Annotated in this window: 48 protein-coding genes and 5 tRNA genes (1 of these 53 only partly in view); 31 read left to right on the forward strand and 22 right to left on the reverse strand. The window is 62.7% G+C overall.

Annotated elements, in window-relative coordinates; all coding sequences use genetic code 11:
- The first annotated feature begins 116 nt into the window (after window positions 1-116).
- From Q0K06_RS04735 to Q0K06_RS04780, 10 genes are all read left to right on the forward strand, one after another.
- Window positions 117-192 (forward strand) — tRNA-Asn (locus tag Q0K06_RS04735).
- 69 nt (window positions 193-261) lie between these two features.
- Window positions 262-338: transfer RNA gene (locus tag Q0K06_RS04740), tRNA-Ile, on the forward strand.
- A 3-nt stretch (window positions 339-341) separates the two neighbouring features.
- Window positions 342-417 (forward strand) — tRNA-Trp (locus Q0K06_RS04745).
- Between the two features lie 39 nt (window positions 418-456).
- Window positions 457-533, forward strand: a tRNA-Asp gene (locus tag Q0K06_RS04750).
- A 26-nt stretch (window positions 534-559) separates the two neighbouring features.
- A tRNA-Thr gene (locus Q0K06_RS04755) sits at window positions 560-635 on the forward strand.
- 451 nt (window positions 636-1,086) lie between these two features.
- The gene (locus Q0K06_RS04760; protein WP_294549217.1) at window positions 1,087-2,535 is read left to right on the forward strand and encodes an SWIM zinc finger family protein; all 1,449 of its coding nucleotides are present in this window, start codon (window positions 1,087-1,089) and stop codon (window positions 2,533-2,535) included.
- 12 nt (window positions 2,536-2,547) lie between these two features.
- Window positions 2,548-4,476 (forward strand): hypothetical protein, encoded by a 1,929-nt coding sequence (locus Q0K06_RS04765; protein ID WP_294549220.1) that lies wholly within the window; start codon window positions 2,548-2,550, stop codon window positions 4,474-4,476.
- The gene (locus tag Q0K06_RS04770; RefSeq protein ID WP_294549223.1) at window positions 4,469-5,560 is read left to right on the forward strand and encodes an AAA family ATPase; all 1,092 of its coding nucleotides are present in this window, start codon (window positions 4,469-4,471) and stop codon (window positions 5,558-5,560) included. The genes Q0K06_RS04765 and Q0K06_RS04770 overlap by 8 nt, the downstream gene beginning before the upstream one ends.
- Window positions 5,560-7,812, forward strand: coding sequence for a DUF5682 family protein (locus tag Q0K06_RS04775; protein WP_294549226.1), 2,253 nt, complete (start codon window positions 5,560-5,562; stop codon window positions 7,810-7,812). The genes Q0K06_RS04770 and Q0K06_RS04775 overlap by 1 nt, the downstream gene beginning before the upstream one ends.
- Before the next feature lie 13 nt (window positions 7,813-7,825).
- Window positions 7,826-9,019, forward strand: coding sequence for a VWA domain-containing protein (locus Q0K06_RS04780; protein WP_294549229.1), 1,194 nt, complete (start codon window positions 7,826-7,828; stop codon window positions 9,017-9,019).
- 204 nt (window positions 9,020-9,223) lie between these two features.
- On the opposite strand, the gene Q0K06_RS04785 is transcribed toward Q0K06_RS04780, so the two are convergent.
- The 5 genes from Q0K06_RS04785 to Q0K06_RS04805 all read right to left on the reverse strand — a co-directional run bounded on the left by Q0K06_RS04785 (window position 9,224) and on the right by Q0K06_RS04805 (window position 12,408).
- On the reverse strand, window positions 9,224-10,060 hold the full coding sequence (locus tag Q0K06_RS04785) for a hypothetical protein (RefSeq protein WP_294549232.1): 837 nt from the start codon (window positions 10,058-10,060) through the stop codon (window positions 9,224-9,226).
- A gap of 28 nt (window positions 10,061-10,088) precedes the next feature.
- Window positions 10,089-10,559 (reverse strand): hypothetical protein, encoded by a 471-nt coding sequence (locus Q0K06_RS04790; protein ID WP_294549235.1) that lies wholly within the window; start codon window positions 10,557-10,559, stop codon window positions 10,089-10,091.
- A 141-nt stretch (window positions 10,560-10,700) separates the two neighbouring features.
- On the reverse strand, window positions 10,701-10,985 hold the full coding sequence (locus Q0K06_RS04795) for a hypothetical protein (protein ID WP_294549238.1): 285 nt from the start codon (window positions 10,983-10,985) through the stop codon (window positions 10,701-10,703).
- A 67-nt stretch (window positions 10,986-11,052) separates the two neighbouring features.
- Window positions 11,053-11,640: a hypothetical protein gene (locus Q0K06_RS04800; protein WP_294549240.1), complete on the reverse strand. Its 588-nt coding sequence runs from the start codon at window positions 11,638-11,640 to the stop codon at window positions 11,053-11,055.
- 252 nt (window positions 11,641-11,892) lie between these two features.
- Window positions 11,893-12,408, reverse strand: a complete 516-nt coding sequence (locus tag Q0K06_RS04805; protein ID WP_294549242.1) for an RNA polymerase sigma factor — start codon at window positions 12,406-12,408, stop codon at window positions 11,893-11,895.
- Window positions 12,409-12,743: 335 nt separating this feature from the next.
- Between Q0K06_RS04805 and Q0K06_RS04810 the strand changes: the two genes are divergently transcribed.
- The 9 genes from Q0K06_RS04810 (at window position 12,744) to Q0K06_RS04850 (ending at window position 19,491) form a co-directional block, all read left to right on the forward strand.
- On the forward strand, window positions 12,744-13,826 hold the full coding sequence (locus Q0K06_RS04810; protein WP_294549244.1) for a DnaB-like helicase C-terminal domain-containing protein: 1,083 nt from the start codon (window positions 12,744-12,746) through the stop codon (window positions 13,824-13,826).
- A gap of 4 nt (window positions 13,827-13,830) precedes the next feature.
- Entirely contained in the window at window positions 13,831-14,721 is an 891-nt protein-coding gene (locus Q0K06_RS04815; protein WP_294549247.1) for a hypothetical protein, read from the forward strand.
- Between the two features lie 683 nt (window positions 14,722-15,404).
- Window positions 15,405-15,824: a hypothetical protein gene (locus Q0K06_RS04820; protein WP_294549250.1), complete on the forward strand. Its 420-nt coding sequence runs from the start codon at window positions 15,405-15,407 to the stop codon at window positions 15,822-15,824.
- 136 nt (window positions 15,825-15,960) lie between these two features.
- A complete protein-coding gene (locus Q0K06_RS04825) occupies window positions 15,961-16,398 on the forward strand; it encodes a single-stranded DNA-binding protein (RefSeq protein WP_294549253.1) in 438 nt (145 codons plus the stop codon).
- A gap of 88 nt (window positions 16,399-16,486) precedes the next feature.
- Window positions 16,487-17,770, forward strand: a complete 1,284-nt coding sequence (locus Q0K06_RS04830; protein ID WP_294549256.1) for a VirD4-like conjugal transfer protein, CD1115 family — start codon at window positions 16,487-16,489, stop codon at window positions 17,768-17,770.
- On the forward strand, window positions 17,754-18,116 hold the full coding sequence (locus Q0K06_RS04835) for a hypothetical protein (protein ID WP_294549261.1): 363 nt from the start codon (window positions 17,754-17,756) through the stop codon (window positions 18,114-18,116). The genes Q0K06_RS04830 and Q0K06_RS04835 overlap by 17 nt, the downstream gene beginning before the upstream one ends.
- A gap of 50 nt (window positions 18,117-18,166) precedes the next feature.
- On the forward strand, window positions 18,167-18,643 hold the full coding sequence (locus Q0K06_RS04840; protein ID WP_294549264.1) for a hypothetical protein: 477 nt from the start codon (window positions 18,167-18,169) through the stop codon (window positions 18,641-18,643).
- Between the two features lie 3 nt (window positions 18,644-18,646).
- Window positions 18,647-19,249, forward strand: a complete 603-nt coding sequence (locus tag Q0K06_RS04845) for an ATP-dependent Clp protease proteolytic subunit (protein ID WP_294549268.1) — start codon at window positions 18,647-18,649, stop codon at window positions 19,247-19,249.
- 35 nt (window positions 19,250-19,284) lie between these two features.
- On the forward strand, window positions 19,285-19,491 hold the full coding sequence (locus tag Q0K06_RS04850) for a hypothetical protein (RefSeq protein ID WP_294549271.1): 207 nt from the start codon (window positions 19,285-19,287) through the stop codon (window positions 19,489-19,491).
- A 274-nt stretch (window positions 19,492-19,765) separates the two neighbouring features.
- Here the strand turns inward: Q0K06_RS04850 and Q0K06_RS04855 are convergent, their stop codons facing one another.
- Window positions 19,766-21,544: a VWA-like domain-containing protein gene (locus Q0K06_RS04855; protein WP_294549274.1), complete on the reverse strand. Its 1,779-nt coding sequence runs from the start codon at window positions 21,542-21,544 to the stop codon at window positions 19,766-19,768.
- The gene (locus Q0K06_RS04860; RefSeq protein WP_294549276.1) at window positions 21,541-22,599 is read right to left on the reverse strand and encodes a MoxR family ATPase; all 1,059 of its coding nucleotides are present in this window, start codon (window positions 22,597-22,599) and stop codon (window positions 21,541-21,543) included. Before Q0K06_RS04860 ends, Q0K06_RS04855 begins: the two co-directional genes overlap by 4 nt.
- A gap of 394 nt (window positions 22,600-22,993) precedes the next feature.
- Between Q0K06_RS04860 and Q0K06_RS04865 the strand changes: the two genes are divergently transcribed.
- From Q0K06_RS04865 to Q0K06_RS04875, 3 genes are all read left to right on the forward strand, one after another.
- A complete protein-coding gene (locus Q0K06_RS04865; protein WP_294549279.1) occupies window positions 22,994-23,437 on the forward strand; it encodes an Hsp20/alpha crystallin family protein in 444 nt (147 codons plus the stop codon).
- A gap of 171 nt (window positions 23,438-23,608) precedes the next feature.
- A complete protein-coding gene (locus Q0K06_RS04870; protein ID WP_294549281.1) occupies window positions 23,609-24,889 on the forward strand; it encodes a 2-hydroxyacyl-CoA dehydratase family protein in 1,281 nt (426 codons plus the stop codon).
- Complete coding sequence (locus tag Q0K06_RS04875) at window positions 24,882-26,543, forward strand: acyl-CoA dehydratase activase (RefSeq protein ID WP_294549284.1); 1,662 nt, start codon at window positions 24,882-24,884, stop codon at window positions 26,541-26,543. Before Q0K06_RS04870 ends, Q0K06_RS04875 begins: the two co-directional genes overlap by 8 nt.
- 73 nt (window positions 26,544-26,616) lie before the next feature.
- Here the strand turns inward: Q0K06_RS04875 and Q0K06_RS04880 are convergent, their stop codons facing one another.
- A complete protein-coding gene (locus Q0K06_RS04880) occupies window positions 26,617-30,921 on the reverse strand; it encodes an S-layer homology domain-containing protein (RefSeq protein ID WP_294549287.1) in 4,305 nt (1,434 codons plus the stop codon).
- A 152-nt stretch (window positions 30,922-31,073) separates the two neighbouring features.
- On the reverse strand, window positions 31,074-32,516 hold the full coding sequence (locus Q0K06_RS04885; RefSeq protein WP_294549289.1) for a helix-turn-helix transcriptional regulator: 1,443 nt from the start codon (window positions 32,514-32,516) through the stop codon (window positions 31,074-31,076).
- A 415-nt stretch (window positions 32,517-32,931) separates the two neighbouring features.
- On the opposite strand from Q0K06_RS04885, the gene Q0K06_RS04890 reads away from it, so the two are divergent.
- Together Q0K06_RS04890 and tsaA are read left to right on the forward strand one after the other, a co-directional pair.
- Window positions 32,932-33,699 carry a 4Fe-4S dicluster domain-containing protein gene (locus Q0K06_RS04890; RefSeq protein ID WP_294549291.1) on the forward strand — a complete coding sequence of 256 codons (768 nt, stop codon included), beginning with the start codon at window positions 32,932-32,934 and terminating at the stop codon, window positions 33,697-33,699.
- Between the two features lie 9 nt (window positions 33,700-33,708).
- On the forward strand, window positions 33,709-34,173 hold the full coding sequence (tsaA, locus tag Q0K06_RS04895) for a tRNA (N6-threonylcarbamoyladenosine(37)-N6)-methyltransferase TrmO (protein WP_294549293.1): 465 nt from the start codon (window positions 33,709-33,711) through the stop codon (window positions 34,171-34,173).
- A gap of 62 nt (window positions 34,174-34,235) precedes the next feature.
- Here the strand turns inward: tsaA and Q0K06_RS04900 are convergent, their stop codons facing one another.
- Window positions 34,236-35,276 carry a DUF975 family protein gene (locus Q0K06_RS04900; RefSeq protein WP_294549295.1) on the reverse strand — a complete coding sequence of 347 codons (1,041 nt, stop codon included), beginning with the start codon at window positions 35,274-35,276 and terminating at the stop codon, window positions 34,236-34,238.
- A 126-nt stretch (window positions 35,277-35,402) separates the two neighbouring features.
- Window positions 35,403-36,539: a 1-propanol dehydrogenase PduQ gene (locus Q0K06_RS04905; protein WP_294549298.1), complete on the reverse strand. Its 1,137-nt coding sequence runs from the start codon at window positions 36,537-36,539 to the stop codon at window positions 35,403-35,405.
- A gap of 260 nt (window positions 36,540-36,799) precedes the next feature.
- Between Q0K06_RS04905 and Q0K06_RS04910 the strand changes: the two genes are divergently transcribed.
- From Q0K06_RS04910 to Q0K06_RS04920, 3 genes are all read left to right on the forward strand, one after another.
- A complete protein-coding gene (locus Q0K06_RS04910) occupies window positions 36,800-37,315 on the forward strand; it encodes a cob(I)yrinic acid a,c-diamide adenosyltransferase (protein ID WP_294549300.1) in 516 nt (171 codons plus the stop codon).
- Window positions 37,316-37,713: 398 nt separating this feature from the next.
- Window positions 37,714-40,347: a pyruvate, phosphate dikinase gene (gene ppdK / locus Q0K06_RS04915; RefSeq protein ID WP_294549302.1), complete on the forward strand. Its 2,634-nt coding sequence runs from the start codon at window positions 37,714-37,716 to the stop codon at window positions 40,345-40,347.
- A 103-nt stretch (window positions 40,348-40,450) separates the two neighbouring features.
- Window positions 40,451-40,732: a DUF1292 domain-containing protein gene (locus Q0K06_RS04920; protein WP_294549304.1), complete on the forward strand. Its 282-nt coding sequence runs from the start codon at window positions 40,451-40,453 to the stop codon at window positions 40,730-40,732.
- Between the two features lie 92 nt (window positions 40,733-40,824).
- Here Q0K06_RS04920 and Q0K06_RS04925 read toward each other — a convergent pair whose 3' ends face one another.
- A complete protein-coding gene (locus tag Q0K06_RS04925) occupies window positions 40,825-41,241 on the reverse strand; it encodes a PaaI family thioesterase (RefSeq protein ID WP_294549306.1) in 417 nt (138 codons plus the stop codon).
- Between the two features lie 212 nt (window positions 41,242-41,453).
- Here Q0K06_RS04925 and Q0K06_RS04930 point away from each other — a divergent pair, with 212 nt between their 5' ends.
- Window positions 41,454-42,557 (forward strand): helix-turn-helix transcriptional regulator, encoded by a 1,104-nt coding sequence (locus tag Q0K06_RS04930; protein WP_294549308.1) that lies wholly within the window; start codon window positions 41,454-41,456, stop codon window positions 42,555-42,557.
- A 62-nt stretch (window positions 42,558-42,619) separates the two neighbouring features.
- Window positions 42,620-43,408: a hypothetical protein gene (locus Q0K06_RS04935; protein ID WP_294549310.1), complete on the forward strand. Its 789-nt coding sequence runs from the start codon at window positions 42,620-42,622 to the stop codon at window positions 43,406-43,408.
- Window positions 43,409-43,492: 84 nt separating this feature from the next.
- On the opposite strand, the gene Q0K06_RS04940 is transcribed toward Q0K06_RS04935, so the two are convergent.
- The 7 genes from Q0K06_RS04940 to pepF all read right to left on the reverse strand — a co-directional run bounded on the left by Q0K06_RS04940 (window position 43,493) and on the right by pepF (window position 52,672).
- Window positions 43,493-43,699 (reverse strand): hypothetical protein, encoded by a 207-nt coding sequence (locus Q0K06_RS04940; RefSeq protein WP_294549312.1) that lies wholly within the window; start codon window positions 43,697-43,699, stop codon window positions 43,493-43,495.
- Between the two features lie 6 nt (window positions 43,700-43,705).
- Window positions 43,706-44,716: an oligopeptide/dipeptide ABC transporter ATP-binding protein gene (locus tag Q0K06_RS04945; protein WP_294549314.1), complete on the reverse strand. Its 1,011-nt coding sequence runs from the start codon at window positions 44,714-44,716 to the stop codon at window positions 43,706-43,708.
- Window positions 44,706-45,701 (reverse strand): ABC transporter ATP-binding protein, encoded by a 996-nt coding sequence (locus Q0K06_RS04950; RefSeq protein WP_294549317.1) that lies wholly within the window; start codon window positions 45,699-45,701, stop codon window positions 44,706-44,708. Before Q0K06_RS04950 ends, Q0K06_RS04945 begins: the two co-directional genes overlap by 11 nt.
- A 7-nt stretch (window positions 45,702-45,708) precedes the next feature.
- A complete protein-coding gene (locus Q0K06_RS04955; protein WP_294549320.1) occupies window positions 45,709-47,523 on the reverse strand; it encodes an ABC transporter permease subunit in 1,815 nt (604 codons plus the stop codon).
- 13 nt (window positions 47,524-47,536) lie between these two features.
- Entirely contained in the window at window positions 47,537-48,529 is a 993-nt protein-coding gene (locus Q0K06_RS04960; RefSeq protein ID WP_294549323.1) for an ABC transporter permease, read from the reverse strand.
- 192 nt (window positions 48,530-48,721) lie between these two features.
- Window positions 48,722-50,623, reverse strand: coding sequence for an ABC transporter substrate-binding protein (locus tag Q0K06_RS04965; protein ID WP_294549327.1), 1,902 nt, complete (start codon window positions 50,621-50,623; stop codon window positions 48,722-48,724).
- Between the two features lie 246 nt (window positions 50,624-50,869).
- Window positions 50,870-52,672 (reverse strand): oligoendopeptidase F, encoded by a 1,803-nt coding sequence (pepF, locus tag Q0K06_RS04970; RefSeq protein WP_294549330.1) that lies wholly within the window; start codon window positions 52,670-52,672, stop codon window positions 50,870-50,872.
- Window positions 52,673-52,853: 181 nt separating this feature from the next.
- Here pepF and Q0K06_RS04975 point away from each other — a divergent pair, with 181 nt between their 5' ends.
- Complete coding sequence (locus tag Q0K06_RS04975; protein WP_294549333.1) at window positions 52,854-53,258, forward strand: FAD-binding protein; 405 nt, start codon at window positions 52,854-52,856, stop codon at window positions 53,256-53,258.
- An 86-nt stretch (window positions 53,259-53,344) separates the two neighbouring features.
- On the opposite strand, the gene Q0K06_RS04980 is transcribed toward Q0K06_RS04975, so the two are convergent.
- The 3 genes from Q0K06_RS04980 to Q0K06_RS04990 form a co-directional block, all read right to left on the reverse strand.
- On the reverse strand, window positions 53,345-53,941 hold the full coding sequence (locus Q0K06_RS04980; protein ID WP_294549335.1) for a TetR/AcrR family transcriptional regulator: 597 nt from the start codon (window positions 53,939-53,941) through the stop codon (window positions 53,345-53,347).
- Between the two features lie 131 nt (window positions 53,942-54,072).
- Window positions 54,073-55,947: an FAD-dependent oxidoreductase gene (locus Q0K06_RS04985; RefSeq protein WP_294549337.1), complete on the reverse strand. Its 1,875-nt coding sequence runs from the start codon at window positions 55,945-55,947 to the stop codon at window positions 54,073-54,075.
- A 186-nt stretch (window positions 55,948-56,133) separates the two neighbouring features.
- Entirely contained in the window at window positions 56,134-56,400 is a 267-nt protein-coding gene (locus Q0K06_RS04990) for a hypothetical protein (RefSeq protein ID WP_294549339.1), read from the reverse strand.
- A 275-nt stretch (window positions 56,401-56,675) separates the two neighbouring features.
- Between Q0K06_RS04990 and Q0K06_RS04995 the strand changes: the two genes are divergently transcribed.
- Window positions 56,676-57,189, forward strand: partial view of a DUF1836 domain-containing protein gene (locus tag Q0K06_RS04995; protein WP_294549341.1) — the 5' portion only. 41 nt of this gene lie beyond the right edge of the window; only the first 514 of its 555 coding nucleotides appear in the window; its start codon is at window positions 56,676-56,678; the stop codon falls past the right edge of the window.

A 57,189-nucleotide genomic window follows, 5' to 3' on the forward strand; every position in this document is an offset into this window, starting at 1 on the left:
ACACGGCAGTTAAGCTCACCTGCGCCGAAAATACTTGGCTGGAGACGGCCCGGAAAGATAGGTAACGCCAACACAAACAAAAGGGTCTGGTCTGACCAGACCGGGCCCTTCCATATTCCTCCTTAGCTCAGTCGGTAGAGCCCGCGGCTGTTAACCGCGTTGTCGTTGGTTCGAGTCCAACAGGGGGAGCCATAAATGAAGTGGCTTGCCGCCACGTACGCCGTGACGGCAAGCCGTTTTTCTTTTCAGTGGACGGCATATGGGCCTTTAGCTCAGTTGGTTAGAGCAGCCGGCTCATAACCGGCCGGTCCACGGTTCGAGCCCGTGAAGGCCCACCACACAGGGGTATAGCTCAGCTGGTAGAGCAGCGGTCTCCAAAACCGCGTGCCGAGGGTTCGATTCCTTCTGCCCCTGCCAGAATCATTGCAGCAAAGGCTGTTTTGTATAACCTGAGATGGCGCGGTAGTTCAGTTGGTTAGAACGCCGGCCTGTCACGCCGGAGGTCGAGGGTTCAAGTCCCTTCCGCGTCGCCATTGTTGGGTGCAATCGCGCCTGACATGCTGCTATAGCTCAGTCGGTAGAGCGCATCCTTGGTAAGGATGAGGTCCCCAGTTCAAATCTGGGTAGCAGCTCCATTGAAACCCGTTGTCCCGCAAGGGATAGCGGGTTTTTACTTTTTCTGGGAAATATGCGGAAAAGCAAAAAGGGCAGAGAAAAGGATAAAGCAAGAAGCGGGAGGTGCTTTTTAAGGCGCCTCCCGCTTTTGATTTGCCGGATGCCGGGATAAGGTGTGAAGGCGCCCGCAAAAGAGAACTTACGAGGGGCGAACCGGATGTTTTTCTGTGGACGATACCGGGGCGCCAGCTTTTGAATGGGGAAAAACCGGCACAATGTCTTGCCGCCAAGGCCGCCGGGGGGGGGCGAGCCCAAAACAGCCGCGGACTGGTTTATTCGGGCCGCCCAATTTCCGCATTTTCTTTTTCAATATAATATGGTAAGATCATCGTAAATGCGAGCCCCGTGCCAAGCTCAAAATCATATGGCGGATGCGGCTGCTGCCTGTCCGCCTAATAAAAGGGTGGTTACATGGAACTGACGGAACAATTTATTCTGCTTCAAGCCCCCAATCCCGCAGCGGCGGAGAACGGCCGCAAGCTGTCCCGGGGCGGCAAGTTTTCCGGTCTGTGCCGCAGCGGGGACGGGACCCTGGTTTGGGGCGCCTGCGCCGGCAGCGGAAAGACGCCCTACCGGGTGTCGGTGGACTGGACTGACCCACAGGCGCCGGTATGCCGGTGCTCCTGCCCCAGCCGGCAGTTTCCCTGCAAGCACGCCCTGGGGCTCATGTTTGAGCAGCTGAGCGGAAAGCCCTTTGCTGAGGCGGACATCCCGGAGGACCTGGCAGAGAAGCGGGCCAGGCAGGCCGCCCGGGCCGCCAAAAAGGAGGCGGCCGCACAGACCCCGGCTGAGAAGAAGCCCGCCAAGACCAACAAGGCGGCCCAGGCCAAACGGCTCAGCCGCCAGCTGGAGGGCCTGGATATGGCGGAGCGGATGGTGGAAGACCTGCTGAATGCCGGCCTGGGCAGTCTGGGAGGTAGCTCCGCCAAGACCTATGAGCAGCTGACCAAGGAGCTGGGCAACCACTATCTGACCGGGCCGCAGACCGCCTTTTCCCGCATTGCTCTGGCGGTGCGCACCATTCAGCAGGCTCCGGATCAGGCGGCGCAGGCCTATGACGAGGCACTGCGGGTGCTCATTGCCCTGCGGTCCACCATTAAAAAGGGCCGGGCCTTTTTGCAGCAGAAGCTGGAGGCGGGCCAGTTCTCCGCCGAGGACAATATCCTCTATGAGGCCATGGGGGGCGTATGGCGGCTGGAAGATCTGGCCGCCATCGGAGCCTGCCGGGAGAAGGTCCGGCTGGTACAGCTCTCCTTTGACGTGTCCTACGACCAGGCCAGGCGGGAGTATGTGGAGCGGGGTTTCTGGCTGGACCTAGACACCGGGCATGTGGACCAGACGCTGAACCTGAGGCCGGTGAAGGCCCTGAAGTATGTGAAGGGAGAGGACAGCTGCTTCTCTCTACTGGAGGTTCCGGCGCTGTACACCTATCCCGGCGAGGGCTGCCGCCGCATTCGCTGGGAGAGCGCCGCGCCCCGGCCCATCACGAGGGAGGAGCAGGCGTCCCTGCCTTCCCTGGCCCAGCCCGACCTGGCCGCAGCGGTGAAGCAGGCCAAGAACCAGTTTAAAAACACCCTTCTGCCCAAATTCATGCCCGTGCTGCTGCCTGTGGGCCGGGTTGGGTCAGTGGGCGGCGCCTTTGTGCTGGAGGACCCCGCCGGCGGCCGCATGGTCCTGCGGGATCGGCTGGAGGACGGGGCCGACCACGCCTCAGCGGCCCGGGTGGCGGCGGTGCCCGGCGGCATCCGGAGGGGGGACGCCCTCTTCGGGCTTATGTTCTACCACCGGGAGGACCGGTCCCTCTGCCTGCACCCGTACAGCGTGGTGACCCGGTTCAACATTATCCGGCTTCAGTATTAAGGGGGGATTGCAGTGGATTTGCAGCCTTTGTATGAGGTGCAGGAGCGGCTGGAGCACGCCGCCGTGGCGGGCACGGGCATTTTAAATGAGGATTTCCGGCTGAAGCGGGCCCGGGAGGGGCTGGCCCCGCTGGCCGCCGCCAGTCCTGTGTTTGCCAAAATCGGTGCCGGGCTGGACGCCCTGCTGTCCGCGGCCCCGGAGAAGCGGGGCGGCGCCCTGCTGGACGTACTGGCTCTGGTGGACGCAGTGGCGTACACCCAGGCGTCGGCGGGCGCGGCCGGGGAGCTGGAGCCCCTGCCCCCCGGCGCAGGAACCTGCCAGCAGGCGTCCTATGGCCAGCTCAAGCCGCTGCTGGAGGCGCTGACCGGCACCGGCAGCGGGCGGATTGGGGTGGTGCAGGAGACCCTCCGTGCCCACCCGGAGTATTTTTCCGACTACCGGGTGCTGCCCGCTCTGGTCTCCGGCCTGGGGGACAGCTACGGGGAGCTGGCCGATTTAAACGCGGCCATTTTGTCACGGCAGGGGCCGAGTATCCTGCCGCTGCTGGAGACGGGCTTTGATCCCGCCGGAGGCCGGACCATGGCCCGGCGTGTGGAGGTCATGGCGGGCGCGGCCGGGGCCCAGGCCAACGGTTTCTTCCTGGCGCAGCTGCCCCAGGCGAAAAAGGACGTCCGCCTGGCTCTGATTGGCGCCCTGGGCTGCGAGCCATCCAATGCGCCGCTTCTGCTGGAGCTGTGCCGGACTGAGCGAAAGGGCGCGTCCCGCGACCTGGCCCACCAGGCCCTGGCCCGGCTGGACACGCCGGAGGGAGAGGCCTATCTGACAGAACAGGCGGCCAAGGACCCGGACAAGCTTCTGGAGCTGCTGCGGGGCATTTCCTCCCCGGTGGCCGGCCGCCTCACCGCCCGGATGTTTGAAGAGACCCTGGACCGGATGGAGGCCCGCCCGGAGGACGTGCTGCCCCGCGAGATGTGGGCGCGGCTCAAGGGACTGTGCCAGACCCTGTACGGCAAGGGAGGCCCGGAGATCCGGGACCTCTACCGCCGCCTGGCCGGCCTGACGGAGCGCCAGCTGGACCGGCAGGTGGAGGGAGAGAAGGGAAATGCGGAGCGGCTGCACTTCTCCTGTTTTAACGCGGAGTATCAGGGCTCCTTCCGGCTGCTGGCGGCGCTGGAGCTGTGCCAGACCATTATGTCGGGCGGGGACGGGGCCCTGTGCCGGCTGGCGGTAGAACTTCAGGCTCAGGGGGGCGAGGACTTTCTGGCCCCGGCCCTGGCGGCCCGGCTCCTCACCCAGGCCCCGGCGGACAGCTGCGCCTGGGCGGAGAAGCAGCTCATCAAGACCGGCCTGCTGGGGACCAGGGTGCGCCAGGAGGCCGTCCTGCCCTTCCGCTATGTGCTGAGCACCCTGCGCTGGGATGAGCAGCGGGAGACCTACTGCTGGGCTGTGGGTGCCGGGCCCGCCCATGGGCTTCCCGTGGCCATCCCGCCCCTGGATATCCGGTGGTTTTCCCTGCTGGCCCGGGAGAGCGGCGGGCTGGACGCGGTGCTGCTGAATCTGCTGGAGGGGCGGCCGTTCCCCGGCCTGCCCAGAGAGGTGGCCGCCTATCTGTACCGCGCCGCCCTGCGAAACCCCAGCTACGGCCAGGTCCACCGGACCATTCGCATTCTGGCGGGGCTGGGCTGGACGGAGTGGGAGGGCTTTGTGGTCCAGTGGGCCAGAAAGAACAGCTGCCCTGCCCAGTGGGAGATTATGAGCCTGCTGGATCAGCTCCCTGTCCCCTTCCGGGAAAAGGAGGCCCAGCTCAGGGAGCTGGACCGGCTGATAAAGGAGAAAAAGCTGAAGGTCCAGCGGGGCTACTGGACCATGTCCGGGGTAGAGCGGTACCTGGAGAAGTGGCGGCAGGAGGCCCTGCAGAGAGGAGAAGAATACCATGGCTGAGCAGAACGTACAGCGCCTCCCGGCGGAGGAGCTCTACCGCCGGGAGCTGGAGGCCCTCATGGCCGCCGAGCAGGACCCCATTCCCACCGGCTGGCGCATGTCCCCCCGGTCGGTGCTGACCTATATCATGGGCGGCGAGAAGGTAAAGGGGGTGGAGATCACCCCCAAGTACATGGGCAGCCGCCGCCTGGTGGAGATTGCCATCGCCACCCTGGTCACCGACCGGGCCCTGCTGCTCATCGGCGAGCCGGGCACAGCTAAGTCCTGGCTCAGCGAGCACCTGGCCGCCGCCGTCAACGGGGACTCCACCAAGGTCATCCAGGGCACCGCAGGCACCACCGAGGAGCAGATCCGCTACTCCTGGAACTACGCCATGCTCATCGCCAGAGGCCCCAGCCCGGAGGCCATGGTGAAGAGCCCGGTGTACCGGGCCATGGAGACCGGCTCCATCGCCCGCCTGGAGGAGATCTCCCGCTGCGCCAGCGAGGTGCAGGACGCCCTCATCTCCATCCTGTCGGAGAAGCGGCTCAGCGTGCCCGAGCTGGGCCTGGAGGTGCCTGCGGTCAAGGGCTTCTCGGTCATTGCCACTGCCAACACCAGGGACAAGGGCGTCAACGACATGTCCGCCGCCCTGAAGCGGCGGTTCAACATCGTGGTGCTGCCCACCCCCACCGACCTGGCCACCGAACTGGAGATTGTCCGCACCCGGGTGGAGCAGCTCTCGGCCGGGATGGACCTGAACGCCCGTCAGCCCGGGGAGGACACGGTGGAAAAAGTGGTCACCATCTTCCGGGAGCTGCGGGCAGGGGCCACCCTGGACGGCAAGCAGAAGCTGAAAACCACCACCGGCGTGCTCTCCACCGCCGAGGCCATCTCCCTGCTGGCCAACTCCATGGCCCTGGCGGGCAGCTTCGGCAGCGGCACCGTCACGGCGGAGGATTTGGCCGCCGCCCTCCAGGGGGCGGTGGTGAAGGACGAGGAGAAGGACCGGCTGGCCTGGAAGGAGTACCTGGAGAACGTGATGAAAAAGCGCGGAAGCGGCTGGCTGCCTCTGTACCGGGCCTGCCGGGAACTGGAGCCTTGATGGACGGCCCGGTTTTGTTCGGCGTGCGCCACCTGTCCCCGGCGGCGGCCTTCCAGCTGGAGCGGGCCCTGGAGGAGTGCCGGCCCCAGCTGGTGCTGGTGGAGGGCCCCTCCGACTTAAACGACCAGATGCACTGGCTCTGCCATCCGGAGACCAGATTTCCGGCGGCCATTTTGGCCTACACCAGCGAGCCGCCGGTGCGCACCATCCTGTACCCGCTGGCCGTCTATTCCCCGGAGCTGCGGGCCGTTCTCTGGGCCCACGCCCACGGCGTCGAGTGCCGGTTTATGGACCTGCCCTCCGGGGCCATGCTGGCCCTGGAGGAGGCGGGGGAGGACCGGGAGGAGCCGGAGGAGAACACCGAGTGGGTCTACCGGCAGCTGGAGCAGCGCACCGGGGAGGAGCACGACACCTTCTGGGAGCGGAGCTTTGAGCAGCTGGAGGACTGGCGGGCCTTCCAGGCGGCGGTCAACACCTTTGGGGAGCAGCTGCGCCGCACTGCCCGGGACGGGAAATTCCGCACCGCCAAAACCCTGGTCCGGGAGGCCTATATGAAGCGGGTTATCGGGGAGGCGGTGGAGGCGGGCGTGCCGCCGGAGCGGATTTTCTGCGTCTGCGGCGCCTTCCATGTGCCCGGCCTGCGGGAGAACCAGCCCATGACGGATGAGGAGCTTGCCGCCCTGCCCCGGGCCGACTGCACTGCCACCCTGATGCCCTACTCCTATTACCGCCTCTCCAGCCGCTCCGGCTACGGGGCGGGGAACAGGGCCCCGGCCTACTTTGAGCTGCTGTGGGACGCCCTTCACCAGGGCGGCCCCGGGGATCTGCCCAGCCTCTATCTGACCCGCCTGGCCGCAGCCCACCGGAAGGCGGGCAATCTGGTGTCATCAGCGGAGGTCATTGAGGCCCTGCGTCTGGCCAGGGCTCTGTGCGCCCTGCGGGGGAGCCGGTATCCCGTTCTGGCGGACCTGCGGGACGGGGCGGTGGCAGCCATGGGCCACGGCAATTTCTCCGAACTGGCGGTGGCCGCGGCAGACACGGAGATCGGAACCAAGGTGGGCTTTATCCCCGAGGGAGTGAGCCGCACTTCGGTCCAGGAGGATTTCTACCGGCAGCTGCGGGAGCTGCGGCTGGAGAAGTACCGGGGGATGGAGCAGCAGCAGCTGGACCTGGACCTGCGGGAGCGGCTGAACGTAAAGGATCCCAAAGCCGCCCTGCTGGACCTGCGGCGCTCCCGGTTCCTCCACCGGCTGCGGGTGCTGGGCATCCGCTTCGCCGCCCCGCTGCCCTCCCGGCAGCAGGGGGCCAACTGGGGGGAGTACTGGGCCCTGCGCTGGACTCCCGAGGCGGAGATTGAGGTGGTGGAGGCCTCCCTGCTGGGGGACACGGTGGAGGGGGCCGCCGCCTTTGCCTTGAAGGAGCGGGGAGAGGCCTGCTCCAGCATCGCCCAGGCCGCCGCCGTGTTCCAGGACGCCTTTCTGTGCGGCATGCCTGCCGCCGCCCGCCACGCGCTGAAGGTGCTCCAGAGTCTGGCGGTGGACGCGGCCGCCCTCACCGACGTGGCGGACACCGCCGTCCGGCTGTCCCTGGTGGTGCGGTACGGGGACCTGCACCGGTTTGACCCGGCCCCGGTGGTGCCCCTGCTCCAGCAGCTGTTCCTCCGGGCCTGCCTGACCCTGGAGGACGCCTGCCGGTGCGACGCCAAGGCGGCCCCGGCTGTCACCGCCGCCATGGACCAGCTCAACCGGCTCCAGCTGGACCACGACTGCCTGGACGGGGAGCGGTGGCTGGAGCTGCTCGGCCGGGTGTCCGACCGGGACGACCTGAATACCCTCTGCTCCGGCTTTGCCATGGCCGCCCTGCTGGAGCGGGGGGAGGCGGACGAGGCGCTCCTTGCCCGGGAAATCTCCCGCCGGCTCTCTCCCGGCGTGCCCGCCGAGCTGGGCGCCGGGTGGTTTGAGGGCCTGGCGTCCAAAAACCGGTGCGCCCTCATTGCCCGCCTGTCCCTGTGGAGGCACCTGGACGATTACCTGAGCGCCCTGGACGAGGGACAGTTCCGCCGGGCTCTGGTCTTTCTCCGCCGGGCCTTCTCCGGGTTCACTCCGGCGGAGAAGAGCGACATTGCAGAAAACCTGGGGGAGATCTGGGGCGTAAACCGGGAACAGGCCGCCGAGGCCCTGATGGGAGAGCTGACCCAGAGCGAGCAGGAGGCGCTGAAGGGTCTGGAGGACTTTGATTTTGACGATATCTGAGGGGGTGTGCGCAATGGCACGGCAGGAACAACTGGCCCGGTGGCGGCTGATACTGGGCGCGGAGAGCCAGCCGGACTTTGCACGGATGGGGGCAGCGCCCCTGTCCCAGGAGGAGCTGCTGATGGACGGCGCCCTGGCCGCCATCTACGGCGGGCCGGGGGAGAGCTTCGGCGCGGCGGGGCAGGGCGGTGGACGCGGTCCCTCCGCCCCCCACATTGCCAAGTGGCTGGGGGACCTGCGCAGCCTCTTTGACCCGGAGATTGTGGCCGTGGTGCAGAACGACGCCATTGAGCGCAAGGGCTTAAAGCAGCTGCTGCTGGAGCCGGAACTGCTGGAGGGGCTGGAGCCGGACATGAACCTGGCTGCCACACTGCTGATGCTCAAGGACCAGATTCCCAAAAAATCAAAGGAGTCGGCCCGGCGCTTTATCCGAAAGATTGTGGAGCAGATCAACCGGCTGCTGGAGGAGGACGTGCGCCGGGCGGTGACCGCAGCCCTGAACCGGCGGGCCCACTCGCCCCTGCCCAGCGCCGCCGCCATCGATTTCCCCTGTACCATCCGCCGCAACCTGCACAACTACCGCCCGGAGCTGGGCGCCATTGTCCCCGAGCGGGTGTGGTTCTTTGACCGCTCCAGCCGGGCCAACCGGTGGCATATCATCCTGGACATCGACCAGAGCGGCTCCATGGGTCCCTCCATTTTCTACTCCTCCGTTATGGCCTGCATTCTGGCCTCCATGACGGCGGTACGCACCCACGTGGTGGCCTTTGACACCCAGATTATGGACCTGACGCCCCTGTGCGCCGACCCGGTGGATCTGCTCTTTGGCTTTCAGATGGGGGGCGGCACCGACATCGCCAAGTCCGTTGCCTACTGCCAGGGACTGGTGGAGGAGCCTGCCAAGACCATCTTTTTCCTCATCTCCGACCTGGAGGAGGGGGGCAACCGGGCCGCGCTGCTCCGCCGCCTGGAGGAGCTGAAGGGCGCCGGGGTCACGGTGGTGGCGCTGCTGGCCATTGCCGACGGCGGAAAGCCCTATTACGACGCGCAGACCGCCCAGCGCATTGCCGGGATGGACATCCCCTGCTTTGCCTGCGCCCCCGACCGGCTGCCCGAAATGCTGGAGCGGGTTCTCAAGGGGCAGGACCTGGCGGCGTTCGCCGCGGAGGAGCGCGGCAGGTCCGCCCCCTCCCGCGCTGGGCAGTAGAGCGGATATGCGGTGGACACAGAGAGAAACGCGGCCTCCGGAGCATGGCGCTCCGGAGGCCGTGTTGTGCTGTCGGGCCGCCCGGCTTGAACGGCGAATCCTCTGCCGCGGGGGAAAAATAATGGTGCGGGACAGCGCTCAATGCGCAGCCGTGCAGGGAAATGCGCGCCGCAGGGGCGCGGGCGATCGCCCGGAACCGTGGGGTCAGCGCATGATCATATAGGATATGACGGCCTCTGCGAGCACCACCACGGCGCTGGTTTTTGGGGGGCGCTTTTTTGAGAGCATCACGCCGAACAGGATCAGGGAAATTCCAAAGCAGATCAAGACCACAGGGAGAAAGGGAGCAGCGGCAAACATAACGCCCAGAAATCCCGTACAGGCGGCATAGAGGCCATACTCGCTGCACTCATCCTTGCACCGCCCCGCCTCCAGGTCCTCCGGGGTCAGGCCGCAGGCGGCGAGGGCCATTGCCTCGGCCAGCTGCCGGGCCTTGCGGCAGGCGGCCTCCTGCATGAGGTCGAAGGGGTAGAAGGAGTTCTTGCGGAAATAGAAGGGGGTCAGATCCATATAAAGCGGCTGCGTCTGGTCGCCCAGCAGGAAGTGGAAGGTCAGCGTTTTCCCGCGCTTCCCGGTGAGCCGGACCCCTTTTACGATACCGGCATTGAACGGGACAGGCGTGCCCAGCTGGTAGCTCCGCGCGTGCCTGTCATAGGACATGGGAATTACCCAGAAGGAGTCGCCGTCCGCAACAAAGACCGTGTAATAATAAGTGCTGCTGAGCACCGTCACCTTGCTGCCGCCGCTGGCGGAGCTCTCCCGGTGGAGGGAGAAGAGCACGTTGTCGTCGTTGGCCTGGGGCAGGAGCTGCTGAATCCGGGCCACCAGCGCCCGGCGATCCGCGCCCTCCATGGCCCGCCTGCGCCGGGCCGCCCGCTTGATCCAAATGATGGGGCCCGTCTCATAGATCCGCGCCAGCATAACCGACACGACGACCAGGACGAACAGTACGGTTACTGCTCCGGAAACTGTAAATTTCAATTCTATTTCTCCTTTTTTCTCACTCCGCTCAGTGGCGGCATTTTTCCAGCTTGATGATTTCCAGCTGCTGGCTGTTTTGGGCAAACACAGCGGCATAGCCGCACCCGGGCTCCGGCTGAAGCGAGAGATGGGCCTGCATGCTGTAATGCTTTCGGACGGCATAGAGATCCTTCGTCCAGGACACGGTCGCGTCCAGTTCCACGGGTCCGGGGGCCATATAGCAGGCAATCCCCTTTGAGACGCCGAATCCGGGGGCGTCTTTTGCGTCAAATACCTGGGAGAGCGTGCCCTTCTGACACACGACTTTCCCGTCGTTGTGCGGCAGGTCCTGTACGTAGAGGTAGAGCACCGCCGCATCGGGATGCTCCGAACGGAAATTCTCTGCGATGCTGCGGGAGCGCCTCTGGGCCTGCCGGCGGAGCAGCAGGATCAGAAGGACAAGAATGACCGCAATCGCTGCTGTTTCCGGGGCGCTGAGGGGATGATTCCAAAAATTCATGGCGTTGCCTCCTGATACGAACTGCGGGGACATGGCTTTTGGGCAGACGGTCAGGCCGTCCCGCTGGGGCGCGCCGTCCTGGGGGTCCGGCTGATTTCCGGCGGATGCCCTGTGCAGCGCGTTTTCCGGGGAAGCCTCTGCTTACGGCAGCCCGAGAAAATCGTCCAGCTCCCCGCGCGAAAAGAGGTACGAGTCCTGCCACTTGTCCAGGTCCCGGACCGGAAGGAAGATAGAGAGCATTACAATCCGGCGTCCACAGCCGGGACACCGGTAGGCGATGGCTTCGCAGGCATACACCCCGGCCGGAATGTCCGCCCGGCACGCCGCCCGGCTCAGATTCCGCCTGTAATACTCCGCGTCCTTGTGGGGGATGTAATGGCCCACTGTCATGGGGAGCGTGTAGAGCCGGCGGAGGGTCACGTCCATTGGAACCTGGCACGTTCCGCACCAGTCATCGAGGAGAGACGCTTTGATTTTGCGGAAAATACCCATATTAGCCGGCCTGAGCTCCGGCGCTCTTCAGAACGTCTACCATCATATCCGCCTTGGAGATGCCGGTGAGGATATAGTTGCTGTCCATACGCCATCTCTTGTTGGAGGTAAAGGTGTTGACCCGGATTTTAATGCCGTCCACAACAAACAGAAAGCTGACGCGGCTGCTGCCCTTCAGAAATCCGGCGCCAGAACAGCCGTCGTCCACCCAGATTTTGGAGATGCGGCTGGCAGGGAGGACAAAATATTCAAACGGATTCCAGAAGAAGAGCAGCGCGATCTGTCCCTTTTCCCCATCGGCGATTACAATGCAGCTTCTGCTTCTAAAGGTGTGGCTGCGGGCAAAGCCCTTGGCATCCAGCGCATGTTCCATGGCCTTTTCTCTGGCGCGGAAGAGAGCGCGGCCGGCGAAAGTCCACCAGAGTACGGAGAGAATGGTGGGCGCAGTCAGCAGGAGGGAACGCGTCGAGTTGTCGGTCGGACAGTATTTGACGCCCACCCAGGCGCACAGAAAAATAAGAACGACGGGCACTAAAATGTAGCACAGCAGATACAATAGGTTGGTCTTTTTTACTTTTTTGTTTTCCATCGGGTTCACTCCTTCTTTTCGTTCAGAGGGCGCAGGGGCATCCTCTTGGGGACAGGGCCTCTCTTCCGGGCAGAGCGGAAGGAGACGCTGTCCAAGCGCACCTCTCCCCCTCACGTATCTCTAAAACGAAGAAAGGGAGGCGGTTTTGGACACGGACCTTCAAATTATTGTCCGCGCGGCGGTCTGAACGCCGGGCGCCGCCAGGGAGGACCATGGCGGCGCTGCCGCGCCGGGGAGACAGGCTTTCCGCAATCAAAAAATGCCCTCCCGCTCACACAGGCTTTTGAGCTTGTGCTTGGCCCGCTGGTCCAGCTTGATAGCGGCGGACAGGGACATCCCCAGCATTTTGGCGATTTCTCTAACGCTGTATCCCTGGTGGTAGTGGAGCAGGATCATCCTCCGATATCTGGCGGGAAGGGCCAGAATGCAGGCGGCCAGAGGCTTGTCGCCGTCATATTCGACCTGTGCGCCCGGAAGGCCGTCAATGAGCTCCACCGTGGGGTGCTTTTGCAGCTGCCGATATTGGTCGATGGCTCTGTGCTCCACAATCGTAACAACAAAGCTGTGGGTCTGGGGACACATAGGGTCGCCGATTTTTTTCATGTTTTCTGCTATCTTTACAAATGCGTGGTGGACCGCGTCCTCGGCGTCCTGCCTGTTATGCAGTATATTGAATGCCACATGAAACATAAGGCCCCGATACTTCAGGTAGAGCAGCTCAAATTTGGACTGCTCGTCTGGAGTTTCGATCATCTGAAGATAAATCATAATAACAGGAATCTCCGGTTGATGAATTTTACCGCCGAAAAGATAAAAAGCAGCGGCAGCAGGAGGCTGTTCTGCAAAGCCGCAGCAGTTTTGCGGCGCCGGCAGCCCGGCGGCTGGGGGGAAGCGCCGGCTGGCCGCCTGAACTGGCCCCAATATATATCGGAACCTTTTTAAAAATGTTTAGCATGGCCGAATATTTCGAGCTTTTATAAAAAGCGGGCACTGAAAAGACCGGCGCTTTCGTCCCGCGGCCCGGACGCCGCTCTTTGACTTTGACCGGCATCCGTGATAGCATAAGACAAACGCTGCTGCGGCAATTGAAAGGGGCGATGGACATGTCTGAAACTGAGCTGGAACGCGGGGGAGCAGGGGCTGTCCCCGGCCGGTCCCTCAGCGACTGCGCCGGGCAGTTCACCAGGGAGGAGATTGGCAGCATCTCCACCGAGCGGGTGCCCACCGGCTTTCCCGCCCTGGACCGGAGCCTGAACGGGGGGCTGTTCAACGGCCTGTTTGTGCTGGGCGCGGTGCCCGGTCTGGGCAAGTCCACCCTGGCCCTCCAGATTGCCAACAACCTGTCCGGACGGGGCTATCCGGTGCTCTACTTCACCCTGGAGATGAGCCGGGCCTGGATTACCGCCAAGGCCCTGTGCCGGGCGGACTTTGCCCTTCACCGGCAGCCCGGCTTTCAGGCCGCGGACCTGCTGAACCGGGAGAAGCGGTTCACCGACGGGGAGTGGGAGCGGATCAACCAGGCCAGAGAGCTGGTGGAGCGGGACGGACGGAACCTCTACCTCTACGAGCAGGGATCGGATTTGACCAATATCGGCCAAATCCGCCAGCGCATCTGCCGGTTCCGGGAGCAGTACCGGGCCGCCGGCGGAAAGCAGCCCATCCTGGTGGTGGTGGATTATCTGCAAATTCTCAGCCCCCGGGACCCCGTGCTGAAGCTTAGCGACAAACAGATTGTGGACGACAACGTGCGGGAGCTGTGCGCCATCCGGGACCAGGAGCAGGTCATGATCCTGCTCATCAGCGCCCTGAACCGGTTTAGCTACAACAAGGAGATCTCCCTGGAGAGCTTTAAGGAGTCCGGATCCATTGAGTATTCCGCCGACGTCATTCTGGGTATGCAGTACCAGGGGATGGAGCAGAGCAGGAAGAAGCCCCCCTTCTCCCTGGAGGAGGCCAAGGCGCGCACCCCCCGGAAGCTGGAACTGACCCTGCTGAAAATGCGGTACGGCCAGGACGGGGTGCGTATCCCCCTGGAATTTTACAGCGGCAGCTCCTACTTCCAGGAGCCGGAGGAGGCGGAGCGGGTGCAGCCCGCCCGGGTCCAGGCCCTGCGGGAGCGGTTTGCGGCGCTGCCTGTCCAGTATCACGACGGATTCCACCAGAAGGCCCGCCGGCGGAAGGGGTGAGGGCATGGAACAGTTTATGATGAACAACTGCAAAATCGCCAACGAGCTGCGGAAATACCGGGACCTGACCGGCTGCATCAACCGGGTCAGCCTGTCCGACGACCCGGACAACTACGCCGAATATGTAGTCACGCAGGAGCTGTCCTACCTGGATATGGTGACGGCCAACGCCGTCTACTCCCTGTGGCGGTCCGGGGAAGGGGAGAACGGCTTTGGCGCGGAGACCATTGGAAAAATCATGGCCGGGGACATGAGCCGACGGCTGCGGAGGGAAAAACGGGAGGAGATGGAGGCGCGGCTTCGGCGGCTGGCCGGGACCGAGATTTATATCCTGGCCGACCACGACCAGCAGGCTGCCCAGGGGGCTTATGAGGGCCCCATACTGTCCCTTGACTGGGAGGAGGTGGGGAGCGGGCTGCGCTTCCGCTTCCGGCCCGGCGGACAAATGCCCCTCTACCAGTACGCGGAGGAGCGGAACCAGCTCATTCGGATTCCCATCGCCCTGCTGCGGGACGACAAAACCCTGGGCCAAACCAGGCTTAACAACAGCGACCAGACCCTGCTGCTGCGGCATTACCTGCTTCAGGAGCTGGAGATCATCCACTATCCGTCCAACCGGGTGGACCAGCGGGAGCTCCGGCTGCTGAAACGGGACGAGTACGGCGATGAGTACGGGATTTTGTGGATTTTGGGCCTGCTGGGGGACGGCCAGGCCCAGACTACTGAGGCAAAGCGGGCCCAGCAGGTCATCGCGCAGCTTATGGACAACTGGCGAAAGAGCGGATATGTAACAGAGGACCAGTATCAGTTCCTTTCTGCGGAAAAAGGTTATGGCATATTGCTGTTACGAGGAGACAAAGCGGAAAAGAAAAGAAACAAAAAAGAGAAAAAATGAAATAATCCATTTTTATCCATTCATGAACCGCCTGGGGCCCAACGGATTGAAAATTGTTTCGCCATTATAATCTAATAAGATGAATGGGAATCAGGTAGAACAAGTACAGAACTTCGTTCTGCCCCCATTCAGCTGCGGCCTCTGTAAGAGGCTCTTTCACCCGACTTCCGACAGGAAGCCGGGTATTTTTTTGCCCAGACTACAAGTAGTAACAAAGTATGAAGCCGGCCTGTGTGCGCTTCTGTGACACGAAGGTGCAGAGAATCCAAAGTGAGCCTGTACGAAAAGGGACCACCGGTCCCTGGAGAGTAAAGACGAGAAATATAGAAAATACGGACAATTTGCAGAGCAGAACAGATAGTCTGTGTGCAATTCTGCTTCTCTGAGCGTCACGGAGGATATTCGCATAAATGGGGCCCCAAAGGGCCCCAACGGGTAATATTGTGAAAAAATAAAAATAAGACAACTGCACTGCGAATACGGAGGTGAAAAAAACGCATTGCAGATACCCGGAACAGCCGCCATAAACCGGGGTTCCGGATAACAACGAAGGAGAAAAAACCCTATCCGGGTTTTCGGGTGTGTTGATGAGAGACGTAAAAGGGACCCTCCGGGCCCACAGGTAAAATTGTGAAGAAACAGGGCGAAAAGCCTGAAACATCATCAGAAAGGAAGTAAACATTATGAAAAACAGCAAGTATCTGTACAACGCCCTTGGCGACCGCAGCGGAGCGCTCACCCGTGAGAACCCCATCCACTGCTACGGCGAGGAGCAGACCATCACCGGCCGTGTGTACGGTGGCTGGAGGAAATTTCGGCGCCCGGGCGGCAGCAGCCAGTATGTGTTCAAGCTGACCGGGACCAACGAAGCTGGAAAGCCGGGGACCCGCAAGCTGACCGAACTGGAGCTCTATGTGAACACCGACCAGAATCTGGGCGATGTGGAGCAGGTGCTGTGCGGCGGCCGGCTTCTGGAAATCGACTTCTACCAGCGCTACGACGTGTACATCGACCGGGACGGCGAGATAGCCCAGCGCGGCTTCCTGTTCATCGATGGCCTGGAGAATATCCGGCTGCTGGACGATACAGCCGCTACGGCGTAAGGCCTGCGGCACAGGGAGAAGGTGATATAAGCCCGCCGGGGCGGCTCTGTCCCGCCCCGGCCGCCCCTGAGCGTCTGCTCAATAAACCGCGAACCTCACATAAAAACATCAATTATATGAAAAAGGAGTGCTTTATATGAATAACATGAATACCCGCAACTATGGTGTGGTCATTGGCCGCCTGGTCCGTCAGCCCAAGGTGTACGAGAACCGGGACGGCTCCCACAAGGTCCTCTACACCCTGGCAGTCAGCCGCAACTTCTCCAACAAGGAGGGCAAGCGGGACAGCGACTTTGTGAACCTGGAGGCCTTTCTGCCCGCCAGAAGCCGGCTGGACCAGTCCGTGTACAGCTGCATCCGGGTGGGTGAGCTGATGGCGGTGCGCTACACCATCCGCACCAGCACCTACACCGATGCCAACGGGGAGGGCAGATTTGGCACCAGCCTGCTCACCCAGGACGTGGAGCTGCTGGAGGGCAAGCCCGCAGACGCGGAACAGCCCGCCCGCGGCAGAGAGACGAGAGAGACGAAGGGAGGTGTGGAGCTGCAGAAGGAGGACGAGCTCCCCTTTTGACGCCGGCGGCATGCGGGGCGGCGGCAGCGCCGCCCCGCATGCCGCCCCGGGAGAACACCAGACGGAAATGGAAAAGGAGCTGATAAATATGAAATGCCGCTCTCAGCGCATTCTGGCCAGGGACATCTACATTGACAACGACACCTGGGCCACCGGAAATAATAACAACGACCTGATTATCGGCCCGTCGGGAGCCGGAAAGACCAGGGGCTACGTCATTCCGAACATTCTCCAGGCCGAGGGCAGCCTGGTGGTCACCGACACCAAGGGCAGCCTCTGCCGCCAGTTTCAGCCCTACCTGGAGTCCAGAGGCTACCAGGTCATTGAGCTCAACTTCGCCAGGATGGACGGGAATACATGGGGCTATAACCCTCTGGCCTCCATCCGGTATGACCGGGAACAGGGGGAGTACAGCCAGCAGGACATCATCTCCCTGTCCAACATCATCGCCCCGGTGCTCACCAGGGACGACCCCTTCTGGGACCAGTCCGCCCAGATTTACCTCCAGGCCCTGGTGGGCTACGTGCTGGAGTGCCTGCCCGAGGAGGAGCGCAACCTGAACTCGGTGTGCAGGCTCAGCGGCCTCATCGGAAGCATCACCCTGGACCAGATGTTCCGGGAGCTGGGCGAGCTGAAGCCGGACTGCTTCGCGGTGTCCCGCTACCGCAGCATGCTCACCACCCGCTCCGCCAGCCGGACCGACGCCTGCATCCGGGCTTTCCTGGACCGGCATCTGCTGCCCCTGAGCTATTCCGGAGTGAGCCGGATGTTCTCCAACCGGCAGCAGGTCAGCTTTGAGCGCATCGGCACCCGGAAGACCGCCGTGTTCCTCACCGTCAGCGACACCGACCGCTCCAACGACCAGCTGGTCAACCTGTTCTACGCCCAGGCCTTTCAGCGGCTGGTGGCTCTGGCAGACCGGTGCCCCGGTTCCCGGCTGCCTGTTCCGGTGCGCTTCATCCTGGACGATTTCGCCACGAATACCGTCATTCCCGACTTTGACAACCTGATTTCCGTTATCCGGTTCCGGGAAATGTCGGTGAGCCTGATTATCCAGAGCCTGTCCCAGCTGGAGAGCATCTATGGCCGGACGAAGAGCCAGACCATTGTAAACAACTGCGACAACTGGCTCTATCTGGGCGGACTGGACCTGCAGACCGCCCAGGAGATGAGCACCCGGCTCAACCGAACCGTGCAGTCTGTGCTGAACATGTCCCACGACGACGCGGTGGTGCTCACCCGGGGCCAGGCGCCCCGGAAGTGCGCCAAGTTCATGCCGGAGGACCACCCCTTCTGGAAGGCGGCCATGGCGCGGCTGGCTGCCGACGGAAAAACCGAAGAAAGGAGCCTTTTCTATGAGAGAGCAGTATAACAGCGCGCCTGCGGTCCGGCCCTCCCTGGAGGAGCGGCTGGACCGCCTGAAAAAGGGCCTGGTCAGCGACAGCATGGTGCTGGACGCCCGGCTGGAGCACATGAGCAGCTTTCCCCTGGCCGACTGGTTCGGAGAGCACCGGGAGCGCCTGGAGCAGCTGAGCCGGGCCTTTCCCGGCATCACCGGGGACATGACCTTCGGCCAGGCCGCGGACGTACTCTGGGAGCACCGGGATACCCGGCGGGGCGCGGAGGGCATGTGGCTTCTCCTGGCCCCGCTGCTGGACGCAGACCGCTATATGGTAAAACACAACGATGGAGGTGCATTCTATTGGGGAGCCAGATAATCACGCGCCCTCTGGCCCAGCGGCTGGAGGCAGCCGGCCGGAGGGGAATTTTGCGGTCCAATTCACCGAAAAATCCCTTCTGGGTGCCGGAAGAGAATCCCGTGCTCCGGCTCTGGGACATGACCCTGGAGGAGTACTGCCAGACAGTCCGGCGGGCCGTCGGATTGGATCTGCGGACCGAGTGCGGGGCGGCCTTCTGCACGGCCTGGCCTGAGCTGATTCAGTCTGACTGGAACATCGGGCTGGTGGCCATCCTGGGCCACGGGTACCGGCTGACTCATCCGGACTGGGAAGAGGAGCCGCCGCAGGACGGCGGCCCGGAGGACCAGCCGCGCTATGTCCCGGCCGGCGACCCATACAGCGTGTGGGTCCGATGGGAGGACAGCCCTGTGCGCACCATCGGGGAGGCCCGGGACAGGGAAGCGCTGGAGCGGAACCTGGTGAAGCTGGTGCTGAGCCCGTTTCACGCCATGGAAGTAAAAAAGAAAGAGAAGAAAGACCCGGACAACCGGGAGAAAGGACGGTAAACCATGAACATTCCCAACATTCTGATGGAGACCAGCTACGGCTACACCAGCTGCCGCCTTCAGGACAGCCTGATGCAGCAGCGGGCCGTGCTCTGCTTCGGGGCCATCACCCCGGAGCAGGCCGACAGCCTGATTCTCCAGCTGCTCTACCTGAGCGCCCAGTCCGACCGGGAGATTACCATGTACATCCACAGCCCCGGCGGAGAGGTGAACAGCGGCTTTGCCATCTACGACACCATGAAGCTGCTGGGCTGCCCCATCCGCACCGTCTGCGTGGGCGATGCCAGCAGCATGGCCGCTCTGCTCTTCGCCGCCGGGGACACCCGCTGCATCCTGCCCCACAGCCATGTGATGATTCACGACCCCCTGGTGCAGCAGGTCAGCGGCAGCACCATGAAAATCAAGGACTGCGCCGATTCCCTGCTCCGGATTCGCTCTGCCATGGCCGATATCCTGTCCCAGCGCACCGGCCGGACGGTGGAAGAAATTCTGGAAAAGACCGAGCAGGAGACCACCTTCAGCGCCCGGGAGGCGGTGGAGTTCGGTCTGGCCGACCAGGTCCTCGACACGGTGGCCGGCCTGCCCCGGCCTGAGGCAGGAACCTGAGCCCCGGGCGCACAGACAGAGAGGAGGAGCATACCATGGAGGACTTTGAGCGCCCCGCGCCCCTGAGGGGGGAGGAGGCGAGGTACGCGGCAGCCTGGCTGGAGGAGCTCCGCCGACGTCTGGACGACCTTTACAGCCAGATGCCCGAGGACTTTACCGGCGTGAAGTTCGAGTGCTGGATAGAGCGGTGCGCCGAGCTGAGCCGGCAGATTGGCCTGCTGGAGGAGGTGCTGCGCAGCTGAACGATAGAATGAAAAAGGACCCGCGCCAGGCGTCCGAAAGAGCTTGGCGCGGGTCTTTTCTCAATTTTTCAAATTTTCAAACAATTTCATGAAAATTCCATCTGATTTGCTGTACCTGAAATGCAGGTACAGCAAAAGAGACGGTTTGCTGCATGCAGCAAACGGGAAGAAGAGAATTTTGATTCTCAGGAAAAGTTTATTTTGTAAAAGCCGGAAGGGGCAGGCCGTCATAATGGCCTGCCCCTTCCGGTATTTTTAAAGACTAAAAACAATCTTATTCCAGATAAAAGACCGGGCCTCTGGGCGGGAAGGGCAGGCTGCGGCCCCGGGGCACCAGAAAGGCGTGGTCCCGGCCGCAGAGGTTCAGCCGGTCGCACGCGCAGTCGGTGATGATGATCAGAGGGGCGTCCTTGGGGAAGTCGGAGGCCTGCTCCAGCAGCTCGATGCCCGGCTGGAGCACCGTGCCGCCCCGGCCCCGGACTTTTACGCTGCCGGCGATGTCGGCGGCCTCCATATACCCCTGGTCGTAGGGGGCGGCGTCGCAGAACACCACCCGCACCCGGTTTACGTCCCGGGCCGCGCTGTAACTGGCGATAGACCCCAGGGCGGCGGAGAGCAGGGACCGGTCCATGGAGCCGGAGGTGTCCAGCAGCACGCCGAAGGTGCGGCCCGCCTGGGCCGCCTCCTCATACCGCCAGGAGGGCCGGGGGATGTCCGGCGTGGCCGACTGGCGGCGGCTGAGCCGGGCGTAAGTGCGGCGCCTCTCCAGGGGCTCAAACCGCTCGTCAAACCACCGGGCCAGCTTCACATCCCAGGGGATGGGGGGCTGGGACAGGGCCCGAATCTCCTCCACCAGCCCTTCGGGCAGGTAGCCCCGCTCATGGGCCTGGTGGTAGTCCAGACCCCGCTGGATGGCGGAGCGGCACCAGCTGTCCAGGTCCACAAAGTCCCTGGTGGCCGTCCAGTCGGGTGGGCCGAAGAGAATGTCGCGCTGGGCCATGCGCCTGTATTTGCGCAGGTTGGCGGCCAGACGGTCGTAGACGCTCTCTGCCGACAGGCCCTGCAGCTCCGGGTCGAAGAGCAGGCCGTCGGGCATGGAGCCCACCTCCATGTCCCGCAGCCACTGGTTGATGACATAGTCGCAGGCCACGTTCCACAGCTCCGGGTCCCGCCTGCCCAGCCGGGCCTCGTGGCACAGGGCGGCGTGGAGGTACTCATGGGCCAGGACGAACCGCCACTCCTGCTCGGTGAGCCCGGCGGCGGGGTTGACGTAGATCTCCTTCATCCGCATGGAGATGGCGGCCACCGGGATGTCCATCCGCTGGACCGTCAGGGGGTCGTCCACCAGCCTGAAGCCGGAGGCCACGCCTCCCAGCAGGGGATAGCTGGACAGAAACCACTCCTGGGCCCGCTGGATGGGCCCCATTTTTTTGCGGTCACCCGGCTGGGTGGTGACGCCGCCGGCGTAGTCCACGGCGGAGCGCAGGGCGTCCCGCAGGCTCCCGGCAAAGAGCTGCCGCCAGTCCGGGGGTTTCTGCCACCAGCCGGAAGGGGCAGGCTCCCACACCATGTCGGGCCGCCCGCCGCTCATGGTGGAGAAGCGAAAATAGGCGCTGTCGCTGTGCTCCTTCAGCCAGCGCCAGAGGGCCTCCTCCTCCCGTGTGTTGGGGGGCAGGGGGGCGGACAGCTCACCCGGCGGCGTGCCCACCCGCAGGTCGGACAGGTACCGGGCCGCCACGCAGTCGCAGGCGGCGTTCCACACCATATCGCCCGCCCTGTCCTCCCGGATGTGGCCCAGGGCCAGGTGGAGCAGGCAGTGGGCCAGTACATAGGCCCACTCCTGGGGCGCGGCCCGGCGGCGGCTGTTGGCGTAGAGGCCGCCGTTGGCGCTCACCCACACCCAGTCCTCTTTGGCCATGGGGTAGCTGTCATCAAAATGGGGGGTGGCCTCCTTCATCAGCGGACCCAGCACAGGGTTCTGGTTCACCAGAGCGCACCCGGCCTGAAAGGCCTCCTTGGCCGGGTTGGGCTTGTTCTGCTTTTTCCCGCTCATCCGTTGCGCTTGTCGGCCAGGCGGGGCAGGTCCCGGAACAGCTCCACCACAAACCAGTCGGGCAGCTCCCTGCCGTCCTCGGGGGTCACCGCCATCCGGGCAATCTCCAGGCTCAGGTCGGCCAGCTCGGTGATACGGTCCTTGGCCTGGAGCACCAGGACGCGGCTGTCGGCGCTGAGCCTGCTCCGCTCCGGGGGCAGCTCCTTCACCAGCCGGGCCCGGAGGGACTGGGCCAGGAAGTAGAGCACATCCCGCTCCTCCGGCTTATCCGGCCAGGGCTGCTCGCCGGAGAGAATCTTGTCCAGGGCGTACTGGCTGCGCACCTGCCGGATGTAGGCCAGAAACTGGGCGGCGTGCTGGGGACTGAGGCAACCGGCGGCCAGGATGCGAAGGCTCTCCACGCTGATGTCCGCGCCGTAGCTGTGGATGGCGTCGCTGAGCATGTGCCAGGAGCGGGGCATGGAGAAGGGCTCCTCGCTCTTGGGGGGCTTGGACCACAGGTGGTCGGGGCGGCTGGAGATGTAGTCGTAGATGTAGGGGTGGATGTTGTGCGCACCCGCCCACTCCAGCCACAGCCGGGGGCTGGCGGTGAGCTCCACATGGAACATCCGGTTGATGAGAGCGGAGGACATGGGCCGGGTGATGGCGTTGTCCTGGGCCCGGTTGCCCGCGCCCACCACGATGGAACCCTCGGGCAGATGGTATTCCCCGATGCGCCGCTCGTGGATGAGGGAGTAGAAGGCCTTCTGTACCTCCGAGGTGCAGGCGTTCAGCTCGTCCAGGAACAGCACATAGGGCTCTGACCGGGCGATGGTCCTGGGGGGACAGAACTGGCTGAAGCCGTCCCGGATTTGGGGCACGCCGATGATGTCCTCCGGGGCCAGCTGGCTGCCCAGCAGGGAGACGCACTCCAGCCCCAGGCTGCCGGCGAACTCCTGGACGATGGCGGATTTCCCGATGCCGGGGGCGCCCCAGATGAAAACAGGGCGGACCAGGCCCACATTTAAAAGGACGTCCAATAGCTGCTTGTGGTTGACGGTAACTGTGAGGTTCATAAATAGCTTCTCCTGTGGTCTGGGGGAGGAATCTGCGGCCTGAGCCGCATGTCCGGCGTAGTAAACAATTTTAACATAAAAAACAGGCGGAAGAAACAAAAAAGCAAAGTCTTGTTAAAATTTAAGAGTTTTATCTGCGCAGAAAATATCCTCCGCTTTCGAGAAAAACAGGAAAGCACAGAGAAAAAAGGGGCCTTTTCTGCCGCCAGGCAGGCCGTCTGGGGAGAGAAATCCTATATTTTATGAACAAACATCATATTCTTTGTAAACGTTAGCACTCTCCTCTTGACAGTGCTAATCCCCGGTGCTATAACATAGTTGTTCCAAGAGAGGGAGACCAAAAGGTTCCCTCCCGCAGGGCAAGAGATAAGTGATATGAATGGAGGAATGACTTATGTTGCCCAGCATTTTTGGTGAGAATTTGTTCGATGAGTTCTTTGATAATAACTTCGGGATGTTCCCGATGTGGAATGGCCGCAACCCTCTGTACGGCAAGCACGCCAAGAACCTGATGAAGACCGATGTGCGGGAGACCGAGAACACCTATGAGGTGGACATCGACCTGCCCGGCTTCAAGAAGGACGAGATCAGCGTGGACCTGAAGGACGGCTACCTGACCATCAGCGCCTCCAAGGGCCTGGACAAGGACGAGAGCGACAAGAAGGGCAAGTACATCCGTCAGGAGCGCTACGCCGGCGCATGCAGCCGGAGCTTCTATGTGGGCGATGTAAAGCCCGAGGATGTGTCCGCCAAGTATGAGGACGGCATTCTGAAGCTGTCCATGCCCAAGCAGGCCAAGCAGGAGCTGCCCAAGAGTTCCACCATCGCCATCGGCTAACCGAATCAGAAGAAACGAGGGGCGCTGCCGCGCAAGCGGCGGCGCCCCTCGTTCGCGCTGTTTTGGTGAGAATGCCGCCGCCCGCCCACTTGCCCGGAGTGGGTCAGCTGTGCTAAAATGTACAAGTTAGTTTTGCGGAAAGCGGATTTTATTTTTCAACAGGTGAATGGTATGCCGATTGTAGATACGTTTGGACAGTTTGTGGAGAAATGGTGCGACACTGCGCCCCAGCGGGCCCGCTGGCTGCTGAAAACCGGGTGGGAGGCGCAGAACCTGAAATTCCGGTTCCTGCCCGACAGGCGGCTCATTCCGGCGGACCGGTATCTGGCCCGCCTGATGATGGACACCATGCTGCGGCCCCTTCAGCACCCGGAGCAGTGCGCCATTATCAGCGTCTTTACCCCCTGCGAGCTGCTGCAGGAGGCAGGGCTGAGCCCCTACAACGCGGAGGCCTTTTCCTGCTACCTGTCCGCCTCCAGGGCCGAGCGGGGACTGCTGCAGCAGGCGGAGAACGCCGGGGTGTCCGAGACGCTGTGCAGCTACCACAAGACTTTCCTGGGGGCGGCCCAGAAGGGCCTGCTGCCCAAGCCCCGCTGCATTGTCTACACCAGTCTGATGTGCGACGCCAATCTGCTCACCTTCCGGACTCTGGCCCAGATGTACGGCGTGCCCCTGTTCGCCATCGACGTGCCCCTCCGGCAGACGGAGGACAACGTGAAGTATGTGGCCGGGCAGCTGCGGGAGCTGGCCGCCTTTCTGGAGGAGGTCACGGGCCGGAAAATCGACGCCCAGTCCCTGCGGACCCGGGTGGGCGTCAGCCGGCGGACCCTGGAGAAATTTCAGCGGTTCCAGCGGCTCCGGGCCGGCCGGTATATTCCGGAGGACCTGGTGTCCCCCCTCTACTGCGGCATGACCAACAACATCCTGCTGGGCACCCCCCAGGAGGAGAAATACGTGGACATGCTGCTGCGGGACGTACAGTCCGCGCCCCCCAAGCGGGGCAAGCACATCTACTGGATGCACACCATCCCCTTCTGGTCCGGCGCGGTGAACGACGCCCTGTCCTTCAGCGAAAAGGCCCAGATTGTGGGCTGCGAGCTGAGCCAGGCCTGCCCGCCTGACTTTGACCCGGAGGAGCCCTATGAGGCCATGGCCCACCGGCTGGTGTACCACTTCCTCAACGGCAGCGTGAACCGGCGGATTGAGGCGGGCATCCGCCACGCCAAGGAGGCGGGGGCGGACGGCGTGGTGTGGTTCGACCACTGGGGATGCAAGCACACCATGGGCGCGGCCCAGCTGGCCAAGAAGCAGTTTGAGGCTCAGGGCCTGCCCCTGCTGATCCTGGACGGGGACGGCTGCGACCGGAGCCACGGCGGCGAGGGCCAGACCGCCACACGGCTGGGGGCGTTTCTGGAGATGCTGGACCAGGCGGGAGGGACGAGAGATGAATAAACTCTACTATGTGTGCAAATACACGCCGGTGGAGCTGCTGACGGCTCTGGGGGCGGACTGCGCCAACCTGAACGGCATGCCCCAGGGCTTTGACCGGGCGGACCAGATCGCCCACCCCAACCTGTGCGGCTTCGGCAAGGCGGTGCTGGAGCAGGTGATGGCCGGGGAGGTCAAGGAGCTGGTGCTGGTCAACTGCTGCGACACCATCCGCAGCGTGTATGACATCCTGGCCGACAGCGGCAAGCTGGACTTCCTCTATCTGATGGACATGCTCCGCAGCGACGGCACATGCAGCCGGGAGCGGACTGTGGAGCAGCTCAGGGACCTGGCCGCGGCCTACGGGGTCTACCGGGGCGCTGCCTTTGATATTCAGGCCTTCCGCAGGGCCTTTCAGCCTGTGGAGCGGGGCATGGAGCCCTACATCAGCGTGCTGGGCGCCCGCATGGGGAAACAGCTCTACGACATGGTGAGCAAGGCCATGCCCTACCCGGTGGAGAACGACACCTGCGTCCACAACCGGTCGGTGGGGGAGGCGCCGCCCCCGGAGGACGGGGATTTTGACAGCCTGATGGACTGGTACGCCGGAGAGCTGCTCCGGCAGCTGCCCTGCATGCGGATGATGGACAACACCGGCCGCAAACAGCTCTACCGCCACCCCAACCTGAAGGGGATTATCTACCATACGGTGAAGTTCTGCGACTTTTACAGCTTTGAGTACATGCAGGTCAAGCAGGAGGCGGCGGTGCCCCTGCTGAAAATCGAGTCGGACTACACGCTGCAGAGCAGCGGCCAGCTGCTGACCCGGCTGGACGCCTTCGCCGAGCGCATTGGAAGCCACTGGCAGGAAGGAATGGAGAAAAAGATGGGCAAGGGCTATTTTGCAGGCATTGACAGCGGCTCCACCAGCACGGACGTGGTCATTCTGGACCGGGACGGGCGCATTGTGACAGGGGTTATCCTGCCCACCGGCGCGGGGGCCGCCGCCGGGGCGGAGCGGGCCCTGGAGGAGGCCCTGTCCCACGCGGGGCTGAAGCGGGAGGACATCGACGCCATGGTGACCACCGGCTACGGCCGCACCGCCATCGACCAGGGGGACAAGAGCATCACTGAGATCACCTGCCATGCCAGGGGGGCCTACTATCTGGACCCCGCGGTGCGGACGGTCATCGACATCGGCGGCCAGGACAGCAAGGTTATCCGGCTGGACGAGAACGGCGGCGTGGTCAACTTTGTGATGAACGACAAGTGCGCCGCAGGCACCGGCCGCTTCCTGGAGATGATGGCCCGGACCATGGAGACCAGCCTGGACCAGATGAGCCATATGGGCCTGAAGTACCATGAGGACATCACCATTTCCAGCATGTGCACTGTGTTCGCCGAGTCGGAGGTGGTGTCCCTCATCGCCCAGAACAAGGCCCCTGACGATATTGTCCACGGCCTGAACAAGGCGGTGGCGTCCAAGACGGCGGCCCTGGTCAAGCGGGTAGGCGGCGAGGAGCGGTACATGATGACCGGCGGCGTGTCCAAAAACGAGAGCCTGGTAAAAACCCTGGAGGAGAAGCTGGGCGCCGCCCTGGTGGTGGACGAGAACGCCCAGCTCTGCGGCGCCCTGGGGGCGGCCCTCTTCGCCATGGACATGGTGGACCGGAGCTGAGCCTATAAAAAGCATACAAAGAGGCCGTGGGGCCGCTCAGAGAGCGGCCCCACGGCCTCTTTGTATTAAGGGATTACCGGCTGAAGAACCGGTACAGGAAGGTGACCACCTGGGCCCGGGTGCAGGTGAGCATGGGGGAGAAGGTGGCGGCAGAGGTGCCGGTGGTGACATACTCCGCAACGGCCCATTTCACCGGATACCAGAAAAAGTCGTCCTGGTCCACGTCGGTAAAAGCCATGGAGCCGGAGAGCTGCCTGGGCGAATCGTCGGCCCGCCACAGGAAGGTGACCACCTCCGAGCGGGTGCAGACGGCGTTGGGGGAGAAGGTGGCGGGGGTAGAGCCGGTGGTGATGCCGTTTGCCGCCGCCCACAGCACCGCGTCATGGTAGAAGGCGCTGGAGGGCACGTCCCGGAAGGGGTTCTCGGCGGAGGCGCCGGCCGTCCCCTCCAGGCCCAGGGCCCGCCACAGCAGAGTGACCACCTCGGAGCGGGTACAGGCCCGGTCGGGGGAGAAGGTGTCCGGGCCGGTGCCCGAGGTGACGCCGTTTTCCACCGCCCACTGGACCGCGTCGCAGTACCAGCTGCCGGCGGGCACGTCCCGAAAAACGGAGGAATCTCCGGTGGTGACGTCGCTGGTGGGCCGGATGACCGCGTCCCCGTCCTTCAGCAGGTATTTCTGCCCGGGCGCGCCGGCGTCCACGTCCAGGGCCATGGTCAGGTCCTTCAGAGCCACGCCGGAGAACAGCACCTCACGGTGCAGGGCACTGTTGGCGTCCAGCTCCAGGACGGTGATGTCCGCTGTGCCCGAGCCGTAGACCTCCACCGTCCAGTCGCCGCTGGTGAGAAATACAGCGGTCTGGCCGTCCACGCACTCCAGCTGGAGGCCGCCGGACTTTTTCACGGTGGAGATGACGCCGCCCCGGATGGTGGCCGCCACATCGCCGCTGCTGCTCCTGATTTGGGCGTTGGCGGAGGAGGCGAAAGTGACCATCTTTCCGCTGGCGTCAAAGTCACTGATGGAGTTGAGGGTGCCCGCCTCCAGCCAGGCCAGATAATGGGCTGGCTGGTGGGCCCGGCCGATGGCATTCAGCAGGAGTGCAGCGGGGGCGTTGACAGGCAGCAGCGGCAGCAGGACAGAGATGGACAGCCCGTTGGCCAGCGTCTCTCCTGCGGAGTACTCCGGCTCTTTCACGCCGTAGTAGGCCCGCAGGCTCTGCTGAATCAGGTCGGAATACCGTTCGTTGTAGGCGCTGCGGCTGCCTACCGCAACCCCCAGGGAGGAGATGAGCTGCTGGACTGCGGCGGGCTGAGCCACATAGGTGACGGACTCGTCATCATCCAGGTCAATGCCGGAGAGCGCCTCGAACTCGTCCTTGCGCACCTCGGGCAGGACGGAGGGGAAGGTGAGGGTGGTGCCGTGGCGGCCGAAGCCCCACTTGCTCAGGGGCACGCAGGGCACCAGGTCGGCGGCGCTGATAATGGAGAACAGCCCCCGGCAGGCCTTGGGGGAGGTGGTGCAGTTGGGGGCGGCGAACACATAGGCGTAGAGGTTGTCGCTGTCGATCTGGGAGGACATGGCCTGGGCCAGCAGGTTGCAGGTGGCGCCGGAGCGGCTGTACCCGGTCATCCACAGCTTTACGTCCCCGGAGAACTGGTACAGGTCCTTCAGCCCGGCGATGTAGTCCTCCAGCTCAGCCTGGACCGACTTGGTAGCGGCGGAGAAGCCGGCGTGGTCGCCGCTGGCGCCCACATTGAAGTTGTCCGCCCACTCGCCGCCGTAGCCGCCGCCCCGCAGCACCACGGCCACCACCACGTCCTGGCCGATCTGCCTGCTGGCAAAGCCGTAAGCCACCTTGGAGGAGGAGTCGGTGAGGGCGGTGTTGTAGTTGTGGAACTCCGCATTGCCAAAGCCGATGTCGGAGAAGAGCCGCTGGAGGTTGAGGGCCCGGCGCAGGTCGTGCTCGGGCAGCTCCTCGGTATAGAGGTTCTGCCGGGAGTAGCCCGCCATGGCCAGCTTCAGGGTCATGACGGCCAGGTCGCTGTGGTAGGCGCTGTTGTCGTAGGAGAAGAAGCCGTCGTTGTAGTAGAAGGAATAGGAGGCGGTGTCCCCGTTGGCGTCGGGGTACTCAAAGGTGCCCCGGGCGATTTTATCCACATCGGAGGGAATGTACCGGAATTTGACGCCCTCCATGCTGCACTGGAGCTCCGCAGGGGTGCGGACGTAGCCCGTCACCGTCAAAAGCGAGGTCCAGCCTTCCAGGGCGTGCTCTCCCACGGCCTGGAGGTCGGGACCGCACCGGAGGTCCGTCAGGTCAGAGCACCAGGCAAAGGCCTGCCGGCCGATGCTGATGACGTGGGTCAGGTCGATGGAGGTGAGGGAGGAGCAGCCGTTAAAGGCGTGGTCCCCCACCACGGTCAGGCAGTCGGGCAGGGTGACGCTGGTCAGCTTTCTGCAGCTCTGGAAGGCGCCGTCGCCGATCATAACCACCGGGCAGCCCTCCAGCTCCGCCGGGATGGCCACGCTGACCGCTGTCTCCCGGCAGTCGGTGATGACAGCCTTTCCATTTACGATCTCGTAGGACAGGTCGTCGCTGACGCCGGGCGGGTCCTCCGCCTTGACGGTCAGGCCCTCGGCGTTATAACTGCCGGTCTTGCCCTGGTAGCAGGCCTGGACGGTGTAGGTATAGGTAGCCCCAATGATGACCGTCCGGTCGGTGTAGGAGCCGCCGGAGCTGCCGGATACGGCGGCGATTTTTTGGTAGCTGCTGCCGCTGCCCGACTTGCGCAGGATGTTGAAGCTGTCCACCGTGTGGGTCTGGCCGGGGACGGTGAGGGGCAGGGTCCAGGTCACGGTCACCGCCTTGTTGGCAAACTCCGCCTTCTCCAGAACGGGGGTGGGGATGGTGCCGGAGGAGGGCTGGGTGGTAGAATCGCCGCTGGAACCGCCGCCTGAGAAGCGCATGCCCCGCAGGACAGGGTAGGGGTAGCTGCCGCTGCCCATGGTCCAGATGCTGTCAAAGTCAAAGCCGGTGAAGCTGGAGGAGGAGCCCATCTGGCGCTCACTCAGACCGCGGACGTTGACCAGAGAGTCATCCGCATAGCCCTCGGGGAGCAGGGGCAGGGCGTCGTCCTGACGCACCAGGCCAAAGCAGTTCTCCAGGTCCCAGGGCCAACCGCCCAGCGAGGCGGAATAGGAGTTCCCGTTGGAGTCTTTCCCCATATTGACGGCGGTGACCCGCCCTGTGTTATAGCAATTCCGGGCCAGCCGGGGACCCCAGCCGGACAGGCCGCCCACCATGCAGCAGCCGTCGCCGGAGATGTCGCCGCAGTTGAAGCAGTCGTACAGGGTCCCGCCGTAGGAGAGCAGGCCGCCTACCTCGCTGGCCCGGCTGCTGTCGGAGCCCTTCGTGGTATCCGTGACAGAAATGTCCGCGGCGTTCATGCAGCGGGTGAGCGTGGGGCCTGAGGAGCTGGAATTGTTAATGATACCGGCCGCTTTGCCCTCCGGGCCCCGGTATGTGATGGCGCCCCAGTTCTGGCAGCCGGTAATCTCGCCTGAACCGTGGCCGCAGATACCGCCGATGAGGGCGCTCTGGCCCACAGCCTGGATATCGCCCATATGGATGCATCCGGTTATGGTGATGCGGTCGGCAATGCCCACAATTCCGCCCAAATCAGGCCCGGAGAACAGGGAACCGGGGTGGGTGGAGACAATGCCGCCCGCCATCCAGCAGTTTTCCACCAGGGCGCCGTCGCCGGAGGCCCGTCCCACAATGCCGCCCATGGCGCAGGAAGAGGAACTGGAGGAACCGGAGGGGGCGGCGTCATGAATATCCCCGGAGAAGTAGCAGTTGGAGATGACCGAGGAGGTGGCAGAAGTGGCGATCTCCCCCACAATGCCGCCGATGGGGGAGGGATTGCTCACGGTTGTATCCGGATAGATGGCGGAATTTTTCACCCCCACATTCCGGATGGTCCCGCCTCTGAGAGAGGCAAACAGGCCGCCGGAGCCAGTGATGCCGGTGATGACATGGCCGTTGCCTTCAAAGACGCCGGTAAAGGGGGAGGTGGAGCACAGGGGCTTCCACTGATAGCCGGACAGGCCGATGTCGGCCATCAGAATGTAGTTGCGGTTGGGGGCGTCCGAGATGGCCAGCAGATCGGCGGCGGTGTACACGCCGGTGTACCCGGCGGGGACCTGGGCGGCCTGGGACACCGGCGCCAGAAAGCCGTCCAGCACCGGCGCGGCAGGCTTGAGAGAGCCCGCCGCCTGCGCCTTGGGCGCCAGGGGAGCGCACAGCCCAGCCGCCAGCGCCAGGGTCAAAAGCCAGCTGACGATCCGTGTTGTATTCCGTGTCCTCGTATCTTGTTTTTTCATGACGTTTCCTCCCGGCATTCCCGCCGGCGGCGCCTGCGCCCGTTCCCGTCCTGCAGGATGGCCCGTCCTGTCCCGGAACAGGACGGGCAGGCCGCAGGGCCGGCGGTGGGAATAAAGAAATTCCATTTACCCCAATTTCAGTGCAGCGCCGCTCACGCCGGTGTACCGGCCAGCCCGTCCAGAACCGCTGCCGTCTCCTCCCCGCTCAGGGTTCCCTCGCCGTCAGGCAGGTGGAGGAGCCACTGGTGGAAGGCGCGGCACAGGTTGGGCTCCCGGATCTGCACGGAGCAGAAGCCGTCCTGCAGGGGAAAACGCTCTGTGGTAAAGAAGCCCACCCCCGAGTGCTGGGAGGTGGTCATGCTCAGATAGCCTGGAAAAATCCCTGGCTCCAGCAGCCGCCCGGTGATATCCCCCGCACGGATGCGCTCCGCCATGGCGGCCAGCAGCCGCCGCCGCTGCTCCGGCGGAAAGGGAGCGACAAAAGCGGTGGGGAAGTCATCCAGCGAGCCGGTGTCCAGGAACCGTTCCAGGCCGCTGCGGGTAAACAGGGTGTAGAACCGCTCCACTGTCCGCAGCCGCCCAAACCGCCGCCTGGCCGCCCCGGCCAGACGGTCATAGAAGGGCAGGCCGGGGCGCAGATACCGGCCGATGACCTCGTCGCCATAAAACCGGCCGAAGCAGGGCTGATCCATTACCATGTAAAAGCCGTTTTCATCGGTGCACAGGTCATAGGACTCCAGAATTTCCACAGGGTCGGCGGTGTACTGAATCAGGCTGTAACACTGGGAGAGAAGGCCCTGAAAGTGCCGGTGGTAGCCCGTCACCTGGTCGTCGCCCCGCAGCAGCATGGCCTGGTTGCCGTCCTCCGACAGGCACACCACACAGCTGTGGGTGACCAGAAAATAGGGGAAGGGGTCGGTATACCGGGCAACGATGGTATTGTCATAATAGTAGTAGGGGTGGTACCGCCGCCGGGACAGCAGGCACACAGGCAGCAGACGGCAGAAGCAGTCCAGGTTGTGCCGGCTGATGTCCGCCGCCGCCCCCGAGGCGTCGAAGGCCACAATCTGCCGCACCTCCGCCCCCATCTGTCCGTCCAGATAGCGGCGGAGCAGCTCGCTGCTGAGGAAGGTGTCGGTGGGGGGCACGGTCAGATCCACCCGGGCGTCCGGCCGGGCCAGCTCCTGGGCCAGCACCATCCGCAGCAGAGGCTGTACGCTGGCCGCGCCGGAAAAAATGGACCGCTGCCCGGCATACTGGTCCAGATTCATCAGCAGGCGGCTCTCCTCAAAGGCGGGAATGGAGAAATCCAGCTCCGCCAGGTCGGAGAACAGCTGCCCCACCATCTCTCTGGCCCGGCGAAGGCCTTCTTTTTCAAACTGGGCGTCGTAATAGACCCGCAGCCGCCGGCTCTCGCCCGGGGTCAGGCGCAGATGGTAAATCAGGGCGTCCAGCGCGTCGTAGGGCAGCACCCGCTGCCCGGCCAGCGCCTTGGAGAGGGCGGTCCGCTCCACCCCCGACAGCCGGGACAGGGCGGACACCGTGATTTCTTTGGCCTGTAACAAGTCCCGCAGGTATTCGCTGAACAGAAGCAAAAACATCGCCTCCCGTAGGGAATTGACAGAATCAAGCAAATTTAGTATAACATAGATTTTTCAAAGTGGTGTGCACAGGAAGAAAGGTTTTCGCGCACAGATTTTTGCACAGCTGCCGGGGCCCGGCCCACCGCCGCTTCGTCTGGAACAGCCGGAGCGGATATGGTATAATAACCGCGATACAAACAGCGCTGCTGTTTGCGGCCGCCTTTTGGGCGGCCCGGCGCGGTGAAATCGCCGCGCGCTGCGCTTGTTGCACCACAGCTCAAAACCGGCGGGGCCGGTTTTTCGCCGCCCTGCGGCGGGCAAGCCCAAATGGCTTGCAGCTATGATACCTCTCTGGCCCTTTTCCCGCCCCTGCGGGGCAGGTGAAAAAGACGGCCGGAGGGCAAGACTGGGAAAGGGGAGCTTATCAGTGAAAGTAGTCTATTTCAGTCCCAATGACACCACGAGAAGGGTGACCCAGGCGGCGGCAGCGGCCATGGAGCCCGGCGGAGAGCAGGTGGACCTGCTGAAGGCTCCGCTGACAGCGGACCTGAGCGTGGGCGAGGAGGAGATGCTGGTGGTGGGGATGCCGGTGTACGCGGGCCGCATCCCCGGCCTGTGCCTGTCCTCCCTGGCCCATTTGAAAGGAAACGGCAGCCCGGCGGCGGCCATTGTGGTGTACGGCAACCGGGACTATGACGACGCTCTGCTGGAGCTGACCGACCTGCTGGAGGCCCAGGGCTTCCGGGTGGTGGGGGCCGGGGCCTTTATCGCCAGGCACTCCATCTTTCCCACCGTGGCGGCGGACCGGCCCGACGAAAAAGACATGGAGGCCATCGCCGCCTTTGGCCGGGAGTGCCAGGCCCGGCGGGGGCTGTTCTCCGAGGGCCACCCCGGCGAAATTCTGGTCAAGGGCAGCCGGCCCTACAAGAAGCCGGGCGCCTCATCTTTCCGGCCCTCCGGCGACAGGACATGCACCGCCTGCGGCGCCTGCGCCGCCGTGTGCCCCACCAAGTCCATTGACCCGGCAACCCCCACCAAGACCAGAGAAGACACCTGCCTGGCCTGCGCGGCCTGCATCCGGGTGTGCCCCACCGGCTCCCGGGCCTTCCGGGGCGTGGCCTATCAGACTGCCCGCAAGGCCTTTGAGATTAAGTGCGCGGCCTACCGCCTGCCTGAGGCGTTCTACCGGGCGTAAGGAGGCGGCATGGATTGTATGAAACTGTGCATCGCCCCCATCGGCGTGCTGCACAAGGATGAGCAGGGCGTCCGGGTGGAGCTGGAGCCTGCCTATGCCCCAGGCCTGCTGGGCCTGGAGCTGTACAGCCATGTGCACATCCTCTGGTGGTTTAACCGCCGGGACACCCCGGAGGACCGGGGCCGCCTCCAGGTCCGGCCGCCCCACCGCGGCACGCCGGGGCCCATGGGAGTCTTTGCCAGCCGGTCTCCAAGCCGGCCCAACCCCATTGCCCTGTCCACCGGGCGAATCCTGTCTGTGGACAGGGAGCGGGGGGTGCTTACCCTGGACTGGAGCGACGCGGAGGACGGCACCCCGGTGCTGGACATCAAGCCCTACTCCACCGGCCTGGACCGGGTGACAGAGGCCAGGGAACCCTACTGGCACGACGAATGGCCCCACACCTATGAGGAGGCCCGGCAGCGGGGGGAGTGAACCCTGCCCGCAGAATAAAAAGGTCCGCACCGTACATACGGTGCGGACCTTTTTATCGGCAATCAGAGGGGGCGGCTGCCCTCTCCGGGCATCCGCCACTCGTCGGCAGGCTGGGCGGCATCGGAGACGGCGCAGTAGTACCGGGCCAGGGTGCCGGTGTAATACCCCTGGAGCCAGACGGCGAGAGGGAGGGGCAGCAGGAAGGAGAGCACCTCGCCGGTCACAATGCCTGCCGTGAGGGCAGTCAGACTGCCGGAGGTGAGGAAGAAGGCGCAGCCCAGGCCCATACAAACGCCGGACACCAGCATGGAGAGGACGGAGGACAGAATACTCCACCCCAGGAAGGAAAGAGACAGCTTAAAGACCTCTCCGCGGCGGGCATAGAGCAGGGCCCGGCTGCGGCGCACAGCCTCCAGGGCTCCGTCGTCCGGGTGGTCGGCCAGGCAGAAGGGAGCGAGGACATAGCGCAGCAGCAGGAAGAGAAGAACCAGGGCCGTAGCAATAAGCACCGCAATAAAGCCTGCGTAGAGGATCGTCATCTGGAGGGTGACCGCTTCCACAGAGGGCGCATAGTAAGAACCCATGGCGAATACGGTCACAAGAAAGGACAGAATCAGGGACGCAGGCACCAGCACCAGCACAGCCCAGCAGATGGAAAAGGCCAGAATAATCAGGTTCATCAGGATGACCCGGCCGGCCATGCCGAAGCCGCTCAGCAGGTCGCCCAAGCCGGACGCCTCCCCGCGGCTGCGCCTGAGGGTGTAGCTGTCATAGCCGAAGGACAGGACTGCGGCATAGAGCTGGAGAAGAATCTGAAGAAAAAAGACAGGCACCGCCACAGGAGAGGCGGGGGCGGTGAGAACGGCCAGCAGCTGCTGGGGGTCGGTATAGGTGAGCAGGGCCGCCAGCATATCCCGGGTGGCGGTCACAGACCCCCCCACCACCAGGTTCAACAGGAGGGAGAGCCCGCTGGTGAGGAGCAGGTAGACCAGCGTCACCTTCCACACTCTGGGGCGGTCGGTGCGCAGGCTCTCCCGCGCGGCCCGCTTCAGGTCTTTCCGGCTGACGAATTGGGGCGGGCCGGACATCGGAACGTTGTACATGGGCAGATTCCCCCTCTCTCAGATGTGTGCATCATACCATAAGCCGGGCGCAAATGCAAATAGGGCGCAGATGCAAAAAGCCCGGCGGGCAGCCTGGGCTGCCCGCCGGGACTCAGAATCGCATCCTTAGTCGCCCGCCAGTTTGGACAGGAGGAACTCCACATCCCGCTCACGGACGGGGCGGGGGTTGTCCGTCACGAAGCGGTCGTTGAGAGCGGCCCGGACAATGTCCGACCGGACGGACTTGAACTTGTCCATGTCCGCGCCGCACTCCCGCAGGTTGGCGGGAATGTTGATGGTCTGCATTAGCCGCTCCACCTCGGTGATCAGATTGGTGACGCCCAGCCGCACCGTGGGGGCGGGCAGGTAGAGGAGCTTGGCGATGTGCTGGTATTTCTTGGCCGCCAGGGTAAAGCCGGCGGGATTCTGCAAGTCGGCGTTAAAGGCCAGCACATGGGGCAGCAGCATGGCGTTGAGCCTGCCGTGAGAGATGTGGAGCTGGCCGCCCACCGCGTGGGCGATGGAGTGGCACACGCCCAGGCCCGCCGAGTTGAAGGCCAGGCCGGCCATGCAGGACGCGTTGTGCATCCGCTCCCGGGCGTGGAGATCGCTGCCGTCCAGAGTGGCAATGGGCAGGAAGCGGAAGGTGAGGGCAATGGATTTCTCCGCCAGGGCGTCGGTGAAGTCGCTGGCGGCGTTGGCCACGTGGGCCTCCAGCGCGTGGGTGAGCACGTCCATGCCGGTGTCCGCCGTAACCGAGGGGGGCGCGGAGAGCACCAGCTCCGGGTCCAGAATGGCGATGGGGGGACGGAGCTCCTGGCTGACCAGGGGGTACTTGACGCCCTGGTCCGTGTCGGTAATGACAGCGGCCTCAGTGACCTCGGAGCCGGTGCCGCTGGTGGTGGGAATGGCAAAGCACTCCTCGATCTGAATCTCGTTGCCCTCCATTTTGGACGCCACGGCCCGGATGGCCTTGGCCGCGTCAATGGCGGAGCCGCCGCCCAGAGCGATCATGACCTCCGCCTTGCAGTCCAGCAGGACCTTCACGCCCTCGGAGACCACATGAATGGAGGGGTCGGGGGTGACGCCGCTGAAAATGGTGAGCTGGCAGTCGGTCAGGTGGGAGGCCACCCGCTCCGCCGTGCCCGACTGGGCCATATAGTGGTCGGTGACCATCATAACCCGCTTGTTCTTTACGCGCGCAAGGCGCTCCAGCGCGCCTTCACCGAAAAAAATTCTGGTGCTGAAGCTGAATTCCCGCATAGCCCGCCCTCCTGAACAGTGTATAATTGATTATGTATGATAAAAATATGTACCGGACAAAACCGGAGAACGCCGCAGTACGGCTTATCCGACAGATACTATTTTAACAAAAACAGAATGGGCAGACAAGGGAATATTGTATGATATTTCGTCCTGAGGTGTTCTAAACCGGAGAGAACAGGGGGATTGCGCTGGAGGAAGAGGTCTGGTATAGTGGAGGAGAACACAGAAGATTTGCGCGGAACAGAGGAGGAAACGCCATGCTTCATATCTACTGCGGAGACGGAAAGGGAAAGACAACCTGCGCCTTTGGACTGGCCCTGCGGGCTGCGGGCCGGGGGCGGAAGGTGGTGATTGCCCAGTTCCTCAAGAGCGGGGACAGCGGCGAGCGGGAGGCCATCGCCCGGGTGCCCGGCGTGACCCTGCTGGAGGTGCCCGAGCAGGTGAAATTTACCTTCATGATGAACGACCAGGAGAAGGCGGAGGCCTCTGCCCGGATGAAGGAGACGCTGAAGCGGCTGTCCGGCCTGGTGAAGGCGGGGGACTGCGGCCTGGTGGTGCTGGATGAGTGCTGCGCTGCCGTGTCCACTGGCCTGCTGCCCCTGGCGGATGTGCTGGCATTTCTGGACAGCGCGCCGGAGGACCTGGAGATAGTGATTACGGGCAGGGACCCGGACCCAGCCCTGGTGGAGCGGGCCGACTATATCACCGAGATGAAAAAAATACGCCATCCCTTTGACAAGGGCGTGGCCGCCCGGAAGGGGATTGAGTGGTAAACGACAGAATGTGCGCGTCAGGCGGATGCCTGGCGCGCTTTTTGTCTGCCTGAGCTGGAAAATAGAAAAAAGTGGAATAAAAAATTGCATAAATAGAAAAGAGAAAAAAATCAAAAAAGATAACATTTTCTATAATAACAAAATAAGGAAAACGGTTGAAGTGCATAAAACATGCATTGATAATTATAAAAAATACCGGTAAATTTTTAGTATGAGAAAATATTGCATAATTTATACAAAGAAACCTTGAAAAGTTTTGACAAAATGATATAATGATTTCCATTAAGGGGAAATCAGGCTGCGGCCGCCTGCGCGTCTCCCGGAACGGAAGCCGTTGTCCGCTTCGGAAGGACAGACGCCACGCTTCTTATCCCCATCCCGCTAAGGAGGAAGTATACATGGCACATAAGTACGTCTATCTCTTTTCCGAGGGCAATGGCTCCATGCGTGAGCTGCTGGGCGGCAAGGGCGCCAACCTGGCCGAAATGACCAATCTGGGCATGCCTGTGCCCCAGGGCTTCACTGTTACCACCGAGGCCTGCACTCAGTATTATAACGACGGCCGCCAGATCAACGAGGAGATTCAGGCTCAGATCTATGAGTACCTGGGCAAGATGGAGGAGATCTGCGGCAAGAAGTTTGCCGATCCCGAGAATCCCCTGCTGGTCTCCGTCCGCTCCGGCGCCCGGGCCTCCATGCCCGGCATGATGGACACCATCCTGAACCTGGGCCTGAACGACGTTGTGGTGGAGGGCCTGGCCAAGTTCACCAACAACCCCCGCTTTGCTTACGACTCCTACCGCCGGTTCATCCAGATGTTCTCCGACGTGGTCATGGAGCTGTCCAAGAAGCGCTTTGAGGAGATCATCGACGAGGTCAAGGCCAAGAAGGGCGTCAAGCAGGACGTGGAGCTGGACACCGACGACATGAAGAACCTGGTGGTCCTCTTCAAGGAGTTCTACAAGAAGGAAAAGGGCGAGGACTTCCCCCAGGACCCCAAGGTCCAGCTGATGGAGGCCGTCAAGGCCGTGTTCCGCTCCTGGGACAATCCCCGCGCCAACGTGTACCGCCGCATGAACGAGATCCCCTACGACTGGGGCACCGCCGTCAACGTGCAGGCCATGGTCTTCGGCAACTCCGGCAATAAGTCCGGCACCGGCGTGGCCTTTACCCGCAACCCCGCCACCGGTGAGAAGGCCCTGTTTGGCGAATACCTCATCAACGCCCAGGGCGAGGACGTGGTGGCCGGCGTGCGCACCCCCTCTCCCATCAGCAAGCTCCACGAGGAGATGCCCGAGGTGTACGACCAGTTCGCCGACATTGCCAACCGGCTGGAGCAGCACTACAAGGACATGCAGGACATGGAGTTCACCATTGAGAACGGCAAGCTCTACATGCTCCAGACCCGCAACGGCAAGCGCACCGCCGCCGCCGCCCTGAAGGTGGCCGTGGACCTGGTGGACGAGGGCATGATTGACGAGAAAGAGGCCGTCTGCCGCGTGGAGCCCAAGCAGCTGGACGCCCTGCTGCACCCCACCTTTGACCCCGAGGCCCTGAAGAAGGCCCAGGCCGTGGGCAAGGGCCTGGCCGCCTCCCCCGGCGCCGCCTGCGGCCGCGTGGTCTTCACTGCTGAGGACGCCAAGGAGTGGCACGACCGGGGCGAGAAGGTGGTCCTGGTCCGGCTGGAGACCTCTCCCGAGGACATCGAGGGCATGCAGGTCTCCCAGGGCATCCTGACCGTCCGGGGCGGCATGACCTCCCACGCCGCCGTGGTGGCCCGGGGCATGGGCACCTGCTGCGTGTCCGGCTGCGGCGACATCGTGGTGGACTATGAGAACAAGAAATTCACCCTGGCCGGCAAGGAGTACCACGAGGGCGACTACATCTCCCTGGACGGCTCCACCGGCAACATCTACGGCGAGGCCATTCCCACCGTGCCCGCCGATCCCGGCTCCGGCTACTTCGGCCGGCTCATGGGCTGGGCTGACAAGTACCGCCAGCTGAAGGTATACACCAACGCCGACACCCCCAGGGACGCCAAGCAGGCACGCGCCTTCGGCGCCCAGGGCATCGGCCTGTGCCGCACCGAGCACATGTTCTTTGAGGAGACCCGCATCAAGGCCATGCGCGAGATGATCGTGGCCGACAACACCGAGGACCGCAAGAAGGCCCTGGCCAAGATTATGCCCTACCAGCAGGGCGATTTCGAGGGCCTGTATGAGGCCATGGAGGGCGATCCGGTTGTCATCCGCTTCCTGGATCCCCCGCTGCACGAGTTCCTGCCCACCAAGGAGGAGGACATCAAGGAGATTGCCGGCGACATGGGCATTACCGTGGAGCGGCTGAAGGAGGTTATCGCCTCCCTCCACGAGTTCAATCCCATGATGGGTCACCGGGGCTGCCGCCTGGCCGTCTCCTACCCCGAGATCGCCGAGATGCAGACCACCGCTGTTATCAACGCCGCCATCAACGTCCAGAAGAAGCACCCCGACTGGACCATGGTGCCTGAGATTATGATCCCCCTGGTGGGCGAGGTCAAGGAGCTCAAGTACGTCAAGGACGTGGTGGCCGCCACTGCCGACGCCATCATCAAGGCCTCCGGCATTGACATGAAGTACGAGGTGGGCACCATGATTGAGATCCCCCGTGCCGCCCTCACCGCCGACGAGATCGCCACCGAGGCCGAGTTCTTCTCCTTCGGCACCAACGACCTGACCCAGATGACCTTCGGCTTCTCCCGGGACGACGCCGGCAAGTTCCTGAACTACTACTATGAGAAGAAGATCTACGAGTCCGACCCCTTCGCCCACCTGGACCAGAAGGGCGTCGGCAAGCTGGTGAAGATGGCTGTCGAGCTGGGCCGCAAGACCCGTCCCACCATCCACCTGGGCATCTGCGGCGAGCACGGCGGCGACCCCACCTCCGTGGAGTTCTGCCACAAGGTGGGCCTGGACTATGTCTCCTGCTCCCCCTACCGCGTGCCCATTGCCCGTCTGGCTGCCGCCCAGGCCGCCATCAAGAACCCCCGGTAAATCTCCGGCACAGGCCCATCAAAATGAACAGGCGCACCGCTCAAAACGGTGCGCCTGTTTTTGCCATTGCCTGAAATCCGGATTCAAAAGGAGAAAATGGAGTATGGACGAGAACCTGAGCAATATGATTACACTCAACGACGAGAGCGGGAACCCGGTCCGGTTTGAATTCCTGGACCTGGTGGAATACGACGAAGAGGAGTACGTCGTCCTGCTGCCGGAGGAAGGAGATGGAGAGGTGGTTATCCTCCGGGTGGACCACACCGACCCGGACAGCGAAGAAGAGATTTATACCGGCGTACAGGACGACGAGACGCTGGAAGCTGTGTTCAACATATTCAAGGAGAAGTTCAAGGAACAGTTTGACTTCCTGGATGAGGCGTGAGCGCTCCCGGAAGGGCATATGCAAGATAAGACAGCGCCGCCCCGGCTCAAAACCGGGGCGGCGCTGTTATTCTGCGCAGGGGTGGGACCGGCTCAGACGCCCTTTGGAGGCTTGTCCACCGTATAGCCGTTGACAGTAAGATGGGCCACCTGGGCCCCCAGGTCATCGGTGACATCCACGGCGTAGAGGCAGGTGGTGCGGCCCGCCTTCAGGCATCTGGCCTCCGCAATGAGGGTTTTCCCACGGGATGGGGCGAGAAAGGTGATGGCCACCTGCTGTGTGACAGTGGTACGCTGGCTGTGGCCGTTGGCGGCCACGGCAAAGGCAAAGTCCGCCAGAGTGAAGATGGCGCCTCCCATGGGGACGGAGTTGATGTTGAGATGGATGGAGCGGATAGGCATGGAGCAGACCGCTCGGCCGGGTTCGGCAATGTCAATGACTGCGCCTGCCACTTCAACTGCAAAGCGGTCGCCGGAAAAGCAGGCGCGAATTTGGTCAAGGGTGGGCATGAGAAGCACCCCTTTCTGAAGAGTTTTGCACAGGAAATGGGTATGCGGTGGATAAATTATAGCAAGAGCGGGGGAAAAGCACAACCGGGTTTTCGCGCTCAAAGCAGGGGCAAGCCTGGCGGGGCCCAGCTTATTTTCCTGATAAGCAATATTTTTCTATCAAAATAAGAAAAACACTGCCTTTTTTCCCGGGGAAAAGGGCGGTATACTGAATGCACAAACAGGAGAGGAGTGAGCACATGAAGGTGTGCCTGGCGGAGAACATCCGCATGCTGAGAAAAGAGCGGGGACTGACCCAGGAGCAGCTCTCTGAGGCTATGGGGGTCACGGTGGGGACAGTCTCCAAATGGGAGACGGGCAGCTGTATCCCGGACGTATCCCTGATGATGGAGCTGGCGGAGTTTTTTGAGACCAGCGTGGATGTGCTGCTGGGGTATGAGCAGCAGAGCACGGCACTGGAGGACAGGCTGGAGCGGCTGCAGACCCTGCGGTTGGAGAAGAACTATTCCGCAGCCTTTCGGGAGGGGGAGAAGGCTCTGCAGAAGTACCCCAACAGCTTCCGGGTGGTGTATGAGTGCGCCCAGCTCTATCAGGCGGCAGGGATAGAGCTGGGGGACGGCCAGATGTTCCAGCGCTGCCGGGCGCTGTTCCGGCGGAGCCTGGGCCTGCTGGACCAGAACCGGAACCCGGAGATTGGAGCGGTCTCCATCCACAACGCCATCGCGGCCACCTATCTGAGCCAGGGGGAGCGGGAGAAGGGGGTGGCCCTGCTGAAGGAAAACAACGTAGAGGGTATCAACAACGGGCTCATCGGCACACAGCTGGCCCAGGACAAGACCACCAGCCAGGAGGCATTGGGCTACCTGACCAAAGCGCTGGTGGACAGCGGCATGCAGCTGGTCCAGTTCGCCATCGGCTACAACAACGCCTGTCTCCGCCTGGGCAGAGCGAGGGATTCCCTTGCCTTTACCCAGCTGCTGCTCCAGTTCCAGGAGGGGCTGAAGAAGCCGGGAAAGACCTCCTATCTGGACAAGGTCAGCGTCATGCTCCTGACGCTGTGCGCTTTCTCCAGCATGGATATGGGGGATGGCGAACAGGCGGAGGCATATCTCCGGCAGGCCTGGGACCAGGCTGTACGCTTTGACGCCGCCCCCAGCTACACACTGGAGAACGTGCGCTTCATTACCACACATCAGAGCGCCGCCTATGACGACTTCGGGGCTACCGCAGCGGGCAGCATCCGAAAGCTGCTGGAGGAAAACCAGGCGGAGTATCCCGCTCTGCTGGAGCGGTGGAAGGAGATGGAGAGGCGATAAAACAGCCGGGTCGGAGGGGAAGCGTCTATAATATGGGCGCGCTGCGGAAGAGAGGATGGACTATGGCGGAAAGACAGGAAAGAAAAGCTGCATTTGAATTGATAGATGGAATTATTCTGGTGCCGGGCGCAATAAAAGATACTTCCGGATACTTCGCGATTGACACGGGCGCGGTCCAAACGGTTTTGAACCGAATCTACTGCGCTTCAGCGCCCGGCAGTGAGATAAAAGAGGCGCTTACCTTTAACGGCGGCATGAAGCCCAGTGATATTTCAACGGGGAGTGCAGAAAAAATTTCTGTGGCCGGCTGGGAAATAACGCTGAGCAGCGCTTTGACGATGGATATGGATTATGTGGAACGGCCTTTGAGAAAGGGGAGAGACGACCTGGTCTTTCTCGGTTCTATTGGAGCGGATATTCTGGGAACAGGTCTCCTTCTCATAGACTACCCGAATAAGCAACTCGACTTTTGTGTCTCAAAGATTCCGGAACATGCGAAGAGAGTAAAAATGATAATTGAGAAATTGCCGACGGTTGAGTTGGAGATACAACAGAGGACATTTCGCTTTGTGATGGATACCGGTGCGAATCATTTTGTGATGGATCGGGAAGCGGTTCCAATGGGAGCCATTGTCGCGTCCTCTGACAAAGATGCGCCGCAGATGCTCAAATCTCTGCACTTTGCGGGGAGAGAATACAGAAACATAACCGGAATGACAGCCGATCTGTCAGCTGTGAGGGATAAGCTTCAGGCGCAGGTGGATGGAATCATCGGCTATCAGCTTCTCAAGGAATATCTGTGCTGCTTTGACTACAAAAATGAATGGCTCTATTTGGCGCCGCAATGCTGAACGGCTACGGACGGGCGATTGGTGAAAAATAAAAGCGCCAGCCCTCCCCACTACGGGGAGGGCTGGCGGATGGCGGCGTCCTGATCAGAGAAAACGGAAGAAGAACAGGTACAGAACCAGCAGGAACACGGCGATGACGCCGATAAGCACCGGGACAAAGACAATCAGGGCGGCCAGAATCATGGCCAGCCGGTCTTTCTTCTCCAGGGGCAGCTCCTCCCGCTCTTTCTCAAACCGCTCCTCCGCCTCCTTGACGTTCAGGACGCGGTTAATCTTTTTCCCGAAGAGCATGGACAATCAGCCTTCCTTTTTGCGCAGGGGGAAGTGACAGGCCACATAGTGGTCGTTGCCCACGTTGGTCCACTCAGGAACCTCCTCCTTGCACTTCTGCTGGCAGTAGCGGCAGCGGGTGTGGAACTTGCAGCCGGAGGGGGGATTGACCGGGCTGGGGATATCGCCCTCCAGCAGGATGCGCTCCCGCTTGTCGTCCTCGTCCACCACGGGGATGGCGGAGAGCAGGGCCTCGGTGTAGGGGTGCAGAGTGTTGGCAAAGAGCTCCTCCGTGGGGGCCAGCTCCACCATGTTACCCAGGTACATGACGCCGATGCGGTCGCTGATATACTTCACCACGCTCAGGTCGTGGGTGATGAACAGGTAGGTCAGGTTCTGCTTTTCCTTCAGGTCGGAGAGCAGGTTGAGGATCTGGGACTGGATGGACACGTCCAGCGCGGACACGGCCTCATCGCACACCACAAAAGAGGGGTTGAGAGCCAGGCTGCGGGCGATGCCGATGCGCTGCCGCTGGCCGCCGGAGAACTGGTGGGGATAGCGGCCGAACATATAGGTGGCCAGTCCGCAGTCCTCCATGACCTTAAAGATATAGTCCCGCATGGCCGGGTCGCCCCGCTTGAAGATGCCGTGGGACACCAGGCCCTCGCCGATAATCTGACCCACCGTCATGCGGGGGTTCAGAGAGGAGTAGGGGTCCTGGAAGATGAGCTGCAGGTCCTTGCGCAGCACCCGCATCTCCTCCTTGGACAGCTTCTTCAGGTCAATGTCCTTGCCGTCCTTGTGGTAGATGACGTCGCCGTGGGTCTGGGGATAGAGCTGCAGCAGGGTGCGGCCAAAGGTGGACTTGCCGCAGCCCGACTCGCCCACCAGGCCCAGGGTCTCGCCGGCGTAGATATCCAGGGAGATACCGTCGTTGGCGCGGACATAGCGCTGCTTCTCCCGCAGCTTGGTCTTTTTTACCGGGAAATACTGCTTCACGTCCCGGACAGTCAGCAGCACTTTTTTCTCATTCACCATGTTCAGTCCTCCCCGCCTTCTCCGGGTAGAAACACCGGACCAGATGATTGGGCGCGACCTCCACCAGCTCGGGTTCGGCCTGCTTGCACTTTTCCGTGCAGTACTTGCACCGGGGAGCAAACTTGCAGCCCTGGGGCAGGTACAGGGGGTTGGGCACCGCGCCGGGGATGGCCTCCAGCCGCTTGCCCTTGGGGGTGTTGAGCCGGGGGATGGAAGTCATCAGACCCTCGGTGTAGGGGTGGGAGTGGACGCCCTTGTGGAAAATGGTGTAGGCGTCGGCCTTCTCCACAATCTGGCCGCAGTACATGACGGCCACCTCGTCGGCCATCTCGTGGATGACGCCCAGGTCGTGGGTGATGAACAGGATGGAGGAGCCCGTCTGATGCTTGAGCTCGTTCATCAGCTTGAGGATCTGGGCCTGGATGGTCACGTCCAGAGCGGTGGTGGGCTCGTCGGCGATGAGCAGCTTGGGCCGGCAGGCCAGGGCCATGGCGATCATGACGCGCTGCCGCATACCGCCGGAGAGCTGGAAGGGGTACTGCTTGGCCACCCGCTCCGGATTGGGGATTTTTACGTCGGAGAGCAGGGAGATGGCCTTGGCGTGGGCCTCCTTCTTGCTCATGTGCTGGTGGAGAATCAGGACCTCGCCGATCTGGCGCTCAACGGTGAACACCGGGTTGAGGGAGGTCATGGGCTCCTGGAAGATAACGGAGATCTCGTTGCCCCGGATGTGGTGCAGTTCCTTGTCCGAGGCGGCCAGAATGTCCTGGCCGTCAAAGGTGATGCTGCCGCTCTCGATATAGCCGTTTCCGTCCAGCAGGCGCAGAATGCTCATGGCGGAAACGCTCTTGCCGGAACCGGACTCGCCCACGATGCCCAGGGTCTTGCCGGCCTCCAGGCTGTAAGTCACGTCGTTGACCGCCTTCACGATACCCTTCTTGGTGGTGAAGTAGGTGTGCAGATTTTTTACTTCAAGCAGACTCATATCCGGTTCACCTCTCTTTCGACTTGGGATCAATGGCGTCCCGCAGGCCGTCGCCGATGCAGTTGATGCTGATGGTGCAGATGCCCAGCATCAGGGCCGGGAACACCCAGCGCCACCAGTAGTTCTCAATAACCTGGCCGTTCTGTGCGCCGGTGAGCATGTTGCCCCAGGTGGCGTTGGGCTCGTTGACGCCGAAGCCGATAAAGGACAGGGAGGACTCGGTCAGCATACAGGTGGCGAAGTTCAGGGTGGCGTTGACAATGATGACGGTGATGATATTGGGCAGGATGTGCCGGAAGATAATGCCGGTCTCCTTGACGCCCAGGGACTTGGCGGCGGTGACGAACTCCTGCTCGCGCTCGGCCAGCACGCTGCCGCGGACCAGGCGGGCGATGCCGGGCCAGGACAGCAGGCCCAAAATACACATGATCAGGATGATGCGCTGGGTCTCGCTGATGCTGTTGCCCAGGATGGACGACAGGATAATACAGAAGGGGAGGAAGGGGATGGAGGAGACAATCTCGGTCAGACGCATGAGCAGGTTGTCCACCTTGCCGCCCTTGTAGCCGGACACGCCGCCCACAATGATGCCGATGATGGTGGAGATAATGACGGAGATGGCGCCCACGGTCATGGTCATGCGGCCGCCCACCAGAATACGGCGGAACAGGTCGCGGCCGAAGGCGTCGGTGCCCATCAGGTAGCCCTTCAGGCCCCAGGCCACCACATTGCCGTCCTCCTGGATGGCGTAGTTGGCGTAGTAGCCGGCGTCCACAGAGGCCACGGAGGTGGCGCTGGAGGGCGCGGAAGCCTGGCCGTGGGTGTTGTCGCCCCAGCTGACGGCGGTGCCGTCCTTGAGGATGGCGGTGTAGTGATAGCGGCCGGCGGAGAGGGAGGCCACCTGGCCCTGGATCTCCTCGGGCACGTCCAGGGAACCCTTGACGTTGTTGCCCCAGGTGTACACCCGGCCGTCGGAGGTGACGGCGGCGGCGCTCTCGTCGGTAATGGCCAGGTCAATGACGCTGCCCTGGATCTCCTCGGGGATGTTGGTGTAGGCAGAGGTCTTGGTGGTCAGGGGCACCACCTCGCCGTCCTTGGTCAGGGCCATGACGATGTTGGTGCTGGCGGCGAACTTGTCGATGTTGCCCTGGACCCCCTCGGGGTAGGTGATGCGCAGCAGGTACTCGCTGCCCCAGTTGTACATCTTGCCCTCTTCGGTCAGGGCCAGGGAGATCTGGTAGCCGGCCAGAATCTGCTTGATGTTGTTGCCGCCGGTGCGCAGCTCCATGGGGATGCTGCTCAGGCCCATGCGGTCGTTGCCCCAGGTGAACACCTGGCCGTCCTCATTCACGGCCACCACATGGTCCAAACCGGCGGAGATCTGGACCAGCTTGCCGGTCTCGCTGGCGCTGGGGATATTTTTCAGCTTCTCGTTGGGGAAGGTGCCCCACTCGTAGACGTTGCCGTCCTTATCCAGGCCCACGGAGAAGGAGCTGCCCACGGACATGTCCTGGGCGTTGCCCTGGAGGCCGCTGGGCACGCTCAGCATGCCGAAGCCGGGGGCCACGTTGGCCTGGGTCACGTCCTGGTAGTACAGGTCGATGGGGAAGAAGTAGGGCAGAATAACGCAGCAGAGGAAAATAACGGTGAACAGAATGACGCCGGCCATGGCGATCTTGTCCCGGACAAAGGAGTGGAGCGCCATCTGCATGGGGCTCTGAAGGACCTCGTCCTCCTCCTGAGGGAGACTGCCCACCATCATGCGCTGGGCCGCCATGGAGGCGGTGGAGCGGCGGGTGGCTTTTTTCTTTTGATTTCGCATTGTCTTCCCTCCTTTAGTTCTCGAGTCGGACGCGGGGATCCACCATGGTGTAGGCGATATCCATCAGCACGTTGCCGGCCAGGGACAGCACCACGTAGAACATCTGCATGCTGAGCACCACGGCGAAGTCACGCTGGAGCAGGCCGTCAATGAGCATCTTGCCCAGGCCGGGCCAGAGGAATACGGTCTCGATGACGATGGAGCCGCCGAACAGGCTGATAATCCACGAGGTGGTGATGGTCACAATGGGGATCAGGGCGTTGCGGAAGGCGTGGACATAGATGACGGTCTTTTCCCGCAGGCCCTTGGCCCGGGCGGTCTTGATATAGTCCATGCGCAGCACGTCGATCATGGCGGCGCGGACGTACCGGGTGATGCCGCCGATGCCGGACACGGCCATGACCAGCACGGGCAGGACCATGTGCCACGCCGTATCCAGGAACGCACTCAGGCCTGTGGCGTCAAGGCCGGCGGTTTTTACGCCGCTGATGGGGAATATGGGGAACTTGACGGCCAGCAGGAAGATGGCCAGCAGGGCTACGATAAATTGGGGCAGACTGTATCCCACTATGGTCAGCACCTGGACCGTCTTGTCAAAGACGCCGTTTTTCCGCACCGCGGTTACAATACCCAGCGGGATGGCGATGATAAACACCACAATCATGGTCAGCACGTTAAGCAGAACAGTGTTCGCCATGGGGGCGCCGATGATGTTGATGACCTCCTGCTTGTACTGGGTGGAGTAGCCGAAGTTGCCGGTGAGCATGTTGCCCATCCAGGCCAGGTACTGGATCGGCAGGGGCTTGTCCAGACCCAGGCTGGCCACCGTCTTGTCGTACAGGGCCTGATAGGCGTCCGGCTTCATGGTGGTCTTGCTGTTGCCCAGCATGATGTCCACCGGGTCGCCGGGCATGGACTTATAGATTGCAAACATCAGGATGGAAATGATAAAAAATACAAAAACGATATATACAAATCGTTTTAGCAAATATCTTCCTTTTCCCATTCACCTTTCCTCCGTTTCAAATTTATGGGATCGGGGTTCCCGTCTGTCGTGGGAGATGGCTTGTCAGTATTGTGTCCATTCCCAGGGAAATGCGGCATGAAAAGGGGGATGCGACATTTCCCCGGGAATGCCCAAATACCGGAAAACCGGCGGAACCCGCGCAAACCTGCGGGGTTCCGCCGGATATTCGGCTTAGGCCTCTACCCAGGCATCCAGGACGGCGCGGGACCACTCCCAAACGGCGGTGGAGTACCAGTCATGGAGCTTCGGAGAGTAGAAATCGTAATACTCGTCGGAATACAGGGGAATATCGGGCAGTTTGTCGTTCCAAATCGCGATGAAGTTCTGCCAGGTGGTCAGCCAGGTCTCGGTGTCGTCATAGGGGATGGCCTTCAGGGCCTCAGCGGCGGCAGCCAGCTCCTCGTCGGCAATCCAGTTGCTGTTATAACCTCCCTGCATCCACACGGGATCGGTGGAGAAGTAGTACCAGGGGGAGCTGGCCAGAGCGAAGCCGGTGGCCAGGTTGTACATGTTGTAGATCTTGTCGCCGGTGTGGGTGATGGCGGCCTGCATGGTGGGGAAGTCGGTGGTGGTGGCGCGCAGCTCCATACCGGCCTCGGTCATGCTCTCGGGCAGCATGGTGGCCAGCAGCTCGGACACGGGGTTGTTGCTGGTGTTGCACCACTCGATGACCAGAGGCTTCAGCTCGCCGTCAACCTCCTTGTAGCGGGTGCCGGTGCCGGAGTAGGGAGTGCCGTCGGCGTTCAGGGTCCAGCCGTCCTCCTCCAGGAGCTGCTTGGCCATGTCGATGTTCTTCTCATAGGTGTTCAGGTTCTGTTCGATCCAGTCCTGGGACTCCTGGTACTCCCACTGGGCCAGGCCGTAGTAGGAGTGGACCACGGAGGCGTAGCCGCCGCTGTACTGACGGGCGAACTCGTTGCGGTCCAGGCAGTAGGCAATGGCCTTGCGGACGTTCTCAGAGTCGGTGGGGAACTGGCTGCAGTCGAACTGCACCTTGCCGTAGCCGTTGCGGTAGAAGGTGTTGTCCATCGCCTCGCCGGCCTCCACCAGATCCAGGCCGGCATTGATGGTGTCGGCGCCGGAGCACTGGAACAGCAGGTCCACGGAGCCGGAGGCCAGCTCGTTCATCATGGTGTCGCTCTTGACGGTCTTGATGATGATCTTCTCAATCAGGGGCTTCACGCCGCGGTAGTCGCCGGCGTAGTTGGGGTTGACCACCAGGACGCCCTGGCGGCTGGCGATGTCATAGGACTGGAACAGGTAGGGGCCGCAGGTGACGGTGGGGTTGTACCGGTAGCCGGTGGTGGAGTTGTTGATGGTCTCCATGAGCAGATCAGCGGTGAAGTCGCCGGTGATCATAGCGCCCTCGGGGGCGTCCACCACGTCGCAGCCGGGGGCGATGACGTGCATGGGACGGGGAGCGGCGGAGGCGTAGGTAATGTCGTAGTGGTAGGGCAGCTCCTCAGCCTGGACGGTGACGGAGTAGGTCATGTCGTCCACCAGGTGCACGCCGGCGAAGTTCTTGGTGTTGCCGGCAAAGTAGTCCTGATAGCCCACCAGGGAGTAGCCGGCCTGGCTGGGATAGCCGTCCACGGCGTTCATCTCAGGGCTGCTCTCCAGCAGCAGCTGGAAGACATAGTCCTTGGCGGTGATGGGAGTGCCGTCGCTCCACACCAGGCCGTCGTTGATGGTGACGGTGTAGGTCTTGGTGCCGTCCTCGTTCTCCACTTCCTCGTGGCTGGCCACCACGGTGGGATCGTAGACCCAATCGCCCTCAATGTCGGAGACAATGGTGCCGTAGCCGTGGAGCAGGTCGTACAGCTTGTAGTTGGTGGCGTTGTTGTTGAAGCTGGCGTCGTAGAAGTCGTTATCCAGGTCGGTGGTGGTACCGATAACCAGCTGGCCGGTGGGCTCAGTGGGCTTGACAGCCTCGGTGCCCTGGCTCTGAGAGGGGGAGGCTGCGGGGGTATTGCTGGCAGAGGGGTTTGTGGTCACGGTCTGCTGGCCGCAGGCAGCGAGCGAGAGAACCGTAGCGCCTGCCAGCAGGAGGGACAGCAGCTTTTTCTTTTGCATTTTTCGTCTTCCTTTCCCATCTGATTAGGAGCTGACGATCATGAACGGCGCAGCGGGACGGAGAGACCTCCGCCGGACGCATTGCCGAGCAGATGAAAGCTTGCTTATTTTATCAAAAAAATATCAGATAATCAAGGGGAACCGCAATATTTGTAAAAAAAGTATCAAGCGGGGTAGCGGAACGGAAAAATTTCTGCCATGCCGGGACGGGTCGGAATATCTCTGTATGGCGGAATAATGTCCGCATTACGACTGCATAAGCCCCTCCATTTCCCCAATTAGTGTGTCAAAAAGTTTCAAAGCGTCTACGATGGGAGCGGGGGAGGAGATGTCCACGCCGGCGCCCCTGAGCAGGGACACAGGGTCGGCGGAGCAGCCGCCGCTGAGGAAGCGGAGGTAGTCTTCCACCGCCGGGCGGCCCTCTTTCAGGATGCGCTGGGACAGGGCGATGGCCGAGGCGAAGCCGGTGGCGTACTGGTAGACATAGAAGTTATAGTAGAAGTGGGGGATGCGGGCCCACTCCAGGGCGATCTCCGGATCGGGCTCGATGTCCTCGCCGTAGTAGAGGGCGTTGAGCTGGGCGTACTTCTCGTTCAGTGCCTCGGCGGTGAGGGGCTGGCCCTTCCGGGTCTGCTCGCTGCACCACAGCTCAAACTCGGCGAACATGGTCTGGCGGTAGAGGGTGCCCCGGAACTGCTCCAGGAAGTGGTTGATGAGGTAGGCCCGGCGCTTGGGCTCGGTGGTCTTGCTCAGCAGGTGCTGCATCAGCAGGGCCTCGTTGCAGGTGGAGGCCACCTCGGCCACGAAAATCTTGTACCCGGCGTAGGTGACGCTCTGGGTGTGGTTGGACAGGTAGGAGTGGAGGGCGTGGCCCATCTCGTGGACCAGGGTGAACACGTCGTCCAGGGTGTCGGTGTAGTTGAGCAGCACGTAGGGGTGGACGCCGTACACGCCGGCGGAGTAGGCGCCGGAGCGCTTGCCCTGGTTCTCGTAGACGTCGATCCAGCGGTTGTCAAAGCCCTCGCTGAGGATCTTCAGGTAGTCCTCGCCCAGGGGGGCCAGGGCCTCCCGGGCCATATCCTTGGCCTGCTCGAAGGGGATGCCGGCGTCCTCGTCGGCCACGATGGGGGTGTAGAGGTCGTAGTAGTGGAGCTTGTCCACCCCCAGCAGCTGCTTGCGCAGGCGCACATAGCGGTGCATGGCGCCCAGATTGTCGTGGACGGTCTGGATCAGGTTGTGGTAGATCTGGGGGTCCACCTCGGTCTCGGCCAGGGCGGCGTGGAGGGCGGAGGGGTAGCGCCGGGCGTCGGCAAAGAACTGCAGCTGCTTCATCTGGGCGCTCAGGATGGCGGCGCAGGTGTTGCGGAACTGGCCGTACACCCCGTAGAGAGACTGGAAGGCGGACTTGCGCAGGGTCCGGTCGGCGGACTGGATCAGGGAGACATAGTTGCCGTGGGTGACGGGGTGGGCCTCGCCCTTGCCATCCACCGCGTCGGGGTAGGTCATGTCGGCGTCGTTGAGGAGGGAGAAAATGTCGTCCGGGGCCTGGGCCATCCGCTCGGCGGAGGCCAGCAGGGCCTCGCCGTCCGGGGAGAGGGTGTGGTCCTTCTTGCTGCGGATGCGGCTGAGCATGAGCCGGTAGTGGGCTAGGGCGGGCTCCTGGGCGTAGAAGGCCTCCAGGGTGGCGTCGTCAATGGCCAGCAGCTCCGGGGTCTGGAAGGAGAGGGCCTGGCTCAGCTCCACCAGAAGGTTCTGGCACTGGGCGCTCATCTCCTGATAGACGGCGTTGCGGGTGTCCTCGTCGCTCTTGCGGAAGGCGTAGGAGATGACCCGGTCGCCCTGGAGATCGATCTCGTCCTGGAGCTGGAGGAAGGCCAGCAGGGTGGCGGCGCTCTCGCCCAGACGGCCCCGGTAGCCGGCCAGGTGATTCACCAGGCCCCGGACGCTGTCGAAGGCCTCCCGCCAGGCCTGGTCGCTGGGGTACAGGTCGGTGATGGCCCAGGTGTAGGCCGGGTCCACCTGGCTGCGGGTGGGAAGGGTATGTGCCATAGCGTATGACTCCTTTGTAATTGTAAAATGGTCTGTGCCTGCTTCTTTCGCACAGTATAAATGTAGTATACCACATAACGGCCGGTCTTGCCACGGCATCCGTCCATTCGAGGGAAAATTGGGCAAATGGAGCGCAATATATATAAAGGTATAGGCTATATAGTGAAAGGAGGAGGCGGAGGTGCTGGTGATTGAGAAGCTCTCCGCCACCGGCGGCACCTCCGCCCTGTCCGGCGGCGGCATCGACGCCCCCGGCTCCGTGCTTCAGAAGGAGGCGGGCATTGAGGACAGCCCCGAGGCCTATGTGGAGCAGTGGATGTACTACCAGTCCCTCACCCACCGGGAGGGCATGGAGAATCCCGACGAGGAGCGCTGCCTGTTCCTGGCCCGGCAGGGCGCCGGCCTCATCGACCGGCTCATGAGCTACGGCTATGAGTTCGGCACCCCCATCCCCAACCTGTATGCCGCCGGCGCCATCTCCAACGGCGCCCTGTATGACACCGCCTACATGTCCGGCTCCTCGGTTCTCAACTGCTATGTGATGGGCCGCATTGCCGGCGCCAACGCCGCCGCCCTGGCGGACTGAGCCGGAAAACAGCCCCAAAATCAGACAGCACACAAAAAGCCGCCTCCCCACACAGGGGAGGCGGTTTTTGCGCGCCGGATGATAGGTCATGGCGCCGGCTGCCGGCAGTCGGGCGGAGGCAGCAGGCGGGGAAGCTGGTCCCGCATGCGGAGCAGGTCGCCGGAGTCCTGCTTGATCCAGCAGGAGATCAGCGCGCCGTGGACCAGGGTGAAGAGCACCAGGCTGCACTGCCCGGCCAGGTCGGGGGAGTACCCGCAGGATACCAGCTTGTCCCGGTACAGCTGCTGCCACTCCTCGTACACCTGCCGGGCCTGGAAGGACACCTCTTCGCTGATGTACACCGACTCCAGCCCCATAAACGTGATGACCAGAGACTCAAAGTGGTGCTCCCGGCTGAACAGGGAGGCCAGCCGCTCCAGCATGGCACGAAAGACCGTCAGCGCGTCGTCGGAGACGGAAAAAATATGGGTCCGGATGCCCTCGGCCATCTGATCGTAGGCAAAGCGGATGACCTGAGCGGCCAGCTGCTCCTTTCCGCCGGGAAAGTAGTAGTAGAAAGAGCCCTTCGGAATATTGCAGGCGGCCACAATCTCGGCAATGCCGGTGCCGGAGTAGCCGTTATGGGAGAAGAGTTCAGCGGCGGCCCGGAGAATGCGGGTTTTCTTGTCTGTGCTGCGGTCCAAGGGGCAGGCCTCCTCTGTCTGATGTCTGTCAGGTCACATTAGGTTAACACGGCTTGAGCCGGGTGTCAATGACGGAGGAAAAGAGAAAAGCGCCCCGGAGCAGGCTGCTCCGGGGCGCTTCAGAAGGGGGCTCAGCCCTCGAACACGGTGTTGCCGGTGACGGCCAGGCCGGCGTTATGGCCGCTGGTCATGGCCCAGCCGAAAAGGGAGCCGGGGGCGTAGATGTCGCCCACCACGCCGCCGACCACCTCGCCGGCAGCGTACAGGCCCTGGATGGGCTGTCCGTCGGTGTCCAGCACCTGCATATTGTTGTTGATGCGCAGGCCGCCCAGGGTGGCATAGTAGCGCAGGTTCATCTCCACGGCGTAGTAGGGGCCGTCACCCATGGGGGCGGTGACGTTCCGGCCAAAGTCGGCGTCCTCGCCGGCGGCCACAAAGCCGTTGTACCGCTCCACCGTCTCAGTCAGGGCGCCGGAGGGAATGCCCACAATGGCGGAGAGGTCCTCCAGGGTGTCGGCGTGGGCAAAGACCGGGTTGCCCTCGGTGCCGTTGGCCTCCAGCCACTGGTCCAGCTGCTCCTGGGTGAAGTTGTGGGAGTTGATGCAGGTCTGGGCGTAGGTCTCAAAGGAGGCCGCGTCCATGATCAGGTAGGAGTGCTGATTCTGCTCCATGCCGGCCTTGATGTCGTTGGCGCTGCCCTGCTCGTTGACAAAGCGGACGCCCTGGTCGGACACCAGGATGGAGCCGGTGCCGTTGTACATGGCCAGGCAGCCCTGGAAGGTGTGCTGTCCCCGGCCGTCGGGGAGGATGATGCTGTGGGGCTGGATATTTACCTTGTCCAGGTTGAAGGCGTCGGCGCCGATGGCGGTGGCCATGTTCAGACCGTCGCCGGTGGCGGACACGGCGCCGGCATAGGGCAGGCTGGTGACCGACTCGGGCAGCATGCCGGTGTTGGCGCCGTAGCCGCCGGTGGCCAGGATGACGCTGCCGGCGGTAATCTCATAGGGGGTGCCGTCGGCGGCCAGGGCTTTCACGCCGGTGACAACGCCGTCGGTGACCATCAGTTCCTGGGCGGGGGTCTCCATCATGATGTCCACACCCAGACCGGTCAGCTCGCTCTGGAGGGCGCTGATTACGCCGGCGCCGCCGCCGTCAGGGGAGAAGGTGCGGCCATAGGAGTGTTCGGCGGAGGGGGAGGGCTGGCTGTTCTTGTAGGGCAGGGCAGCGCCGTCCTCGGCCACCAGCCAGTCAAAGGCCGCGCCCTGGGTGTTGGCGTAGAGCCAGAGGGTGCGGGCGTCGCTGTAAAAGTGGCCGTTCTTCATGATATCCATGAAATAGGCCTCGGGGCTGTCCTCAATGCCGTAGGACTGCTGCCACTGGCTGCCGGTGGCGTTGGTGCCGCCGCCCGCCATGGCGGACGCGCCGCCCACCATGGCCATCTTTTCCAGCACGACCACGTCGGCGCCGTTCTGAGCGGCGGTCAGGGCGGCGGTCAGGCCGGCGCCTCCGGCGCCCACCACCACCACGTCGGTGCTCATGGCCACGGTCTCCTTGGCCTCGCCGCCGCTGGCCTGTCCCTGTCCCAGGGCGTCCGGGTCGGCGCCCGAGGCGGTGATGGCCTCCCGTATGGCGGTCAGAAAGCCGTCGCTGGTGTAGGTGGCGCCGCTGACGCCGTCGATGTTGACGCTCTGGGCGTCCAGAACCCGGTCCACCAGGGTGGGCAGGGCTGCGCCGCCCACGCTCTCGGTCTCAGTCTGCTCCAGGACCTCGATATCGGTGATGGAGGTCTCGTCCACGGTGACGGAGACTTTGATATCGCCGCCGTAGCCCTTGCCGGTGCCCTCATAGGTGCCGGGAGTAAAGACGGCGGCGGCGGAGCTGGTCTCGCTGGGCTCGGGAGCGGTGCTGCCGCTGGGCTGGACAGAGGCCTCCGGCTGGGCGGTACAGCCGCTCAACAGCAGAGCGGCAGTCAGCGCGCCTGCCAATAAAGTGCGAATGTGCTTCATTTTATGTGTTCCTCCTTCAGATTCCTGGTTCATAAGTTTGTAGACGAACGGTCAACTAGTAATGTAGCAGATTGTTATGTATTTGTCAATGTGTTTTTTAACGGTTTGGGAGGGGTAATTTTGCGGCAAAAAAGACTGTCCGCACAACCTGACTTGCTGTGCGGACAGTCTCTCTGGGACAGCGGATTATCTGCCGGTGTGCAGCGCGCCCCGGGCGGCGTCCAGGTCCTGCTTTTTTACGTAGAACAGATACTCATAGAACAGGGCCTGATTCTCCCCATAGGTGCCGGTGTAGGCCCGGCGGCTGGGGGAGATGGCGCCGGGGCTGGAGCGGTTGACGGTTTTGAGCTTGTAGCGGATGCCCTGACCTGACAGGGCGCTGCGGACGCGGGCCTGCTCCTCGGCGGAGCAGGTGCTGGTCAGCTCCGTCCAGCCGAACAGTTCCAATAACATGACGTATCCCTCCCGATGTCAGACGAATGAATTGGCCTATGCGGCAGGATGTACTGCAAAAATGATATCGGATCGTGGGTGCCCACAAGACCGGCGGCACGGACAACAAAACAGACATAATTGTGTTATGCGACGCAAAACCGGTGTTTTCAGGCGCTGTTGCCCTTTACTTTGACAGAAGGGATGTGATACAATGGCGAAGAATCCACAAAACCTTGGTTTTAATATGCTGTTATGTCATTTTTAAAATGACCGGCTTGCAGGGAGGACCGCACATGGAAGAGATAGCAGAACTGAAGCGGCGTCTGGAAGAGGAGCGGCCCCAGAAGTGGGATGCCTTTCCTGATATCGGCCTGTATATGGACCAGATCATCTCCTATATGCCCCGCCAGCTCATCCATTTCAGCGATGAGGACAGCCTGACCTCCGCCATGGTAAACAACTATATCAAGGACGGCATACTCCCCCGGGCGGAGGGAAAGCGGTACAACCGGACCCATCTGGCCTACCTGACCGCCATCTGCGCCCTGAAGCAGGTCCTCTCAGTACGGGACGCCAGCCGCCTCATCGGCGCCGGGGTGGAGTTCCCTGAGAAGGACACCCGGGATTTGTACGAGTATTTCCGCAAGGAGCTGGACCAGGCCCTCACCGAGACGGCGGAGAGCCTGGACGAAAACCTGGCCGAGGACCGGCTGCCCGCCCTGGCCCTCAGTCTGGCCCTGCGGAGCTACGCCGACAAGCTGGCCTGCCAGCGGGTGCTGGACATCATGCAGATGAAGCACGCCCCGA

This window comes from uncultured Pseudoflavonifractor sp. (assembly GCF_944387805.1).
In the GTDB taxonomy this organism is placed as follows: domain Bacteria; phylum Bacillota; class Clostridia; order Oscillospirales; family Oscillospiraceae; genus Pseudoflavonifractor.

Coding starts and splice junctions, on each gene's coding strand:
- Q0K06_RS04760 (WP_294549217.1), top strand. CDS start 1,087: ATGGAACTGACGGAACAATTTATTCTGCTTCAAGCCCCCAATCCCGCA.
- Q0K06_RS04770 (WP_294549223.1), top strand. CDS start 4,469: ATGGCTGAGCAGAACGTACAGCGCCTCCCGGCGGAGGAGCTCTACCGC.
- Q0K06_RS04775 (WP_294549226.1), top strand. CDS start 5,560: ATGGACGGCCCGGTTTTGTTCGGCGTGCGCCACCTGTCCCCGGCGGCG.
- Q0K06_RS04780 (WP_294549229.1), top strand. CDS start 7,826: ATGGCACGGCAGGAACAACTGGCCCGGTGGCGGCTGATACTGGGCGCG.
- Q0K06_RS04790 (WP_294549235.1), bottom strand. CDS start 10,559: ATGAATTTTTGGAATCATCCCCTCAGCGCCCCGGAAACAGCAGCGATT.
- Q0K06_RS04795 (WP_294549238.1), bottom strand. CDS start 10,985: ATGGACGTGACCCTCCGCCGGCTCTACACGCTCCCCATGACAGTGGGC.
- Q0K06_RS04800 (WP_294549240.1), bottom strand. CDS start 11,640: ATGGAAAACAAAAAAGTAAAAAAGACCAACCTATTGTATCTGCTGTGC.
- Q0K06_RS04805 (WP_294549242.1), bottom strand. CDS start 12,408: ATGATTTATCTTCAGATGATCGAAACTCCAGACGAGCAGTCCAAATTT.
- Q0K06_RS04810 (WP_294549244.1), top strand. CDS start 12,744: ATGTCTGAAACTGAGCTGGAACGCGGGGGAGCAGGGGCTGTCCCCGGC.
- Q0K06_RS04815 (WP_294549247.1), top strand. CDS start 13,831: ATGGAACAGTTTATGATGAACAACTGCAAAATCGCCAACGAGCTGCGG.
- Q0K06_RS04820 (WP_294549250.1), top strand. CDS start 15,405: ATGAAAAACAGCAAGTATCTGTACAACGCCCTTGGCGACCGCAGCGGA.
- Q0K06_RS04825 (WP_294549253.1), top strand. CDS start 15,961: ATGAATAACATGAATACCCGCAACTATGGTGTGGTCATTGGCCGCCTG.
- Q0K06_RS04830 (WP_294549256.1), top strand. CDS start 16,487: ATGAAATGCCGCTCTCAGCGCATTCTGGCCAGGGACATCTACATTGAC.
- Q0K06_RS04835 (WP_294549261.1), top strand. CDS start 17,754: ATGAGAGAGCAGTATAACAGCGCGCCTGCGGTCCGGCCCTCCCTGGAG.
- Q0K06_RS04845 (WP_294549268.1), top strand. CDS start 18,647: ATGAACATTCCCAACATTCTGATGGAGACCAGCTACGGCTACACCAGC.
- Q0K06_RS04850 (WP_294549271.1), top strand. CDS start 19,285: ATGGAGGACTTTGAGCGCCCCGCGCCCCTGAGGGGGGAGGAGGCGAGG.
- Q0K06_RS04855 (WP_294549274.1), bottom strand. CDS start 21,544: ATGAGCGGGAAAAAGCAGAACAAGCCCAACCCGGCCAAGGAGGCCTTT.
- Q0K06_RS04860 (WP_294549276.1), bottom strand. CDS start 22,599: ATGAACCTCACAGTTACCGTCAACCACAAGCAGCTATTGGACGTCCTT.
- Q0K06_RS04865 (WP_294549279.1), top strand. CDS start 22,994: ATGTTGCCCAGCATTTTTGGTGAGAATTTGTTCGATGAGTTCTTTGAT.
- Q0K06_RS04870 (WP_294549281.1), top strand. CDS start 23,609: ATGCCGATTGTAGATACGTTTGGACAGTTTGTGGAGAAATGGTGCGAC.
- Q0K06_RS04875 (WP_294549284.1), top strand. CDS start 24,882: ATGAATAAACTCTACTATGTGTGCAAATACACGCCGGTGGAGCTGCTG.
- Q0K06_RS04880 (WP_294549287.1), bottom strand. CDS start 30,921: ATGAAAAAACAAGATACGAGGACACGGAATACAACACGGATCGTCAGC.
- tsaA (WP_294549293.1), top strand. CDS start 33,709: ATGGATTGTATGAAACTGTGCATCGCCCCCATCGGCGTGCTGCACAAG.
- Q0K06_RS04900 (WP_294549295.1), bottom strand. CDS start 35,276: ATGTACAACGTTCCGATGTCCGGCCCGCCCCAATTCGTCAGCCGGAAA.
- Q0K06_RS04905 (WP_294549298.1), bottom strand. CDS start 36,539: ATGCGGGAATTCAGCTTCAGCACCAGAATTTTTTTCGGTGAAGGCGCG.
- Q0K06_RS04910 (WP_294549300.1), top strand. CDS start 36,800: ATGCTTCATATCTACTGCGGAGACGGAAAGGGAAAGACAACCTGCGCC.
- ppdK (WP_294549302.1), top strand. CDS start 37,714: ATGGCACATAAGTACGTCTATCTCTTTTCCGAGGGCAATGGCTCCATG.
- Q0K06_RS04920 (WP_294549304.1), top strand. CDS start 40,451: ATGGACGAGAACCTGAGCAATATGATTACACTCAACGACGAGAGCGGG.
- Q0K06_RS04925 (WP_294549306.1), bottom strand. CDS start 41,241: ATGCCCACCCTTGACCAAATTCGCGCCTGCTTTTCCGGCGACCGCTTT.
- Q0K06_RS04930 (WP_294549308.1), top strand. CDS start 41,454: ATGCACAAACAGGAGAGGAGTGAGCACATGAAGGTGTGCCTGGCGGAG.
- Q0K06_RS04935 (WP_294549310.1), top strand. CDS start 42,620: ATGGCGGAAAGACAGGAAAGAAAAGCTGCATTTGAATTGATAGATGGA.
- Q0K06_RS04940 (WP_294549312.1), bottom strand. CDS start 43,699: ATGCTCTTCGGGAAAAAGATTAACCGCGTCCTGAACGTCAAGGAGGCG.
- Q0K06_RS04945 (WP_294549314.1), bottom strand. CDS start 44,716: ATGGTGAATGAGAAAAAAGTGCTGCTGACTGTCCGGGACGTGAAGCAG.
- Q0K06_RS04950 (WP_294549317.1), bottom strand. CDS start 45,701: ATGAGTCTGCTTGAAGTAAAAAATCTGCACACCTACTTCACCACCAAG.
- Q0K06_RS04955 (WP_294549320.1), bottom strand. CDS start 47,523: ATGCGAAATCAAAAGAAAAAAGCCACCCGCCGCTCCACCGCCTCCATG.
- Q0K06_RS04960 (WP_294549323.1), bottom strand. CDS start 48,529: ATGGGAAAAGGAAGATATTTGCTAAAACGATTTGTATATATCGTTTTT.
- Q0K06_RS04965 (WP_294549327.1), bottom strand. CDS start 50,623: ATGCAAAAGAAAAAGCTGCTGTCCCTCCTGCTGGCAGGCGCTACGGTT.
- pepF (WP_294549330.1), bottom strand. CDS start 52,672: ATGGCACATACCCTTCCCACCCGCAGCCAGGTGGACCCGGCCTACACC.
- Q0K06_RS04985 (WP_294549337.1), bottom strand. CDS start 55,947: ATGAAGCACATTCGCACTTTATTGGCAGGCGCGCTGACTGCCGCTCTG.
- Q0K06_RS04990 (WP_294549339.1), bottom strand. CDS start 56,400: ATGTTATTGGAACTGTTCGGCTGGACGGAGCTGACCAGCACCTGCTCC.